The organism is Microvirga sp. VF16 (assembly GCF_016864375.1).
Taxonomy (GTDB): Bacteria; Pseudomonadota; Alphaproteobacteria; order Rhizobiales; family Beijerinckiaceae; genus Microvirga.
Genome location: NZ_CP069356.1, coordinates 57,672 through 115,342, shown reverse-complemented (window position 1 = coordinate 115,342; position 57,671 = coordinate 57,672). Strand labels below are relative to the sequence as shown.

The window sequence follows — 57,671 nt, the reverse complement described above, 5'->3', positions numbered from 1 at the left end:
TCCCGATAGTGCTCGCCCTTGGCCATGATCGCCCACACCATCCGGGCCATCTTGTTGGCCAGGGCCACCGCCGCTACCTTCGTGGCCCGCCGCGCCAGCAGTTGCACGATCCACGGCCGCTTCGTCCCGTGCCGCTGGGCAAAGCGGATCACTGCGAGTGCGCCCACCGTCAGCAGGGAGCGCAGGTAGCGGTTGCCCTGTTTGGTCACGCCGCCGAGCCGCTCCTTGCCGCCGCTGGAGTTCTGCTTCGGCACCAAGCCGATCCAGGCCGCCAGATTGCGCCCGGATGAGAAGGCCTTCGGGTTGGGAACATGGGCCACGAGAGCTGATGCGAGCAGCGGACCCACACCGGGGATCTCGGCCAACCGGCGGCTGACTTCGTTGGCGCGGTGGCAGGCGGTGATCCGTCGGTCCATCTCCAGGATCTGGCGCTTGAGCAGCACCAGTTGCTCGGCCAAGGCCAGGATGCAGGCCCGGGCCAGCTCCGGGATGCGCTCATCTTCGTTGCTGACCATGAGCAGCAACTCATCAACACCTTCCCGGCCGATCTTCGCCACCACGCCGAACTCCGCCAGGTGTGCTCGGATCGCATTGGTGAGCATGGTCCTCTGCCGCACCTGCATCAGCCGCACCCGGTGCAGCATCAGGGTGCTTTGCTGCTCGCACGTCTTCGTCTCGACAAAGCGCATGGTGGGCCGGGTGACTGCCTCGCAGATCGCCTCGGCATCGGCCATGTCGTTCTTCTGTCGTTTTACATACGGTTTGACATAAGCCGGCGGCATGAGCTTCACCTCATGACCGAGGCTCTGCAACTCCCGTGACCAGTGATGGGCGCTCGCACAGGCCTCGATGCCGATCAGACAGGGTGGCAGGGAAGCAAAGAACTTGAGCACCTGCCCTCGCCTGACCTGGCGTCGGATGATCACGACCCCTTCGGCATCGATGCCATGCACCTGGAAGACGGACTTGGCGATGTCCAGACCAATGGTAGTGACCGTGCTCATGGGCTGCTCCTGTTCGCTGGCTGCTGACAACAGCCATGCTACCTCACCGCTGGGTGGGAGCCGTCCACAGCATCAAAGGCAGACCTTTGATTGGCTTCGAACCTAGTCAGTACCGACCGGACAAAAAGATGATTGTGTGCGTCAAGTTCTGCAAAGCGGGGCGGCCGGTCAGGTTGGCTAAGCGGCTTCGCGAAGAGTGGTTTTCTTGTGCTCCTTCAGGTCGTCCATGTTGAGATAGCGGTGCGCCTCGAGCCAGTTCTCATGGGTCTCGACCGCCAGCGTCCGCACCAGCCGGCAGCATGAGGCCACATTGGGGAAGATCCGCACCACGTAGGTGCGTCTCCGGATCTCCTCGTTGAGGCGCTCAAGCATGTTGGTGCTCTTGAGGTGCTTATGGTGCTGACGCGGCAGGCGATAGAAGGTCAGCGTCTCCTCGATCGTTTCCTCGGCCCAGGCCACCAGGCGCGGATAGCGCGTCTCCCATTTGGCGATCCAGGCCACCAGATCGCGTCGGGCCTCCTCGACCGAGCGGCGGTCGTAGAGCCAGCGCAGCTCCTGCAGGCAGTCATCGTCGGCCTTGCGCGGCAGGTGATCGAGGGCATTGCGGAGAAAGTGCACGTAGCACCGCTGGTAGGCTGCTTCGGACAGCACCTCGCGGATGGCGGCGCGCAACCCGGCATGATCATCCGCCACCACCAGTTCCACGCCGGAGAGACCGCGCTCGCGCAGGCCGAGCAGAAAGGTCTTCCAGGCGGACTGGCTTTCGCGGTTGGCCATCTCCACACCCAGGATCTGGCGCCTGCCGTCCCAGTCGATGCCCACAGCAATCAGCACCGCCTGCGACGTGACGATGCCGCCCTCGCGCACCTTCTCGTAGCGGGCATCCAGGATCAGGTACGGGAACGGCTCACTCAACGGCCGCTCCGCAAAGGCCTTCAAGCTCGCGTCCAGGCGCTTGTTGGTGGCGGAGATGGCCGAGGCCGAGAAACTGTGGCCGCACAGTTCCTCGGTGATGGCCTTGACCTTGCGGGTGGAGACACCTTGGACGTACATCTCGGCCAGCGTGGCGACGAGCGCCTGCTCGGAGCGCTGATAGCGCTCGAACAGCTCGGTGGAGAAGCGTCCGTCCCGGTCCTGCGGCACGCGCAGCTCGAGTTTGCCGACGCGGGTGATGAGGGTACGGCTGTAATAGCCGGCGCGGTAACCGAGGCGAGCTGCAGTGCCGCGCGGCGATCAGGGTGGCAGTTGATCGGCAATCAGGATGAGGTGCGAGGCCGCTGTCACTTCTTAAGGGGAGCGAGAGCGGCGACGGTGTGATCCGTCAGGACCACACCGTCTGGCAGTCGGGGCCGACCGGCTAAGGATTGGATGTCTTCACGCCAATGAGGAATCCACCCTTTGCCCGGCCGCCATATCACCGACTGCCAGATGAGGCTGTACATGAAGTTTCGCCAAACCAACACCGCCGCGATCGCCGCTGCCAAAGCCGGCTTCAGCCCTCCACCGCCTCTCGCATTGATAAGAACCCGCGTCTGCCCTCGCAGAGGAAAGCCCCACGCGGGCGCCGGCGTCCCGACCCACTTGCGAGCGTCTGGGACAGCGAGATCGTCCCGCTCCTCCAGGCCGCCCCGAGCCTGCGGCCCGTTGCTCTCTTCGAGGAGATCATCCGCCGCCATCCCGATCTCGGCCCCGGCATCCGCCGCACCCTCGAGCGCCGGGTTCGTTCCTGGCGCGCCCTCCACGGCCCCGAGCAGGAGGTCATCTTCCGTCAGGTGCACGAGCCCGGGCGCATGGGCCTGTCCGACTTCACCGACATGGCCGATCTGGCCATCACCCTTGTCGGCCAGCCGCTCGATCACCGGCTCTATCACTTCCGGCTCGCCTATTCCGGCTTCGAGCATGCCCACGTGGTGCTCGGCGGCGAGAGCTATGTCGCGCTCGCCGAGGGGCTGCAGAACGCCCTCTGGGCCTTGGGTGGCGCTCCGCGCGAGCATCGCAGCGACAGCCTCTCGGCCGCCTTCCGCAATCTCGATCGCGACGCCCGCGAGGACCTGACCCGGCGCTATGATGCCTTGTGCACCCATTACGGCATGGAGCCGAGCCGCAACAATACGGGCATCGCCCACGAGAACGGCGCCATCGAGAGCGTGCACGGCCATCTCAAGAAGATGATCGAAGACGCCCTGCTGCTGCGTGGCGCACGCGACTTTGCCGATTTGTACGCCTACCGCCGCTTCGTCGACGAGGTGATCGGGCGCCGCAATGCCCGCAATATCGCGCGCATCGAGGTCGAGCGCGCTGCCCTGCAGGAATTGCCGGATCGACGCACCGCCGATTACGAGGACGCCATCGTCACGGTAACTTCGACCAGCGGCTTCGTCCTGCGCAAGGTGTTCTACAGCGTGCCATCGCGCCTGATTGGCCACCGGCTGCGGGTGCGCCTGTTTGATGATCGCCTCGAGGTCTATCTTGGCGGCACGCCCCAGATGACGCTGCCGCGCGGGCGGGCGCACCCCAACGGCCGGCACGGGCATGTGGTCGATTACCGGCACGTGATCCACTCGCTGCGGCGCAAGCCTATGGCGCTGATGGGACTGGTCTACCGCGACCAGCTCTTTCCGCGGTCCGCCTATGCCCGTGCCTTCGAAGCGATGATCAGGAAGCTGCCGGCCCGCGTCGCCTGCCGCACCATGGTCGATCTGCTCGCCTTAGCGCACGAGCGCGCCTGCGAGGCCGAACTTGCCGAGCACCTCGACGCGGATCTGAAGGCCGGCCGGCTGCCAGACCTCAAGCGCTTGCGCGCCCGCTTCAGTCCGGATGCCGGTGCGGTGCCCGACATCGTAGTCTCCTATGCACCGCTCAGTGCCTACGAGGAACTCGCCCGCGTGGATCAGGGAGAGGTCGCATGACGAGCCCCGATGCCATTGATGCCGGTCGCCTGACCCTGGCGCTCAACGATCTGCAGCTGCCGGCGATCAAGACGATCTGGCCGGACTTCGCCGCCCGTGCCGACAAGGAAGGCTGGCCGGCGGCCCGCTTCCTGGCGGCTCTGGCCGAGCACGAGATGGCCGAGCGGGCCAGCCGACGGATCCAGCGCCATCTCGAGGAGGCGCGACTGCCGCCTGGCAAGACCCTCGACAGCTTCGACTTCTCCGCGGTGCCGATGATCAGCAAGGCGCAGGTGATGGCGCTGGCGGCCGGGGACAGCTGGCTCGAGAAGGGCGCCAATCTGCTGATGTTCGGCCCGCCGGGCGGCGGCAAGTCGCACCTGGCGGCGGCGCTGGGTCTGGCGCTGGTGGAGAACGGCTGGCGGGTGCTGTTCACCCGCACCACCGATCTGGTGCCGAAGCTGCAGAGCGCGCGGCGGGATCTGCAGCTGGAGGCGGCGATTGCCAAACTCGACAAGTACCACCTGCTGATCCTCGATGAATGTCGAGAGCTACCGGCGCAGAGCCGCCATTGAACGTAAACGCGGACCAGGTCGTCCGCCGACGCGCGCGACCATTAAGACCTCATCCTGATTGACGCTCGCAGCGACAATCAAGAAAGCGCTTGCATCTGTGTCGCGGCGCGACAATCATCATGCCCGCCGCGACAGCCAATCACCATCCTGATCGCCGCGCACTCCCAATCCAGATTGTCGCGCAATACTGCAGTGCGCTCCCCCTTTGCGGCCTGGAGTGCATCAGTCATCTCGGCTTCGAGCATCTCCTGCATGACGGCGCGCACAATCTCGCGCAGCCCGTCCGGGTTGTGGCTCAGAAGCTCCTTGATGGCAGCGGTAGCGGGTTTATCCTTGGTACTGGTCATGGTGGGGCTCCTCTCGGAGTAAGTGACGTCAGACATCACCATCCTGCCATGACCGCCCCGCTCAGGCGATTTGCAGAACCTTCACCACACTACTCAAAAAGATTGCGTTAGGCCCGGATGCGATCTGCCGTCAGGCTGGGATCGGCAACAGCAAGGGCGCCCCCTCCGACCGCACCCGACGGCTCGAGCGGTCAGCCGGGCAACGTTCCCTGAAGATCCCTGGCCAGTATCGGGTCATTCCACTCCTCGCCCCAGACCTGGACGACATGGCCTGGCGACGCCTCCCGGTACAGGCGCTCCGGCGGGAGGTAGTCGACTGACCTGATGGGGCTCTTGATATCCCCGTCCGAAACCCGATGGCGGCTGCCGCGTCGCGCCGGGTCGGGCACCGGGACGGCGGCAAGGAGGCGCCGGGTGTAGGGGTGCTGAGGGTTCTCGAGAATCGCGCTGCGCGGCCCAATCTCGACGATCTCGCCGAGATACATCACGGCGATGCGGTGGCTCACGCGCTCGACGACCGCCATATCGTGGGAAATGAACAGAAAGGCGAGGTGCAGATCCGCCTGCAGGTCGAGCATCAGGTTGACGACCTGGGCCTTGACCGAGACGTCCAGCGCCGAGACTGCCTCGTCCGCCACGATGACTTTCGGCCCCACCGCAAGAGCTCGCGCGATCGCGATGCGCTGCCTCTGGCCGCCGGAGAACTCGTGCGGGAAGCGCCTGGTCATGTCGGGCGAGAGACCGACCCGGCTCAGGAGATCGGCGGCGATCTCACGCGCCTCGTGCCGCGTTGCGAGCTTATTGATCAGAAGAGGCTCGGCGATCGCGGTGCCGATCGTCATGCGAGGATCGAGGCTTGCGAACGGATCCTGGAAGATCATCTGGATGAGCCTGCGGCGCTGCTGCAGCTCGCGGGGGCTGAGCCCCATCAAGTCCTCACCGTCGAGCCGGACAGAGCCGGCGAGCGGCTCGATCAGCCGCATGACGGAACGTCCCGTCGTCGACTTGCCGCATCCGGATTCGCCAACCAGCGCCAGCGTCTCGCCGCGAGCGAGGCTGAACGAGACGTTCTCAACCGCGTGAACCCGTCCGCCCACCCGGCCGAACAGGCCGGACCGCAGATCGAAGCGCGTCGTCAGGTCCTTGACTTCGAGCACGGGCCGTGTCGACGGCACGATCGTATCCGGCGTCTCGACGGCGGGCTCCAGGATCCCGGTCGCACGATCGACGACAGGAAAGCGCATTGGATGTTGTCGCCCAGCCATCGAGCCGAGCACCGGCACGGAGGCGATGAGCGCGCGCGTGTAGCCCTGGCGCGGCCTGGCGAAGATCGTCTCCGTGGACCCGCTCTCGACCGCTTCGCCGTCGAGCATCACAACGGTTCGGTCAGCAATCTCGGCGACGACACCCATGTCGTGGGTGATGAAGAGGACGGACATGCCCTCCTCGTCCTGGAGGCTCTTGACGAGGTCGAGGATCTGCGCCTGGATGGTCACGTCCAGGGCGGTCGTCGGTTCGTCGGCGATGAGAAGCTTCGGCCGGCAGGCGAGCGCCATGGCGATCATGACGCGCTGGCGCATGCCGCCCGAGAACCGGTGAGGGTAGTCGTCGAGACGGGCTCTTGCATTCGGGATGCGCACCTTCTCCAGCAGGCGCACCGTCTCCGCGTCGGCCTCTGCCCGCGAGAGACGCCGGTGCAGCATCAGCGCTTCCGCTATCTGAAAGCCGATGGTCAGCACGGGATTGAGGCTGGTCATCGGCTCCTGGAAGATCATGGCGATGTCGTCGCCACGAACGCGGCGCATCTCGGCGTTCGGCAATCCCAGGAGATCACGGCCTTTGAGGAGCACCCGCCCCGTGACCCGGCTCGTATCGCGGGGCAGGAGGCGCATGATGGAAAGGGCCGTCACGCTCTTGCCGGAGCCCGACTCGCCCACGATGGCGACGGTCTCTTTCGGCCCAACCGAGAAGGATAGGTTGCGCACGACGGGGCGCCACGCACCCTCGACGCGGAAGGCGGCGGTGAGTTCCTGAACATCGAGGATCGATTCCATCACGCTCCGGCCTGCTCTCTAGATGATGCGTCGCGGGTCGAGCGCATCGCGCAGGCCGTCACCGACGAAGTTGATTGACAGGACAGTGAGGAAGATCGCGGCTCCTGGAAAAAGCGCCCAGTGGGGAGCAAACTCAAGATGATCCTTGGCGTCAAAAAGGATGCGTCCCCACGTGGGAATGTCCGGTGGGAAGCCAAGGCCGAGGAACGAGAGGGTCGATTCCGCGATAATTGCCGTCGAGACCTCAATCGTGCTCGCTACGATCACAGGTCCGAGCGCGTTTGGCAGAATGTGACGCATCACCTGATGCCACCGGCTCGCGCCTTGGGAGCGCGCCGCCTCGACGAATTCCTTCTCCCGCAGAGAGAGGAACTGCGCCCGCACCAAGCGAGCCACTGGCATCCAGCGCAAGCCTCCGATCACCAGCACGATCACGACGAAGACACCGCCCTCTAGGCCGAACACAGCCTTGAGCCGGTCGCGGAAGAGATAGATGACGAGAAGCAGGAGCGGCAGCTGCGGCAGCGACAGGAAGAGGTCGGTAAGCCACGTCAGAAAGGAGTTGGCGATGCCGCGGGACATGCCGGCGACCGCGCCGATCACGACCCCGACGAGGGTCGCGATGATCATCGCGGCGAATCCAACCGCAAGCGAGATGCGCCCGCCATAGATCATGCGCGCGAGCAGGTCCTGGCCCAGGTCGTCGGTGCCAAACGGATGAGCGAGGGACGGGCCCTGCAAGGTTGCCGCGAAGTCGATGTCATTGATTGCGACGGGCCAGAGCAGGGATCCGAACATCACGCCGAGGCACATCAAGCTCAAGATGAAAGCCCCCGCCACCGCCAGCCGGTGGCGACGGAACCGCCGCCAGGTCTCGCTGCCCCGTGAGGCGGAGCGAGCAACTGGGGAAGCCGCTTTATCGGAAAGAGATGCGGGGATCGAGCCAGCCATAGAGCACGTCTGCGAGGAGGTTGAAGAATACGACGAGGCAGGCGAAGACGAAGGTTACCGCCATGACGACCGGGGTGTCATTCGCGAGCATCGCGTTGATGAGAAGGGATCCGATGCCGGGCACCCGGAAGATCTGCTCGGTGACGATGGCGCCGCCGAAGACGGCGGGCATCTGCAACGCCACGAGGGTGACCACCGGGATGAGGGCGTTGCGCGCAACATGGCGCAGCGTCACGGTCCGCTCGGGCAAGCCCTTAGCGCGTGCCGTGGTGACATAGTCCAGCCGAACCACGTCCAGCACCGCCGCGCGCACGTAACGAGTGTAGGACGCTGCCTGAAACAGGCCCAGGACGAGGACTGGCATGAGTGCCTGCCGGGCGTGCTCCCAATACCAGCGCCAGCCAGTCTCCGGGATGTCGGCCCTGTAGACAAACGGCAGCCAGTCGAGCTTGATTGAGAAGATCAGGATGAGGAGCAGTCCCGTGAAGAAGGTTGGCAGCGAGAACCCGACAAAGGCGAGGGTGTTCGCGATCTGGTCGAACACGGAGTAAGGACGGGTCGCGGCATAGATCCCGACGGGCAGCGCGATGGCGAGCGCTAGAACTTGGGACGATCCGATGACGAAGAGCGTGGTGGGCACACGCTGGAGGATGAGCGTGTCGACGTCGACGCGGCTCGCGAACGAGAAGCCCCAGTCGCCCTGCGCCATCGCGGCAAGCCAGCGCAGGTAGCGCACCAGAATGGGGTCATCAAGCCCGAAACTCTCGCGCAGGTTCGCCCGCACCTCAGGCGGGATGTTCGGGTTTGTCGCAAGCTCGCTGAACGGGTCCCCGGGCGCGAGCGCCAGCACTGTGAACAGGATGAGGCTGATCCCGAGCAGGCTCGGGATCGCCACGAGGAGGCGCCTGATCACGTAATCCGTCATCGGGCGCCCTCGTATCTGCCAGTCCGTGTCACCTGAGGGATCATGCCTCGCGGTACCAGCTGTTGAGCGTCCACAGGTCGGCGTCCCAGCCGCTGTAGTTGGGCACCAGCGTGTTGCTGCAGGCAGCCGTTCGCGTGCGGGAGATGATCGGCAGGATCACGTTCGCGCTGCAGAAGATGTCGTTCATCTTGATGAAGAGCGCAGCACGCTTGACCGGATCGAGCTCCTTCTGCGCCGCCCGGTAGGCTTCGTCGGCCGCCGGATCGACATAGCGCGAGATGTTTCGCCCCTGCCACTTGTTCTCCTTCGTCGCGACCTCCCACGAGACGAACTGATTGAGGAACCGCTCCGGATCAGGTTGCGGCTGCGTCGTCGTGTACATCTCCATGTCGCAATAGAGCTTCGTGTAGGTGTCCGGATTCGCGACGTCCGACGAGAAGAACACCGTCGCCGTCACGGACTTGAGCTCGAGATCGATGCCGGCCTTCTGGCAGGCCTGCTTGATGATCGCCTGCGTCTTCTGGCGAGGCGCATTGATCGAAGTTTGGAAGACGTACTTGAGCTTTTTGCCGTCCTTTTCGCGGATCCCGTCTGCGCCTTGTTTCCAACCGGCTTCGTCGAGGATCTTGTTCGCCTTGTCGATATTGAACTCGTATTTCATGTTGGGCGAACGGAACTGCTCCGGAGCATTGACGAAGTTCGCCGTGGCCGTGCCGCCGCGGCCGTAGATGAACCGCTGGATCGAGTCCCGGTCGATGAGCAGGTTGATGGCTTGGCGCACCGCCGGATCGGTAAGCGTGGGGTGCTTCGACTTGGCGTGCGAGCGCTCGCCGTCGATCTCGGTCCAGGGATCGGTGGTGTTGAGGATGATGAATTCCAGATCGCCGCTCGGAACCGTGATGACCTTGCCGCGCCCACCCGTCTCCATGCGCTTGAGGATATCGTCCTCGACCTGCATGTTCCAGGCGTAGTCGAACTCACCGGTCTGAATCACCGCCCTGGCCGCCGAGACGGCATCGCCACCGCCCTTGATCTCGATCGTGTCGAAATGGGGTTGACTGGGGATGTGGTAATCGGGGTTGCGCTCGCCGCGCAGGATGTCGCCAGGCTTGAAGTCGACAAACCTGTAAGGCCCGGTTCCGACAGGCTTGAGGTTGGCTGGCGCCTCGCGGGATTTGGCGCCTTTATACTCTGCGAAGACATGCTTCGGGATGATCATGCCGACCACGCCGACGAAGGGGTCGGCCCAGAACGGCGTGGGCTGCTTGAAGACGAGCCGGACAGTATGGTCGTCTATCTTCTCGACGGTTTTCAAGCTGGTGTAGGAGCCGCTCGTCGTGGCGGCGGTCGCCGGATCGATCGCATACTCCCAGTTGAACACCACGTCGTCGGCGGTGAAGGGCTGGCCGTCGTGCCATTTCACGCCGCGCTTGAGCTTCCAGGTGACGGTAGTGCCGTCCGCAGAGAGCCCGCCGTTCTCGCGGCTCGGGATCTCGGCTGCGAGAAACGGGATGAGGTTGCCGTCCTTGTCCCAGCCGGCGAGCGGCTCATAAAAGACCCGGGAGCCGTTCTGGTCCTTGGTTCCCGTCGCGAAATGCGGGTTGATAAGGGTGACGGCTTGCCAGAACAGGAGCTTGAGCGGTCCGCCGCCGCCGGCCTTGGTCGGCTTGTAGGCTGGTTGGGTCTGCGCGAAGGCAACGCCTGCCTGAGCGAGCAGCATGCCTGCCATCGGAGCCGTAAACCCGACCGACGCCATCCGGATGACGAAGCCGCGGCGCGACATGCGCCCATCCTTGACGGCGCCAATTAATGACCGAAGCTTGTCTTCTTCCATGGAGTTCTCCCTGCGCGCGGACAGCTGGCCGACCAGCCCTCGCCTTTTCTAAGGCAACTCATGCGCCAGGTACCCCCGGGCGCCGTGCACCCCATCCTGAGCAGCATTCGCTCGACTTGCAATAGGGTTCGAGCCACCAACTCAGTGGCCTCCTCGCACCCATAAGGCTGTTGCCGTTGACCGTCTTGGCCTCGGACCGGCTGCCTCGTGATCCCGCGCCAGACCAACGACCCGCTCCAGCGCGAACAAGGAGCACGGCAGAAAAACCCCTAAGATCTCGCTCTGCGAGCGAGGCCCGCTTTGCCCAGAGGCAATTTGAACTCCACGATGTCTCGGCAGGAGAGCACCAAGACGACCGCGACATCATTCCGAACCTCGTAGGCGCTCGCGATCTCAGCTTGCGGCACCACGGCATTCTCGCCGCCCCGCTGTAGAACCCGCACTTGATCCCCACCCGACGCTACCACGTCCCAACAAGCCTAATCTGCCTTGCATCCGCCAGTGCACAATACGCTTCCTTCGGGCAAGCGGGCCCACGACAGGAAGCTTTGCGATCGAGACGAACGTCCACTTTGGGTCTTGGTTGTCGTCTAATCGCTCGTTGGAATGCAAGCCCTTTTGGTGCCGAGGCTGTGGTTTGCCGGGAGCAGTGTCGTCTTCGCGGTCGACAGCAGTCGCCGCATGATGGGGCTTCGCAGGAGGAACCTTCCAAGGTGTCAAACGCACGCTCCGGGCCTATGGGCGCGTCGGTGCAACAGCCTAGGCGGAATGGTTCATCCACGTCCCGGCAGGGACGCCTCGGCACGCCTCAGGACAGGCGCATAGCAGTTCTGGCCGGTCAGGCGGTGGCGCTGATTGCCCAGTTGAACGGCTGGCCGGATTTCAGCATCGCGTGCATGATGACCGCCAACTTGCGGGCTACGGCCACAGCCGCGCGCTTGAAGCCGATCCGCTCGCGCAGCTGCAATCCCCATCGGCGCAGGTCACTGTCGGCGTGAGTGCGCGTCAGGATCACGGTCGCAGCCTCATAGAGCAGCCCTCTCAGGTGAGCGTCACCGCGCCGGGAGATGTGGCCGTCATAGTCGACCTCCCCGGACTGGTAGCGGCGGGTTGTCAGGCCCAGCCAGGCGCCGACTGAACGCGACTTGCTGAAGTTCTCCGGATCCTCGATGGCGGCCGTGAACGAGGTCGCGGTGATCGCCCCCACGCCGGGGATCGACATCAGCCGCTGACAGCAGGCCGCACTCTGCCGGGCGCAGGCCAGAAGCTGTCGTCCCAGGGCAGATGCCCGGCTGCGCACGCTGCGCCAAGCCTCCAGCATTGGCAGGAGGATCCGGGCAAGCTCCTCCTGACCGGCCAGCAGGCGCTGGACCTCAGCCTCGAAGGTGCCGCCTTTGCCGCGCGACACGACCAATCCGAACGTCTTCATGAGCCCGCGGATCTGGTTGGACAGCTCGGTTGTGATCTGGACCAATCGGGCCCGCGCGGCCACCAGCGTGCGGATCAGCATGCTGTCATAGCCCTTCACCCGCACCTCGCGGTAGAAGCCGACCTCGGCCAGATGGGCCAGGCCATCGGCATCATTGGCGTCGGTTTTGTTGGGCGCCATGGCGAGGGCGGCTTTGGCATGGCGCGCATCGATACAGATCGCCGGCAGCCCCTCGGTCTGGAGCGCATGATAGAACCACACCGCCAAAGGCCCGGTCTCGAACACCACCCGCTGGGCCGCAGGCGCACGCTTGCGGACGATCTCCGCAATCAGGGTTGGATCAGACGGGCATTTGCCGCGCCAGATCCGCTTGCCGTCCCGCCGCACGGAAATCGCCGTCTCTTTCACCGACACGTCAAGACCGATATACTCGCCCATGGGTGTTCTCCGTTCGATGCTTGGGCCCGGCGTCCAGTCGAGAGCCCGTCATTCCATCTTATCGGGGAACAACCACCCGCTCTTCCATGCAGTGACCATCCGGTCTTAGGGCGACTCGCTCCGCGATTACCCAATGTGTCAAAACACTGACGTGTCAGTCGCTGGAGCAATTTTATGTCTTGCTGACCCTTGCAAGCCGAAAATTCCTCGGTGTACGACGATGAAATTGTACAAATAGTTCGTTGAGATCGGACCTGCTCGCGTTTTTACACAGCCAGGGTCAAACCGGGAAATCCCCTGCCCTTTGTGAAGGTCAGGTGCTCCCTTCTGGAGCTGACGTTGAGTTTCCTTCAGCTCAGTGCCAGTCCCGGCCTCCCATCCCCAACCGCATTGTCAGGTCGTCGGCACGAAGCGATAAGCGTTGTCCTTGCGTTCGGCATAGCCCATGCCAGGATCGGTCCAGTGAAAACCCAACAGCTTGATCTTGTCCGTCGCCGCCCGCTCAAGCAGCGCCTTGCGGTTCGCGATCGCCACGTCGTGCAGCATGTCGAAGCCGAACTTCCAGCCCGGATGCTCGAACGAGACGATCGGGTTGATGGCTGCATCGCCGGTGATGATCAGGCCATCGCCCCCGGCCAGCTCGAGCGAGATATGCCCTGGGGTGTGCCCTGCCGTATCAAGAACACGCAGTCCGGTGACGATGTCATCCCCCGGCTTCACCAGGGTCACGCGATCCTTGACCGCCGAGAGATCGCGCTGTGCGCCGCGCGCGAACTCATGCAGCACATCCGGCATGGTTGTGCGGTAGTTCGGATCCATCCAGAATTGCCATTCGGCGGCGCTGATGACATAGGTCGCGTTGGGAAACATCAGACCGGCACCCGGAGCCAGTGTCCCGCCGATGTGGTCAGGATGGGCGTGGGTGCAGACAACCTTGGTCACGGAGGCAGGGTCGATCCCTGCGGCCGCGAGATTGGCTGAAAGCCGGCCTGCTGTAGGCTGGAATTTGTCCCCCGAGCCGTTGTCGACCAGGATGAGATCCTGCCCCGATCGGATCAGCGGGATGTTGGCTCGCGGCTGAACCGTGTCATTGCTCCCGCCAAGGCGGCGAAGGATGTCCGCCTGTTCCTGGGGCGAGGCCTCCGGCGCGACGATGCTGATCGGTAGGGTGAGAAAGCCGTCACTGATGACGGTGATGTCGAAAGCGCCCTGCTTGAACGTGTGGGCCGGTGCCGCGAGAGCATAGCTCCCGATGAGCGGCATTGCCGCGAGGGACGAAGCTCCAAGTATGAGTTGGCGACGGCTCAGGCTGACCTGTGTTACTTCTGAGCTCCTCATGGTGCGCTCCTCCCGGCTGAAGCATAATTTTTGCCGAACGAATAAGGCGTAGCTCAGGCACGGCGAGGCAGGGCACAAGCCGTTCCTGATGATGTTGTTCGCCGGCGTGAACGTCGGCCTTGCGACCGCAAGCAGCCGTAAGTGAAGTGTCTCAAATGTGCCATTTTGAGACCTTCCGAGTGCGGAGGCCGTTGCGTGCTAAATCCATCAATGGCTTACAGCAAGAATTTCGCGGAAGGCCGTTTATGGAACTGGTCATTCGCGCTGTGTAACTGGACCGAATGTTGGCGCGGCAAGGATCGCTTCCATGTGGAGTACCGTCTCACCGGTGTTGCGGAAGCCGTGCCGGTGGCCCGCTGGTACGATCACGGATTGCCCAGCGGTCAGGGTAGTGCGTTCCTCATCAATCCAAATTTCGGCACGACCAGCCAAGACGGTCAGCACCTCCTCGACCATGTGAAGATGGGGAGGCGCGCCGCAACCAGGATCGCACCATTGCTCGAAGACACACAGTTGCTCCGCACCCGTTGCAGCCGAAATGCGCATGCGCGTGAGAACGCCGGGCCTCCACAGCTCCTGCTCCTGTCCCCCGTGGTCGATGACGCGCATTGCCTCAAGCCTGGACCATCACGCCGATAGCCACTTGATTATACTCCCGGTCGGGGTCGTTGCACGTGAGAACATTGTCCGCGAATTTCGCGGAAGAGCCATTATGGAACAACATCGGGTCGGCCAAAATGGGGTGGAATTCGGACCGCAGCTTTTGGGTTAGCCGATCAAAAAGCAGACCTTGGTCCATTGGCGAATTCCGGGCCGTGAGCGGACCAGCGGCTTTTGGCGAATGATTGCGGCTGACGGACGTTCGGCATCCGCCGTATCAAACGGTTGGGCGGGAAGCGAACGGTAGGCTATCCGCCCGCATGGTCGTTGCCACTGTGCGCGGCGATGAACATGGCGACGGCCGACCGGCAATAGGATTCGATTTCGTTGTCGTCCTCTGCTCTCGCCTCATCGAAGCGTGCGATGATCAAGAGATCGCATCCTTTGATCAGCGCGGCAAACAAGCGAGCGGACCGGAGAGGATCGGGCACGTTCAGAACCGCCTTCGCGTGCAACTGACGCAACAGCGCCTCGATTAGGGCGATGACGTGGGCGGGGCCAGCTTCGTAATGGAGCTCGCTTAGCGACCTTTGATTTGTCTTGTCGGCCATGATCATAGCTTCGACACTGCGGACATCCGGGCTCAACAGCGTGCGAAGCAGGGATGATCCCACCGCCATGAGCTGCTCTTCGGCCGAACCGTCGACGCCTTCAATAAGGGCCTCTGGCGCAAACTGATGGCAGCGGGCCGCGATGGCCGCACTGAACAGCGCCTCCTTGTTCTCGAAGTGCCGATAGATGCTGAGCTTGGATATCTTCGCCCGCTGGGCGACCTTGTCCAAGGTCGTCGCTTGAAAACCCAATTCCACAAAGAGTTCGCACGCGGCGTCGACTATCGTTTGGCCCAGCGCCTCGTTGGCGGGCCGGCCGCGCCGGACTCGACTTATCTCGCTCACAACAATTACAGTCCTTGACGGTATCCTAAATATCGAATTACGATACCATGCAGTGTCCTAAATGGGCAAGCTACTCCATCTGCAACACGGAGCCCATCACTATGGATGACGTCATCATCATCGGCGGCAGCTTTGCCGGCCTCGCCGCCGCCTTGCAACTCGGCCGTGCCCGCCGCAAGGTCACCGTTCTCGATACCGGCCTGCCGCGTAACCGTTTCGCCGGCCATTCGCATGGTCTGCTCGGTCACGATCACAAGCCACCATTGGACATCTTGGCTGAAGCGCGGCAGCAGCTGGCGCGCTATCCCACGATCAGGCTTGTCAATGTACGGGCCGAAAGCGTCTCCGGCACCATCGACGATTTCTCCGTTCTCACTGGCGATGGCGAAAGCCTTGGGGCGCGCCGCCTGATCCTGAGCTATGGCGTCGCCGACCAGATACCTGATGTTCCGGGCTTTGCCGAAGGCTGGGGCACATCTATCGTGCCCTGCCCCTATTGCGACGGCTTCGAAGTCGCCGACCAGCATTGGGGCCTCGTCTGGTCCGGCCCTCAGTCGCGCAATTATGTCAGGCTCTACCACGATTGGACCGACACGTTGACGGTCTTCGCCGATGGTCATGACATTGCACCCGATATCCGGGCCGATCTGATGCGCCAGAACATACCTGTCGTTGATGGCCGGATCACGAAAATCGCCCGTCACGGGGGCCATAGCGCCACCGTCAAGCTCGATACCGCCCCCGATGTCGCAGTCGACATCTTGTTCGCGCATCCTCGCAACAAGCCGTCCGCAAGCCTGCATGATGCAATGGGCCTCGTCACGGTCAATACGCCCTTTGGCATCGCTCTCAAGGTCGATGAGCGCCGCGAAACAAGCCTGCCTGGCATCTACGCCGCCGGCGACCTTGCCAACCCCCAGATGGCCTCGGTCACCACGGCAATATCACACGGCGCGACGGCGGGTATCTCCGCCCAGCAGTCGATGCTGGTTTGAAAGCACAGGTTGGAGGACGAGCATGGGCGTTGAACCGAACAGTGCGGGTGTGCGCTTCCCTCCGCCCTTCATCTATCTAGGAGCGCTGCTGTTGGGGCTGGCGGCGGAGCGGTTCGTCACCCTGCGCTCGTTCGGCATCGATTGGTGGTTGCTGGTTGCGACGGGCGCACTGCTGTTCGTTGCCGGCGCGGCGATGATGCTTGCGGCGGCGAGGCTGTTCCGGCGGCTGGGCACCAAGATTCCGCCGTCGCAGCCAACGACCCTCATCGCAACGACCGGTCCCTACCGGTGGACCCGCAATCCCATATCTAGGAATGGCACTTATCTATGCCGGCCTTGCGATCGGCTTCGACGGGCCGATCGCCTTCGCCTTGCTTCCGTTGGTGCTGATCACGATCCAGACACAGGTGATCGCCCGCGAGGAGCGCTATCTCGAAGCGAAGTTCGGCGACGACTACCGCCGCTACAAGGCCGAGGTTCGCCGCTGGCTCTGACTATTCCGCCGCTGCCGTCTGCATGGTCGCGAAACCAGCATGCCTGGCATGGCAGCGGTGCAGAAATCTTGATTTCTGCACCGCTGCCAAAGAGCCTCGAATTTCCGATAAGACGCTGTATGGAACCGGATAAAGGTGCGTTCAAGCGTATTCGAAAGAGCTCGTCGGCACATCAGGATGTGAGTCAGTAACGAACAAGTCTAAACTGGCATTTTGCCCGGTCTGGCAGGAATCCGAATACTGAAATGCATTTGGCGGATCGCTGACGAACCGCCCTAGAGATCATGTTACGTGCAAAGCATATGATCCCGGACCAGTTAGAGTCAGCTCTGGGTCAAAGTGTAGCGTAGAGCGGATTGAATGAAGGTCCGCTTTGCGCACGACTACGGAACTCAGGACCGGGTCCGTCCAGTGCCAAAAGCGGGCATTGCTTGCTGTAGAACAGTTGGAAGGTCAAAGCGGTCAGCACAACAGATGATAGGGAACTGAACGCTTTGAACATCAGAGCGACAAATCATCGGCACGCCCGCCGATTGCGCGGACGTGCCAAACGGATCGAACGACTGTAGCGTTTAGAGCCGGGCACCACCCGTTGCGTCCAACGCCTGACCAGTCGTCCAGCGTGCGTCATGCGAGGCGACGAACGCAATGATATCAGCCACATCAGAGACATGGCCGACCCGCGAGAATACCGACATTGCTTCCGCGCCGGCACGCGCTTCCGGTATCGTGATCCAGTCTGCGTTCATGTCGGTTTCCGTGACGCCGGGCATGACGGCGTTCACCGTGATGCCGCGACGCCCGAACTCCGGCGCCAGCGCCAGCGTCAGCGTTTCCAGCGCGCCCTTCGATGCGGCGTAGGCGGGATGGGTGGGTGCGGCGACGCGGGTGAAGCCCGTAGAAATGTTGATGATGCGCCCATTGTCGCGAATATGATCGGCGACAGCCTGAATGAGGAAGAACGGGGCCTTCAGGTTGATCGTCATGATCTCGTCGAAGACTGCCTCGCTGGTTTGCGCGAGTGGGATAGCGGGTGCCACGCCCGCATTGTTGACGAGAATATCCAGCCCGTGTTCACCCGTGGCAGCCGTCGCGGCTGCCCTGAACTGCTCCCAAAGACCTTCCGCCGCTTCCTTCCCCTTTCTCAGGTCGGCATTGATGGCAACGGCTTTGGCTCCAAGAGCCTCAATCTCGCGGACGGTGGCATGGGCCGCATCCGCGTTGCTGGCGTAATGAACGCCGATCAGCGCCGCGCCTTCTTTTGCGAAAGCCAGCGCGGTGGCGCGGCCGATACCCCGTGAACTTCCCGTAATGAGGGCTACTTTATTCGACAGTCTTCCAGGCATCGCTCACTCCGTTGCGATTTAATCTAGCGATCGCTATAATAAATGGGACACATGCCTCGTCAAGATATTTATAGGGATCACTATAAAAATGGATGAGCCGACCCGAAAGCGTGGCAGACCGAGGATGCTGGATCGTGAGGCCGGGCTTGAGATCGCGGCGCGGCTTTTCTGGCAACATGGATACGAGGGAACATCGATAGCTGACCTCACGCAGGCCATGGGGATCACGCCGCCATCCCTGTATGCGGCCTTCAGTTCGAAAGAGGAACTTTACCGGCAAGCGCTGGACCATACGATCGAGCGTGAAAGCAAACGCCGGTCTGAGGTGTTACAAGGAGAGATGTCAGCCTATGACGCCCTTGAGTTCTACCTTCGGGACGTCGTGCAAGGCATCACCAATCCAGACAAGCCGCGCGGCTGCATCGTCTCGACCGCTGTTCTTCAACATGCCAAAGAGAATGAGTCAGTCGCCACAGCCGTCGCCGCGCGGCGGGAGGTGTCGCTCCAGGCTCTCAAAACACGCTTCCACCGCGCGATCAATGAGGGCGAACTCCCCACTGATACCGACACCGATGCTCTCGCACGCTTCTACGCGGCAGTCGTGCAGGGCATGTCGGCACAAGCTTGTGACGGAGCATGCACAGAAAGACTGATGCAAATTGTAGATATTGCGTTGTCGGCATGGCCAGGAACCCGGCACGCTGTGAGGTGAAGCGATGGAATCAGCTTCAACCCGGATAAGCACACCGTCGGGTGGCCAGGGAGGATCTTCAACATCTTTGTAGTGCAATACGTGCGGTTCGTCCGCGGTATTGTATGCTGCTGCCTTCGTTGCTTGCTCTCGAGTGCTGTCATGAGACCGTCCATAGATGGATCATCTTGGCGCTGATCAAGAAATCCGGGGCCGAGGCTGACGTGGTATCGGAGCATCGACCTCGGCTGGGAAATTGTATCCGACGATTGTTCAGGCGGTCTGTGGAACCCGTGCGATCACCTTGATCTCGAAGTCGAAGCCGGCGAGCCAGTTCACTCCTACAGCTGTCCAGTTGGGATAAGGCTTCTGAGGAAATGCTTTGTCTTTGACAGACATGATGATCTCGAACTGTGTCCCAGGATCCGTATGGAACGTCGTTATGTCGACGATATCGTCGAACGTGCCGCCGGCCGCCCGCAGAACCTCACCGAGATTGTCGAAAGCAAGCTGAACCTGTTTTGCAAAGTCAGGCTCGGGTGAGCCGTCCTCGCGGCTGCCGACCTGCCCAGAGACGAAGAGCAGATCGCCCGACCGGATGGCAGCGGAGTAGCGGTTGATCTCGTAGAGTGCCTGCCGGCCGGCAGGGAAGATGGCGTCGCGCTTGGACATTCATTTCTCCTTGTTCAGATCGGGTGAAACCCCGGAACGAAGGCTCGTCCCGATGGGGTCACAGGATCTGCCTTGCTGGAGCAGGAGATAGTACCTCGTCATTTGCCTGATTAGACGTTGAAATCGACACAGGTTGATGCAAAATCGCCATCAATGATGCGCCCCTCCCTCAATGATCTCACTGCCTTTGTGGCCGTTGCCACCCATCGCAGCTTCCGCCGCGCAGCGGATGAACTTGGAACGGCGCCATCCACGCTAAGCCATGCGATGCGTGGCCTTGAGGATCGGCTGGGCGTGCGTCTCCTCAACCGCACGACCCGTAGCGTCTCGCCGACCGAAGCAGGGTTTGAGCTGCTCAGCCGGTTGCAGGTGGCACTCGCGTCCTTGGATGAGGCGTTGGACGCCGTCACTACCTTCCGAGGCCAGGTGGCGGGCACGGTCCGGATCAACGCACCGCGGGTGGCCGCGGCCGCTCTCGTCCGCGATGTCCTCCCACGCATGGTGGAACGGTTCCCCGATGTGACGGTGGATCTTGTTGTCGAAGGACGACTGATCGATATCGTGTCCGGCGGCTTCGACGCGGGGGTGCGCCTTATCGGGTCAATCCCGAAAGATATGATAGCCGTCCCCTTCGCCAGCCCGATCGGATTCGTCTGTGTCGCATCGCCAGCCTATCTCCATCGCGCCGGTGAACCGGCAACTCCGGACGATCTTCAGCGGCATCGCTGCATCGGCCACCGCATGCCCAGTGGCAGGCTGTACCGATGGGAATTCAAGCGGGCTGGGCAGGAGTTGACGATTGATGCCAATGGACCCGTGGTTCTCGACGATGAAGACTTGATGGTGGAGGCGGCCGTGCAGGGGTTGGGGATCGCGTATGTGGCGAGTTGGGCTGCCGAAGCCGCCATAGCGGAGGGGCGATTGCGCAGGGTCCTGGCCACATGGATGCACGAACCGGAGAGAGCAGCGGTTTATTATCCAGGACATCGAGTCGTCCCGCCGGCGCTGCGGGTATTTCTTGATGTCATCAGGGACATCCGGCCAACGAAGTAGCAGGTCCTCTGAAAGGATCACCTGAAGGTCTGCATCGGGTCAATCTGTAGCCTTGAGCAGGCCAGATGAAGGTCCGCTGAGTGCTCGTTAAGCTGACTAAGCTCTTACGTCTCAGGAGTGCCATGAAGAGACATTCCAGGATCACGGATAGAACTCGATCAAGCCGTCTCACTCGATTACCTCATCGGCTTGAACGAGCAAGGCAGGCGGAGCCTCCAGGCCCAGCCTCTGCGCCGCCTTGAGATTGAGGACCAGTTCGTATCTCGTCGGCTGCTGGACCGGCAGTTCCGCCGGGCTCTCGCCGCGCAGGATGCGGTTGACGTACTGCGCCGAGCGCCTGAACAGGTCCTTACGGTCCGCCGAGAAGGAGATCAGCCCGCCACCGGCCACCATGGCGCGATCGGCGTAGGCCGCAGGCACCCGGTGGCGCGCCGCCGCCGCCACGACGCGATCCCGGTGGGTCAGGATGGTGAGGTCCGACGGGAAGACCACACCGCCGTTCGGTCCTTGCGCGCTTGCCTCGATGGCGCGTTCGATCTCGGTCGGCTCATGGATGGGAGCAATCACCGGCTCAACCCCAAGCTTCGTCGCAGCCTCATTGAACCGTTGAATGTTGCGCGGGGAGTTTGGGTTGTCTGGGTTGAAGATGAGCGCGACGCGCCTGACACTCGGCGCAATCTGCGTCAGGATTTCCAGGAGCTTCTCCACGATGGGGAGACCGGAGAGCGTAAACCCGGTGATGTTCCCTCCAGGTCGCTGTAGGCTCGCCACAAGTCCCCGCTCGGCGGAGACTGCCACGAACACGACTGGAATGGAGCGCGTTTGTTGCTGCACGACAGACATGACCCGTGCCCCCGTGGCCAGGATGGTGTCCGGCATAGCAGCCACTAGGTCGGCCACAGCAGCTTGCACTCGCCCCATGTCGTCTGTCGTCCAGCGCTCATCAAACCGTAGGTTCTCGCCCGCCTGCCAACCAAATTTTCGAAGCTCTTCCCGGAAAGCTGCAACCCGGTCTTGCACCTCCGCATCAGTCTCAGGGTAAGGCATGACGATCGCGACCGTCCGAAGACGGTTGGGCTGCTGCGCCCACGCCGCCCAGGCAAGAGGTAATCCTCCTAACCAAGCGACAGTAAAATCCCGCCGCCTCATTCGATCCCATCGGAGTGATTAGCCAAACTCCAATCCTACTCCTGCCCACGCGAATGGGAAGGAAATAGTTTCATAGACGGCTCTCTGCGAAATACGGTGCCCTCTCACACTCGCGAACGGCGCTGCCATTGCCTCGTTATTCGCCCAGACCTAGAAGCCCTAGGGACATCTGAGATAAGTGACTGAGCCACCGGATATGCCAACATCACGGTAAAGAATCACCGTCACGAGCACGCGTGCGGAAAAGGGCGGCACCGGTTAGCCTGTGCGCGTGGGTGTGCGTAAAGTGGTAGCTCCGCCACGGCCCTGACGAACCCTGCCATGGTCAGGTCGCTTCCGGGCCGTAGTCGCTCATGAACACCACAATGGTATTGTCGCGAATGCCGAAGCCACCCACCGCGGTCACCTGAGGCGCTGAGGATTAGGTGGAGGAAAGCGCTGTGCCCTCGTAGGTCTATGAATCGGACATGGACCGTCAGCAAAGGGTCAAACTGGGTCTTTAGGCGCAGCCGTGCTGGGGGCCGCTCACCCCGCAGGTCCAGACATTCGACTTGCGATCGGGAGGTTCGAGGATCTGGCAATTGGGTTGGTTTGGTCTTGATCTCACTAGCCGCACCAAGGAACTTCTGTATGGCTCTATGGTGTGAAACAGAAGGTATCACCTAATGAAGACGCGCAAACTCGGTCCTCACCTTACCGTTTCGACAGTCGGGCTTGGCTGCATGGGAATGAGCCACGCCTATGGTGGCCAGGACGAGCCGGAATCCATCCGCACGCTTCATCGGGCCATCGAACTTGGCGTCACCTTCTTCGACACGGCTGAAGCCTATGGCCCGTTCGCAAACGAAATCCTGGTCGGCAAAGCGCTCAAGCCCTACCGGGATAAGGTGGTGATCGCCACCAAGTTCGGCTTTCGGATCGACACGAGCAAGAGGGGCGCGGCCGCCATGTCGGGCGTCGATAGCCGACCGGAGCATGTCCGCGAAGTGGCCGAGGCGTCCTTGAAACGGCTCGGGGTTGAGGTGATCGACCTGTTCTACCAGCACCGCGTCGACCCGCAGGTGCCGATCGAGGATACCGTCGGCGCCATGGCGGAGCTTGTGAAGGAAGGCAAGGTGCGTGCGCTCGGCCTGTCCGAAGCGGGAGCCGCCCACATCCGCCGGGCTCATGCTGTTCATCCGATTTCGGCTCTCCAGAGCGAATACTCGCTCTGGACCCGCGATCCGGAAGGCGAAATCCTCGACACCTGCCGCGAACTTGGTATCGGCTTTGTGCCATTCAGCCCACTCGGTCGCGGCTTCCTGACAGGTAAGATCCAGAACCCAGAGGATTTCGGTGCCGATGATTTCCGGCGGACGCTTCCACGCTTCAGCCCCGAGAACATGGCCGCCAACGCCTCGCTCGTGACCATGCTGGAGGAGACGGCAGCCGCAAAGGGCGTGACGGCTGCACAACTCGCACTTTCCTGGGTTCTCCACCAAGGAGATTTCATCGTCCCCATTCCGGGGGCACGGAAGATCGCTCATCTGGAGCAGAACGTTGCCGCTGCGGAGATTGTGCTTTCGCCGGACGAGGTTAGGACGCTCGGTGCCATGCTGGCACCTGAAAAATTTGCTGGAAAGCGCTATGGGGATGCAGCCATGTCTCTGACCACCAGATGAGCCAGGGCACTTTCCCCTACGTGACGCGGGTGTTCGCCCTTCACATCTCTTAGGGCCGCAAGGGATCAACTTCGGTCCGGCATTCGATAGCAAACGCCACCAGATCGTCCACTGCCATGTCTCCCGCCCCGTTGATGCAACAGCTCTCGCGGCCGCGGGAACAACCCATCCGGTGTCATCGCCAATGCGAAACGCCAATGGTATCATGGTCAGGACTGCCGAGACGCCCGCGAGCTGAGGGATTGGCCGCGGACGCGTCAGGGGCCTACCCGGCGTATCTCTCCGAGGAGAGACGGCTATGGCGACAGCATGGGTCGAGCGGCGGTTGGCCGCGATCCTGGCGGCGGATGTCGTCGGCTATTCCCACCTCGTCGAGCAGGACGAGGCTGGTACCCTGTCGGCGTTGAAGGACCTGCGGTGTGAGGTCATCGATCCGCTGCTGGCGGCGCACCACGGTCGAATAGTCAAGTTGATGGGCGACGGGGCCATTGCCGAGTTTGGCTCGGTGGTCGACGCTGTGGCCTGCGCGGTCGGCGTGCAGAAGGGCGTAGCGGAGCGGCAGGCCAATGTGCCGGCCGAGCACCGGATCGTGTTTCGCATCGGCATCAATCTCGGCGACGTCGTGGTCGAGGGGGAGGACCTCCTCGGCGATGGCGTCAACGTGGCGGCCCGGCTGGAGCAATTGTGCGAGCCGGGCGGGGTTCTGGTCTCCGGCACGGCTTATGACCAGCTTCAGGGCAAGCTCGACCTGATCCTGGACTTTGTCGGCGAGCAGCGGGTGAAGAACATCAGCCGGCCGGTGCGAACCTATCGTGTCCGGCTGGACGGCTCGCGGCCGAGCTTGCGGCTCCACGCGCGGCGCTTTCGCCGCTGGGTCACCGCAGGGGCGGCCGCACTGGTCTTGCTGGTCATTGGACCCATACTCTGGCTGCGCCCATGGGACCCGCGGCTGGAGCCCGCATCCGTCGAGCGGATGGCACTGCCGCTGCCCGATAAGCCGTCGATCGCGGTCCTGCCGTTCGCAAATCTGAGCGGCGATCCGGAGCAGGAGTACTTCGTCGACGGCATGACCGAGGATCTCATCACCGACCTGTCGAAGGTCGCGGGGCTGTTCGTCGTCGCCCGAAACTCGGTCTTCCCCTTCAAGGGTCGATCCGTGAATGTACGTGAGGTGGCGGAGAAGTTAGGCGTGCGCTACGTGCTGGAAGGCAGCGTGCGCCGGGCCGGTGACCAAGTGCGTGTCAATGCGCAGCTCATCGATGCGACCACGGGCGGGCACCTCTGGGCCGAGCGTCACGACGGCAGTGCCAAGGACATCTTCGCCGTTCAGGACAAGTTCGTCCAGATCATCGTTCAGGCGTTGGCGCTCAACCTCTCGAAGGACGAGCAGGAGGAAATCGGCCGCGGGCAGACGAAGAGCATCGCCGCGCGTGAAGCCTTCCAGCGCGGCTGGGAACGCTATCTCCGCTTCACGCCTGCGGAGAACGCGCGGGCGGCGAGCGAGTTGAAAACCGCGACCGCTCTCGATCCGAACTACGGGAGGGCCTATGCTGCCCTGGCGCTGGTCTATTTCAGGGGCTGTGCGTGGCAGTGGAGCGAGCCGTTGGGCATGACCGCCAGTCAAGCGTCCGAGACGGCAGACCTCTACCTGCGCGAGGCGAAGTCGCGACCGTCATCGCTTGCGAGCGTCGCGGCGGCGCATCTCAACCTGTACGCCGGGCGGCATGATGACGCCTTTGCCGACGCGGCGCGGGCTCTTGCACTCGATCCCAATGATCCCGAAGCCCATCTCGGCATGGCCTGGGCCATGATCACCACCGGCAAGCCGCAAGCCGGCCTGGAATTCATCGAGACCGCCATGCGGCTCAATCCGAATTACCCCAGCCACTACGCCCTGGCCCGGGGCATGGCCCTGTTTGCGAAAGGCGATCTCGACGAGGCCGCGCGTGTCTTCGCAAGGGCTCTCCAGGCTGACCCGCACGCCATCGAACTGGCGCCTCCCCTCGCTGCGACGTACGCACACCTCGGGCGGCGGCGGGAGGCACGCGAACTGCTCTTGATGTGGAAGCCGGGAGCGCGCCAACCGGAGTTGGAGTATTCTCCGGTTTCCTATCGACTTCCGTACAGGTGGTCTGCGGCCGGAGCCGAAACGGGGGAGCGGCTGTTCGACGGCCTCAGCGTTGCCGCGTTGCCGATGGAGGTGACGGTACCGAACCTTGTAACTGCTTTGGGACAGGGCACTGTGTTCGAGCGCGCGTGGGCGGCAAGAACTCTGGGGCAATTTGGGGCCCACGCTGCGGAGGCAGTTCCAGCCTTGATCCGCGTGCTCGCGGATGGGAAACCTGCCGTGCGCTGGCAAGCCATCATTGCTTTGAAGAAAATCGGCCCTGCGGCGCGGACGGCCCTCCCTGCCCTTGCGGCCGTCCAGGATGATGACCTGCTCGGATCCGACGCAAGGGATGCCGTGAAGGAGATCGAGAACAGGTGACCTGTGGCGGCAAGCGCGTCCAAGTCAGGACAGTGAGGACGGCTTCTGTCCTCTCTTCCTCTTCAACTCTCACGTTCCACACGCCACCAGAGAACCCGAAGGGTACCCGGCAAGCCAAATCAGATTTGGTGGCTCTTGCTACCGAATGCCGGAGCCTTGGAGGTCACATTCGTCAGCTTGAGGAATCACCGCACCGGGTCAGGCATCGATATTCCCGGCCCCTCCGGAACGTCTGGTTACGCGAGGAGTGCTGCCCTTGGGCTTACGTCTCAGATGTGCCAATTGCTGACCTTCGCGTAACGAACCAGAGTGAAAGCCACCGCGCAAAGGAAAACATCGTGCGTGAGTATGAGGCCGCGACGACAGAGCCGCAGTAATTGCAACCCGCCGCCTTGCCAGACAATGGTGCATGCTAGTTGTTGGCCAGCTTAAGATCCGTCAGGGCACCCGCGTAGAAGCTGACGTTGTGGAACGCGTTCTTGGCGATTTCCTCCGCCACTTCGCGCGCCTGCGATGGGTTCTCCCCAAAAACCACGATGCGGGTGTTGTGGTCCTCCATCGGAAGCCGCCCGTCATCCTTGGCCTTGGACACCTCGGCCTTGGGCAGATGGTGAGCGCCAGCCAAGGTGCCGGCCTTGAACTCCCCAGCCGGGCGTGCATCGAAGAACACCGCTGTCTTGTCGCCCTCGCGGATGTACCGGATGCCCTCAGGCTCGATTTGCGTCACGCCGTCCAGCGCCCGCCACACCGGAATCCCGAGCTGGTAGCGGCGCGCGTTCGTGTAGCCTGCCGCAACCAGCTCTTCCGCCAGCCGCTTGCTCTTCCCGCAGAATGGCCCATTGCAGTAGAGCACGATCGGGGCATCCTTCCTGTCGCCCAGCACCCGTCCGATCTCCGCAACATCCGACACATACGCCGACATCGCCATGCCGGGCTTGGGCGCGACATTCACCGCTCCCGGGATATGGCTGATCGCAAACTCCAGGTGCGGCCTGGCATCGAAAACGGTGGCACTCTTGTCGGCGAGGATCCGGCGCAGCTCCTCGGTCGAGACCTCCGGCGTCTTGTCGTTCGGCTGGGACAGGGTCGCCTGCATGATGTCGGGCGAGGCCTGGGCGAAGGCAGGCGCTGTCGAGAGCGCAACCATGCCGAGGGTAGAAGCCAAGGCGCCGATCAGGGCAGGCTTGAGGGCTTGGTGAGACCGCAAAGAAGACATCAGGGCACCTCCGTGGCGGACAATCTTACGCCATCCTGGCCGGAAGCCGCCTCGCCCAAAAGGAGGTGAGGCGTTAGCGCGCGGATTGCCAACGCATGTCGCGGGGTCGGTCGCTCTGAGCCTGTTGTTCGTGAGCATGATCGGAAGCAACCGCGCATTGGGGGTTTCGCCGACCGCGCTGCCTATGCGGAGCGTTGGATGAGGCGTACAATCGGGAAAGCATATGGAGGGTGTCATGAAGCGCCAACCCGCCCCGTCGTCCCATGTGCGAGATCCAGGATTCCAGAGTCGCCGCCAGGTGCTCAAGCACGTGGGTGCACTGGCGAGTTTACCGTTCCTTGCCGGATTGGGATCGGCATCCGCACAAGCCTCCGTACCCCGCATCGGCTTCCTGTCCGTTCCCCCGCAAGGGCATTCGCCCGTCTTCGGGGCGTTCCAGGACGGATTGCGCAGCCACGGCTACATTCCCGGACAGAACGTCGTCCTCGAGTGGCGCGGTGCGGAGGGAAAGGACGAGCGACTGCCGCAACTCGCGACCGAGCTGGTCAACTCAGGCGTGAACGTGATCGTGGCCGAGACCTACCCAGCGATCGTTGCCGCCAAGAACGTGACCAATACGGTGCCGATCGTGATGGCCGTCAGCAGCGACCCGATCGAGACCGGGCTGGTGGAGAGCCTGTCGAGGCCCGGCGGCAACATCACCGGGCTGACGACCCTGTCCACCCACTTGAACGGCAAGCGCCTCCAGTTGCTCAAGGAGGCCTACCCCGGCATGTCGCGGCTTGCCCTCGTCTGGGCCTCCCTGGCGGCCCCGGACAAGGCACCAGGGATCAAGGAGGCGCAACGGGTGGCGCGGGAGCTGGGCCTTGAGATCCAGTACTATGAGATCCGGAAGAGCGACGACTGGGAACAGGCGATCCGGGCCGTGGCCAATGCGCCGACGCCGCCCGACTCGGTGTTCCAGCTCTGCGATCCGGTCACCCTCAGCCGGCGCAAGGCACTGGTCGACTTCGCGGCCAAGACCCGTCTGCCGTCCATGTACGAGATGCGGGAGTATGTTGTCGAAGGTGGCTTGATGGCCTACGGCCCGAGCCTCGCGACGATGGGCCGCCGCTCGGCCGACTACGTCGACAGGATCCTCAAGGGAGCCAAGCCGAGGGACCTGCCGGTCGAGCAGCCGACGAAGCTCGAGCTTGCGGTCAACCAAACGACCGCCAAGACGATCGGCCTCGACCTGCCGCCAAGCCTGCTCGCCTGGGTCGACGAGCTGCTCGAGTAGGCGCTCGTGCAGGAGGCGTCGGGCTTGCTCCCCACCGGACCGGATGGCGTCTCATGTCCGCCTGCCGGGCGGATGGCCGGGCGGACGGCCCGCCGGGTCGGCTAAGGGACATGCGCCATGATCAGACGGCGTGTCCGGTTCCGTGGCCTCTTCCGAAAGTACTTCCTCGTGCTGTTCCTGGCCGTGGTCGTTCCCCTTGCCGCCAACGGCGTCAGCGAGGCCTGGTTCGGCTACCGCGACCAGCGCGCCATGCTCACCCAACTGCTCGGACTCGAGGCGCGGTCGGCCGCCGCGAGGATCGAGAACTTCCTCGACGGCATCACCAACCAGCTCGGCTCGCTGGTGCAGCTTCCCTGGGGCGAGGAGCCGGACCCGAAGCGGCAGATCGATGCCGTGCGCCTGCTGCGCCAGGTGCCGGCCATTGTCAGCATCACCCTCGTCGACGGTGCCGGACGGGAGCGGCTGCACGTGTCGCGGATCGGCCTCAGCCGGACCGAGAGCCGGACGGACCGCTCTGGCGATGCGGCGGTCGCCGGAGTCCGCTCGGCCCGCATCTGGTACGGCGAGGTCGGTTACTACCGTGGATCCGAGCCGTACCTGACGCTGGCGCTCTCCGGCAGCCGCCCCCTCGTCGGCGCGGTGGTCGCCGAGGTGAACCTCAAGCTGATCTGGGACGTGATCTCGGCGATCAAGGTCGGGGAGACGGGTTCCGCCTTCGTGCTCGACAGGCCGGGCCGGCTCGTGGCCCATCCCGACATCAGCCTCGTCCTGCGCGGCGCGGACGAGGCGACGCTGGCACCGTTCCAGGCAATCCGGGAGGCCGTCATTCAAGCCGGCGCGGGGATCGCAACGAGCCGGGACGCGCAAGGCACTGCCCTCGCGGCCGCCGCCGCGCCCGTTGCCGGTCCGGACTGGACGGTCGTGGTCGAGCAGCCCCTGTCCGAGGCCTTCGGACCCATCCGTGCGGCGCTGTGGCGGACGGGGGGCCTCCTCCTCGCCGGCATCGCCTTCGCGGGCCTGCTCGCCTTTGCCCTGGCCCGCCGGATGACCGAGCCGATCCGCCTGCTTGAGGAGGGCACCGAGCGTATCGGTGCCGGACAGTTCGATCACCGCATCGGGATCAGGACGGGCGACGAACTCCAGCGGCTGGCCGACAGCTTCAACACCATGGCCACGGAGCTTGCCGTGTCCCAGGAGCGGCAGGAGCGGATCGCCAAGCTCAGGCGGTTCCTGGCGCCGCAGGTGGCCGAACTCGTCGACCGGAAAGGCGATGACGGCGTCCTCGAGGGCCATCGTGCCGAGGTGGTGGCGGTGTTCTGCGACCTGCGGGGCTTCACTGCCTTCTCGGCGAGAGCGGCGCCCGAGGAGGTGATGAGCGTGCTCTCGGAATACTACGAGGCGTTGGGCGAGATCATCACCCACTACGCCGCGACGCTCACGAGCTTCTCGGGCGACGGCCTGATGGTGCTCGTCAACGCCCCCGTTCCCGTCGAGGAGCCTGCCCTCCAGGCAGTCGATCTTGCGGTTGAGATGCAGCGGAGTGTGCAGGAACTGATCGTCGGCTGGCAAGCACGCGGTCACCGGATCGGCTTCGGGGTGGGGCTTGCCATGGGGTCGGCCACGGTCGGGCGGATCGGCTACAGGAGCCGCTTCGACTACACGGCCATCGGCAGTGTCGTGAACCTCGCCGCGCGGCTCTGCGCCTCGGCGGCCGACCGGGAGATCCTCACCGATGAGAATGTTGCGGAGGCCGTGAGAGGCAAGCGCGCCGTGACGCCGCTCGGGCCGCGTGCCCTCAAGGGCTATGACAGGGAGATGCCCGTGTTCGGGATATCCTCCGACGGGCACCCTCCACCGCCGCCAGGTTGAATGAGACGACGGCGTGAAGAAGCCGCGCGCCTGGGGCATATGATTCAGGGGCCTTGAACAAGGAGAGCACCCCATGATCCTCCGTCAGTTCCTGCACCTTGATCCCATCGGGATCTCCTATCTCTTCGGCTGCGGCGGCCACGCGAGCGGGGCCGTGGTCGATCCCGTCGGCGACATCGCACCGTACCTGCGCGCCTCGGAGGAAACCGGGATGCGCATCAAGTTCGTGGTTGACACGCACATCCACGCCGATCACCTCTCCGCTGGACGCCAACTCGCGGAGGCCACGGGAGCGGACTACGTTCTCTCGTCCCGCGCGCAGGTGGCGTTTCCCTTCCGTGCCGTCGAGGACGACGACGTCCTGCCGCTCGGGAACGTGATTGCCACTATCATGCACACGCCGGGGCATACCCCCGAGCACCTGTGCCTGCTCGTCACCGACCGCACCCGCGCCGACGAGCCCTGGTTCGTGCTGACCGGGCACACGCTGATGGTGGGCGATCTCGGCCGGACGGAGCTCGCCTCGAGCGCCGAGCAGGGCGCGAGCGACCTGTTCCGGAGCATCCAGCGGCTCGGAGACCTGCCCGATTACATGGAGGTGCTGCCGGGCGCCTATGCGGGCTCGGTCTGCGGCCGCCGCCTGAGCGGCAAGCCCAGTTCGACCATCGGCTTCGAGAAGCGGCACAACGCGGCCTTCCGCATCGCCGACGAGGCCGAGTTCGTCCGCTTCATGACAGCGGAGATCCCGCCCGCACCACCGGAGGCCGCCCGGCTGCGGGCCCTCAACGCCGGCGCGACCGCCGCGGCGGCCTGAGCCATGGCCGATACGATGGCTGCCGGCGCAGTCCCCTCCGTCCGGCTCGGGCTCAGGGAGAACTGGCGGCAGTTCTCCCTGCTGCTCCTGGTGAACGCCTTTGTCGGCGGCATGGTAGGGCTGGAGCGCACGGTGGTGCCGCTCATCGGCTCTGAGGAGTTCAGGCTCGCCTCCACCACGGTGATCGCCTCGTTCATCGCCAGCTTCGGCATCTCCAAGGCGATCACCAACCTGATCTCCGGCCAACTCGCGGACGGCTGGGGCCGCAAGCGGAGCCTGGTGCTCGGCTGGGTCATTGGCCTGCCGGTGCCGTTCCTCATCATCTGGGCGCCGACATGGGGCTGGATCATCGCCGCCAACGTGCTGCTGGGCATCAGCCAGGGCCTCACCTGGTCGATGGCGGTGATCATGAAGATCGACCTCGTCGGACCAAAGTCCCGCGGGCTGGCGGTCGGCCTTAACGAGTGCGCCGGGTACCTGATGGTCGGCATCACTGCATTCCTCACGGGCTGGATCGCTTCGGTCTCTGGTGCGCTGCGCCCGGACCCGTTCTATCTCGGCATCGGCTATGCGGTCCTCGGCCTCGGTCTCTCCGCGCTCGTCGTGCGCGACACGGGCGAGCATGTCCGGCTTGAGGCTGCCGGGCACGCGAAGGTCGAGCCCATTGGGTTCCGGGAGGCCTTCGTGCTGACCTCATTCCGTGACCGCAACCTGTTCGCGGCCTGCCAGGCCGGGCTGGTCAACAACCTCAACGACGGCATGAGCTGGGCGATCTTTCCGCTGTTCTTCGTCGCCCGCGGCCTCGGCGTCGAACCCATCGGCGTGCTGAAGGCCGTCTATCCGGGAGTCTGGGGCGTCTTGCAGGTCGTCACGGGGCCGCTCAGCGACCGGATCGGCCGCAAGGGACTGATCGTGGCCGGCATGTGGCTCCAGGCCGTCGCACTCGTCATGGTTCCCCTGCTGGGCGGGTTCGGCTGGTGGCTTGTTGCCAGCATCCTGCTCGGGATCGGCACGGCTATGGTCTACCCGACCCTGCTGGCGGCGATCTCGGACGTGGCGCACCCGACCTGGCGGGCACGCTCGCTCAGCATCTATCGGTTCTGGCGCGACCTGGGCTACGCCGTGGGGGCCCTGCTCGCAGGCGTGATCGGCGACGCCTTCGGCCTGCCCTGGGCCATCGGCGGCATCGGCGTGCTCACCTTCCTCTCCGGAGCGGTGGTCGCCGTCGCGATGCGGGAGAGCGGCAAGCATCCGAACCCGGTTCCCTCATCCGAAGACCGGAAGGCCTGAGGTCTCCCATGACGAACATCTATCTCGACTACAACGCCAGCACGCCGATCGACCCGGCGGTCGCCGCGGCCATGCGCCCGTTCCTGGACGAGGCCTTCGGCAATCCGTCGAGCGGGCATTGGGCGAGCACGCCCGCGAAGGCCGCCCTGGAGGATGCCCGCGGCCAGGTCGCGGAGCTTCTCGGCTGTGCGCCCGACGAGATCGTCTTCACCAGCGGCGGCAGCGAGGCCAACAACCTCGCGCTCAAGGGCACGTTTTTCTCCCTCAGGGACAAGGGCGATCACATCATCACCAGCGTTGCCGAGCATCCCGCCGTCCTTGCCCCCTGCCGCTTCCTGGAGCGGCTGGGCGCGAGGGTCACCTACCTGCCGGTCGACGGGACGGGCCGGGTCGATCCCGAGGCCGTGCGCCGGGCCATCACGCCCCGCACCGTCCTGATCAGCATCATGCACGCCAACAACGAGGTCGGGACGATCCAGCCGACCGAGGAGATCGGCGCGATCGCGCGCGAGCACGGCATCCGCTTCCACACGGACGCGGCGCAGTCGGTCGGCAAGATCCCGACCGGGGTCGATTCCCTCGGGGTGGACCTGCTCTCGATCGCCGGACACAAGCTCTATGCCCCCAAGGGTATCGGCGCCCTGTACGTCCGCCGCGGGGTCGAGCTCGAGCCGCTGATCCACGGCGCCGCGCACGAACGGGGGCGCAGGGCCGGCACCGAGAGTGCCCTGCTCGCCGTCGGCCTCGGCACGGCCTGCTCCCTGGCCATGGACCTGGAACCCATGGCTCGCGTCCGTGCACTGCGGGACCGTTTCTGGCAGGCGCTGCGGGAGGACTTCGGCGACGACATCGTGCTGAACGGGCATCCCGAGCACCGTCTTCCCAATACCCTCAACGTCTCCTTCGTCGGCGTGATCGGGGCCGAGATCCTCGCGGGTCTCGAAGGCGTGGCGGGCTCGACGGGCTCGGCCTGCCACGCGGGACGCGTGGAGCTGTCGCCCGTGCTCGCGGCCATGGGCGTGCCGGAACGGGTCGGCATGGGTGCCGTTCGCTTCAGCCTCAGGCGGAGCACGACGGATGCCGACATCGATGCCGTCGTCGGTCGGCTTCGTTCCCGCCATGGTGCAGACGCCGGGTGGCGACATGGGTGAGAAGGACCGCAGCCCCCTGCCACCGATCCTGCGGGACAAGCACCACGACGCGCCATCGGCGTTCACGCCGGATAGCCTCCTGCGTGAGGCCCGCCGCCAGAAGAACATCCCGGACATCGCCGTGCCGGAGGTCTGCATCCTCGATCCGGACGGGGACATCGTCCGCCATCTCCGCGCCACTGGCCGCGCCCGGCGGGCCGAGGGCTGGGCCTGCTATCACAGCGAGATGGATTGCTTCGAGCAGTCGGGCCGGAAGTACGGCATCGTCGGCTGCGCCGTGGGCGCCTCCTACGCCGTGCTCGTGGCGGAGCAGATGTTCGCCTCCGGCTGCCGTCTCCTGGTCAGCATCACCTCGTCCGGCCAGATCACGGCCCTGCGTCCGCCGCCCTACTTCATCCTGATCGAGCGGGCGCTCCGGGATGAGGGCACCAGCTACCACTACCTGCCCGCGTCCGCTTACGCCGACGCCAACCCGACCTTGATCGCGACCGTCGACGAGGCGCTGTCCGGCGTCGGTGAGCCGGTGGAACGCGGGGCGACCTGGACGACCGATGCGCCTTATCGGGAGACGGAAGAGGCCATCGAGGCCGCGCGTGCGCAGGGCATCCTGGCCGTCGAGATGGAAGCAGCGGCGCTCTACGCCTTCTCCCGGGCGCGGGGCAAGCCGGTGCTGTGCTTCGCGCACGTCACGAACCAGATGGGCCAGGAGGGCGACTTCGAGAAGGGCGAGGCGAATGGGGCCACGGCTTCGCTGGCCCTCGTTCATGCCGTCGCCGATGCTTGGCTTCCTTCGCGGAGATGACGTAACCCAGCTCGATCTTCTTGCGAAGGTCCGGAGTGGGTCAAGGTCGGTAGTACCGGAGGCCTGAACGAAGGTCCGCTCACCCCAGCAGTGCGGAAGTACGGCTAAGGTCAGGCCCGTGCCATTAGCCGACATTGCCCATGATCGAGGATCGTGATCATGCCTCCACGAGCTTGTTGCGGATCACATATCGGATCAGCGCAGCGGTCGTGTTGACGTTGAGCTTGCGCATCACGGTGGCGCGATGGGTCTCGACGGAGGCGATGCGGCGCGCCTTCAGCCTGGCCAACAACGAGGTCCTTCACTGCCTCGTCGGCATCGGGATGCCGGGGAAGAGCAGGAGCGCCACCGGAGCCGGATCCCGATCCCGGTCTCCTTCAGGTGTGGCAGCCGAATGACTGACCTCCCGGAACTATCGCCGACCGGTTTGGCGAGCGGAACGGGACGCGCCATCAAGCCCGAGTGGTTGCGGGCACCCATCGCAGGACCAGGACGAGCGGGACGCTCGTCGCCGCGTCAGACCGTCAGCGTGGCGACCAGCGGGCCGGGCGGCCGAGGGCGTCGACATCCGTCCGCCAACGCGGGAGGGCGCTATGCGTTATCATCAACCGTCCACCCAACTGCCGCCGCTTTGTAACACTAGCCTCCTAACGTCCGCGCATTCGTTCCCGAGCCAAGGCCCTCATCCATGACGCGCACGACTCGTCCTCTCCTCAGCCGGCGCCATTTCCTGGCCGCCAGCGGTGCCGCCGGTCTCGCTACGCTCTCCAACAGCGCTTTTCCCAGTCTCAGCCGTGCCGCCAGCCGCCCGGTCATCACCCATGGCCTGCAATCGGGCGACGTGTCGACGAATTCGGGCGTCGTCTGGGTGCGGGTCGACCGACCGGCCCGGGTGTTTTTCGACATTGCGACCAGCGACTCGTTCAAGACCGTTCACAGATCGGTCTTCGTTGACGCGTTGCCGGAGAGTGACTTCACGGCGAAGGCCCTGGTTGAGGACCTGCCATCCGGCCAAGACATCTTCTACCGGGTGCGCCCGCAGGACCTGGTCGACGTCAACGGCACCGGCGAGCCGATGGTCGGGCGCTTTCGCACCACCCCCGCAGATCGCCGCGACATCAGCTTCGTCTGGTCGGGCGACACTGCGGGCCAGGGCTGGGGCATCGACGAGAGCCGCGGCGGCATGAAGATCTACGAGACCATGCTGCGGCACCGCCCGGATTTCTTCATCCATTCGGGGGATACGATCTATGCCGACGGCCCCATCGCGGCCGAGGTGAAGCTGCCCGACGGCGGCGTGTGGAAGAACGTCGTTCTCGAAGAGAAGGCGAAGGTCGCCGAAACGCTGGCCGAATTCCGCGCGAACTACAAATATAACCTCCTCGACCAGCACCTGCGCGCCTTCAACGCGGCCGTCCCAATGCTGGCGCAATGGGATGATCACGAGGTGATCAACAACTGGTCGCCCTCGAAATCACTCGCCGAGGACAACCGCTACACGGTGAAGCAGGTGCCGCTGCTGGCCGCGCGGGCGGCCCGCGCCTTCCACGAATATATGCCGATCGCGGCGACACCGCAGGAGGCGGCGCGCGTCTACCGTAAGGTCGCCTATGGGCCCTCGCTTGACATCTTCTTTCTCGACATGCGCAGCTACCGGGGACCGAACACCGACAACATGCAGGCCGAGGAGGGACCCGAGACGGTGTTCCTTGGTGCCGAGCAACTCGCCTGGCTCAAGCGCGCGCTGATGAACTCGCGCGCCACCTGGAAGGTGATCGCGGCCGACATGCCGCTGGGGCTCATCGTGTGGAACGATGCTGCGAACAAGCGGGGCTCGGAGGCGATCGCCCAGGGCAACGGCCCAGCGCTCGGCCGCGAGCTCGAAATTGCCGATCTCCTCTCCTTCATCAAGCGTGCCGGCGTCAAGAACGTCGTTTGGCTCACGGCAGACGTCCATTACACGGCCGCGCATTACTATGACCCGAGCCGTGCGCAGTTCCAGGATTTCGAGCCGTTCTGGGAGTTTGTGTCCGGTCCGCTGCATGCGGGCACCTTCGGCCCGGGCGATCTCGACGACACCTTCGGACCGCAACTGAAATACGTGAAGGCCCCCGCGCCAGGGCAGGGCCAGAATCTCCCGCCCTCCATGGGCTTGCAGTTCTTTGGCCACGTGCACATCGACGGGAAGACCGATCAGATGACGGTGACGCTGAAGGATGTGGCCGACGCAGACCTCTGGAAGGTCACGCTCGATCCCGTACGGACGTAAGCGCGTCGGAGGACAGGTACGTTCCGTTGCCGTTGAGGCTGACACACTTTGGTGCCACGAGTTGCCCAAGGCAGAGTCCTTGAGCGGTACGGCATTCGGTCGCAAAAAACACCAGATTTGATCCGGTCCGTCTGATAGTCGAGGCCAGTCCCTTCCTTATGGAAAGGGCTGAATTGCATCCAAAAGCGGACCTTCGATTTACTTCCCGAGTGAGCCAGAAGCGGCCATTCGAGATGAAGCCTGCCTTCTGGATTGATTCCGCTAAGGGGAACTGGGTCGCGCACTGGGTTGTCTGCATCCACCCGTCACATCCGATCAGAATGACCCGCCTGTCCTGAAGTCCCCACCACCAAAAGACCCGCCGGTCCCGAACCCGTCCGGGGGCGGAATCGGCAATCCGCCGCCAAAGCCAGAATCCCATGGGCTCGGCCCATGGTGGAAGCCGCCGCGCAGAACCTGGCCCAGGATCGCACCGCCAATCGCACCCGTGAGAACGCCACCCAGTACGTTGCCAAGGGCGGCCTCGTTGCCAAAGGTCCCATAAGGGGTGTCGTAGCCTTGGTGCCGAAGCTCCTCCCATTCGTGCTCAATCATGGCGCGGCGCTGGGCAATCTCCTTGCGCCGCTGATGAGCATCCACTGCTTTGCGCAGCGCCTGGTTGATCATGTCGTCCGTCGCCTGGATCCGCCGGACGATCTCCTCGTCGCGCGGGGTCGGCGTGCGCAGCGCCTCCTGGTAGAGCTGGTCGAGGTTTTCGCGCTGATCGGCGGCAGCCAGGACCTCGACGGCCTCACGGTACGGAGCGTCCCCCTCGAGGACCGAGGCGTCATAGGTGCGGTCCAACGTGGCCAGCGCCTCCCGGGCCGCGGCGAGTCTGCCGTCGGCGTCTGCTACACCATCTCGCGCCTTTGCCGCCTTGGCCTCGGCGGCTTCGATGGCAGCGTCCACGAGCGCCTTGCGTTCCAGGGCCGTTAGCCTGTCTCGCGCCTCCCGCAGTTCACCGATGAGCCGGCGGGCATGCTCGCGCAGCCGCTCGGGAATCTCGTTCAGCAGGGCGTAATTGGCCCGCGCCTTGTCATAGCCGACGACGCGCGCCACCAGGCGGTCCATGGTGCGGGTGAAGGGATTGGCCCTGTAGGCGGCGCTGCCGAACTTCCGCTTCCACAGGTACATGAACAAGGGGTCTTCCTCATAAGGACGGCGCTTCTCGTCCCGGTCGGCTTCAGCCTGCACAGCCTTCTTCTCCGCCTGCTGTGCTTGTCCGGTGAGCTCACCGACCCGAGCCCGGGCCGTGACCCAATCGGCATTGGTGCTGACCTGGGCCTCGACATTCTTGCGGATCGTCTCGACATCGGCCAAGGCTCGCTCCAGGGCGTCCACTGCGGTTTGCCGACCTGCCTCTGCCTGGCGCACACGCTCTTCTGCCTGCCGGCGCCGCTCGGTCAATTGCCGTAGCGCCTCCTGGCGGCTGTTGAGCACGCCGAGCGCTTGGCGCTCGGCGGCGTCCAGGTTCCCGACGACCTTTTCCTGCGTGATCGCGTTTAGCCTCAGCCGCGCCAGCTCGCGGAAGCGTTCCGTGCGTTCAATCCGCAGGCGACCGATCTCCTCGGTCGCGATGGCATAGGCTCGCTCGCACTGCGCCTCCTGCTGGCGAGCCTTCTCGACGAACTGCTCGATCTGCGCGAGTGCCTGCCGTCCCGATACCATCGCCTTACCATTGTGTGATCGCGCCGCCGAGGACCGGCATCAGGTAGTTCACGTCGAGCTGGCCTCGGCGTTTCTCGCCGAGGCGGTTGCGCTGCACGATGCCATCGTCATTCTTGTCCCGCTGCACCTGCATGGCCATAGCCTCATCAACGCGCACGCCCCACTTCGATGTCGTCACGGTCCGGCCATCCTCCTCGCTGGTCACCGACAAACTGAGAATGCGTCCGTCCGGAGTAACCGCCTCCACGATCAGGTAGTAGTTCCGGCCAGCGGGATTGCGCTGCGGCACCCGCCAGACACCCGTCGGCTCGCCCGGGCGCGAGACGATGCGCAGGATATACTCGCGCCGCAATTCCGCGCGCAGCACCTCCAGGTCATTGATCGCCTGCCGGGCGCCCTCGGCGTCCTTCCGTTCGATGGCGGCCTTGCCGTCCGCGAGGATCCGGCCGGCCCGTTCCCGTGCTGCCGGCACCTGCGCCTCGCGCAGCACGTCCTCGTGTCCCTGCTCCAGGGCGGCCGGCAGCCTCTCGGCGAGTTCGATCCGGTTGCGCTCGGCCAGGGCTTGCTCCTGCGCCGCCCGCTGCCGGGCCGGTTCGACCACACCGAAGTGATAGGCGCCCCAGCCGAGGCCGAGGAGCGCCGCGAGAGCCAAGAGGGTCCGGCCGAAGCGTCCGCGGTTGACCCAGGCCCGCGCCACCGTGCGCGCGAAGCTGGGACCGGGCGGGGTGTAGACGAAGCGCTGCTCCTTGAGGGCCTGCACGCCCTCTTGCAGGATCCGGTCGGGCACCTCGATGCCTTGCCCGCGGTAAATCTCGCGCAGCCGTTGCAGAAGCTGGGCATCGCGGACCTCCTCGCCGAGTTCGCGGCTGACGAGGTTCTCCTGGTGGCGGAGCGTGTCCACCACATCCATCGCGAGCATCACCTCATCGAGGCTCTGAGCTGGCCTGTCAGGCGGGCTCGCGGGCAGTGGTGAGGCCATCTCAGCCATTGGCCGGCAGGGCCTGTCCTTCCGCCACGAGGCGAGCGATACGTCGCTTGCCGTCCTCGACCGCGTCGCGGATCTCGGCCGAGTTCTGCGTCGCGAGCCGGCGCATCTCGCCGATGATCTCCTGAGAGCGCTCCTGGAACGTGATCACCGAGTCCACGAGCTTCCTGACCGCATCGGCCCGGATCGTCGGGCCGTAGCCGGCCTTCACGGCCGCCTCACCGACCTGGTTGCCGATCTCGGCCAGCACCTCCAGGCTGCGCGAGACGCCTTCCTTCATCTCGTTCAGGGTCTGGGTCGACTCATTCAGGCCGAACATGCCGGTGAACGACGCCTTCAGCGCCGTGAACACGGAATCGTTGGTGGAGAAGAAGGTCACAGCCTGAGCATAGACGCGCTCCTTGGCGTTGGTCATCTGCATCAGACGGGCCATGATCACCTCGGAGGTGTTGTAGCTGACGGTCAGGTTGTCGGAGAGATCCTTGGCGATCTGGTAGCGCTTCTCCTCATCCTGCGTGCGACGGAGCTGCTCGTCGCGGGCGAGCTCCAGCCGGGCCCGTTCGGCCACCTCCGTGCCCTTGAAGTTGGCGACCGCGTCGGACGCCCTTTGCAGATCCGCCTTGGCCGCCTCCAGCTTCTGCTCCGCGGTCCGGAGCACCTCCAAGGCCATGACCTCGGCATGCTTGAGGGCACCACGGAAGTCGCGGTAGGCATCGAGAATGATCTGCTCACGCTCAATCTGATCCTTCGTTGAGCGTGTCACATCGAGGTAGACCTCCTTGATCTCATCGAACCGGTCCGCAACATCGCCGCGGGAGAGCTTCATCCAGACATTGTTGATCCGTTCGAAGAGGTCGATCTTCTGGTCCTCGAGTTGGTCGACCATCTTCTTCGTGTCGTCGCGGATGGAGTTGAAGGCTTCGGTGATCTGGCGGTAGCGCTCACCGATCTCCATCGCCTGCGTCTGCTCGCGGACGACCTCATTGAACACGCTGGTCTGACCCAGGGTGCGGGCGATGATCACGATCCGGTCCTGATCCAGGTCTGAGATCTTCTCCAAGAGGCCGTTGATGGGAGCGTCCATGGCTTGAGGAGGGACGATACCGAGGTCCCGCAATGCTTGCGTGGCCCGGTCGAGATACTGCATGGGGCTTTTTACGACGATGTCAGACATGGCGCCTCTTCCGATCACGCGCAGCGTTTCGGACGTCCACGGGAACGGAAAGGCTGCGCTTGGCCTGTTGCGGTGGTGAAAGCACAGCGGGCTAATGTCCGATGTGAGTGAGGGTTCCCCACATGGTTCGTCCGGGAAGGCCTCTTCTGGGTCAGGCTCAGAAGATCCCTGCCCTTCAGGAGGTCCTATGTTCCCGCCTGAGCGGACATTCGACTTACTTGTCTGGATGCGAGACCTCCTTGGCGTGAGCGACGACCTGGAGGGCTTGAGGCAAAGCGTGTGGATCGGGTGGCTTCGCGCGCCGATTGGCCAGCTTCGGCTCAGCGACCAAGCGGCTTCGCACGACCTCGTCCGGTGATCGCCCCTTGAGCACGCGCTGGCGTCTTCTGTTGTAGGCTTGGTTGAAGCCCTTGAGCAGCGTCTCCAGATCCCCATGGCTGTAGATCGTGATGCCGAGCACTTCACGCTGCACCCGTCCATTGAAGCGCTCGGCGAGACCATTCGTCTGCGGCGTATACGGCTTGGTCCTGCGATGCTCCACCTTCAACTGGTGGCAGGCGTCCTCGAAGCCATCAGCGGTAAAGCACGAGCCACGGTCGGTGAGCACGTGGGTGACCTTGAAGGGAAACGCGCGGATCGCTTCTTTGAGGAAGGCAATCGCGCTTATGGCCAGCTCGTCGTCTTTGACGGCCAGGTGCACCCAGCGCGAGCAGCGGTCGATGGCGACATAGAGGAAGCGTTTGCGGCTCTCGCCATTGGCGGTTCTCAGCTTGGGCAGGTGTTTGATGTCCATGTGCACGAAGCCGAGATCGTAGTCCTTGAAGGTGCCGCTCCGGCGCTGGCGCTGCTGCGCCGGTGGCAGGCGGCCTAAGCCTTCAGCCTTGAGGATGCGGTAGACCGCATCACGGTTGAGATGCGGCAGGAAATGCGTGACCACGAAGGTCAGATCGTCGAGCGGAAAGCCGGTGGCCTGCCTCAGGGCGCAGACGATGGCGCGTTCCTCCTCGGTGGCCCTCCAGGGCAGCTTGTGCGGCCGGCTGCTGTGGTCCTGACAGTCTTTGGGGCCGCGCTTGCGCCATTTGCGGACCGTCTCGGTGCTCACACTGAAGCGCTGGGCCAGCACGCCCGTCGGCTCGGATGAGCGGGCAATCTCCTGGCGGACGGCTGGAGTGGTGCGGGCTTGCGGATGAAGGGAGTGCATCATGTCCTCCTGCGATGAGGAGCTCGGCGCCGCAGGCCGTCAAAGCGCCAAGCATACTCCTCAATCGCGCAACGCACTTGGTCCCAACAACGTTCCGCCACCAGACACTTACTTCCGGGATGTGCCATGTGTGGACGGCTCCCTGTTGGCAAGGGATTTATTAAACGCTTCTGCAAGGCTGGTCGATGCTGTTGGAGTGGACGGCCCCCTTACGGCATCGCTGTGCCAGAATGAGGTCGTTGCAGATCTCAGTCACAGGAGACCGTCCATGGACCAGATTATCCGCATCGGAATGGATACGTCAAAGCACGTCTTCCAACTGCACGGCGTGAATGCCGCCGAGGAGCCGGTGCTGCGCAAGAAGCTGCGGCGCCAGGATCTGATCACCTTCTTTGGCAAGCTTCCGCCCACCGTAGTTGCCCTTGAAGCCTGTGGGGGCTCGCACCATTGGGCGCGCCTTCTGCAGTCGTTAGGGCACCAGGTGAAGCTGATCGCGCCGCAATTGGCCAAGCCGTACGTCAAGCGTGGCAAGAACGATGCGGCTGATGCCGAGGCGATCTGCGAGGCGATGAGCCGGCCCACCATGCGCTTCGTGCCGGTCAAAACAGCCGACCAGCAGGCGGCCTTGATGCTGGTGGGCGTGCGCGATCGCTTGATCCGGCAGCGCACCCAGCTGGTCAACGTGATCCGCGGCTATGCGGCGGAGTTCGGGCTCATTGCCCCTAAGGGGCTGTGCCGGATCGAGCCTCTGCTGGAGCGGGTCAAAACCGAGGAGACCTTGCCGGCTCTCGCCCGGGAGCTGTTTGCGATGCAGGCCACGGAGTATGCGCAGCTGCAGGCCCGATTGGAGGAGATTGAAGATCGCCTCATGGCTTGGCACCGCGCCCATGAGATCAGCCGACGCTTGGCCAGGATTCCTGGGGTGGGTCCGATCGGCGCTGCGATGTTGGTGATGAAGACGCCTGCACCCGAGGCCTTTCGCTCGGCCCGCCACTTTGCCGCCTGGCTTGGCTTGACCCCGAAGGATCATTCCACCGCCGGCAAGGTGCGGCATGGGGTGATCACGCGGGCCGGTGACGAGGCCCTGCGCAGCGTGCTGGTGGTCGGGGCGACTGCTGTCATCCGGCAGTTGCGGCGCGGCCAGAGTGCGCCGCCTTCGCCGTGGCTGGTGGCGTTGCTCCAGCGCAAGCCGCCCAAGCTGGTTGCCGTGGCGCTGGCCAACAAGATCGCCCGCATTGCCTGGAAGCTGATGGTGACAGGGGAGAGCTACAAAGCCCCAGCGTCAGTATCGGCAGCGGCGTGCGCTGTGTAGAGATCAGCCCGACATGAGAACCCTTCAAGCGCTCTCGTGTTGAGCTGGTGTCGGACCTTGCAAGGAAGCGAGCAGATGGTGTGATCGATCGATCCAGACGGTGAGACACTCCGCACATGACTGTGGTCTGGCGAGGCCGCGGTGCTGTTGGGAACTCACAGAGCGGACGCCATCTTGGCCAGCGGTCATGTGTGACTGCAATGAAAGGCCGGACATATGACCGCAAGCGATCCGATCAAACCATGCCGAAATCTTCTTGCGAGGCGGGGGCCGTCCACATAGGCCATGTGTTCGACCTGTTGATGCGGTGCTTATGACCGCTGGCCATAATGCCCTCCGCGAAGGGGTCCCGACCAAAAGCTCGCATTCCAAGATGCTCTGGCACGAGTGGGGTGTCCCGCTTCCCGGTTCGACCGGATCCTGCATTAACGTCTGTTCGCCCTTTCCAACCTCGTGATCGCCGGAGCCTTCCGACGATGATTATGCCGCTTGTACAACAGGCTCCCGATAGTGCTCGCCCTTGGCCATGATCGCCCACACCATCCGGGCCATCTTGTTGGCCAGGGCCACCGCCGCTACCTTCGTGGCCCGCCGCGCCAGCAGTTGCACGATCCACGGCCGCTTCGTCCCGTGCCGCTGGGCAAAGCGGATCACTGCGAGTGCGCCCACCGTCAGCAGGGAGCGCAGGTAGCGGTTGCCCTGTTTGGTCACGCCGCCGAGCCGCTCCTTGCCGCCGCTGGAGTTCTGCTTCGGCACCAAGCCGATCCAGGCCGCCAGATTGCGCCCGGATGAGAAGGCCTTCGGGTTGGGAACATGGGCCACGAGAGCTGATGCGAGCAGCGGACCCACACCGGGGATCTCGGCCAACCGGCGGCTGACTTCGTTGGCGCGGTGGCAGGCGGTGATCCGTCGGTCCATCTCCAGGATCTGGCGCTTGAGCAGCACCAGTTGCTCGGCCAAGGCCAGGATGCAGGCCCGGGCCAGCTCCGGGATGCGCTCATCTTCGTTGCTGACCATGAGCAGCAACTCATCAACACCTTCCCGGCCGATCTTCGCCACCACGCCGAACTCCGCCAGGTGTGCTCGGATCGCATTGGTGAGCATGGTCCTCTGCCGCACCTGCATCAGCCGCACCCGGTGCAGCATCAGGGTGCTTTGCTGCTCGCACGTCTTCGTCTCGACAAAGCGCATGGTGGGCCGGGTGACTGCCTCGCAGATCGCCTCGGCATCGGCCATGTCGTTCTTCTGTCGTTTTACATACGGTTTGACATAAGCCGGCGGCATGAGCTTCACCTCATGACCGAGGCTCTGCAACTCCCGTGACCAGTGATGGGCGCTCGCACAGGCCTCGATGCCGATCAGACAGGGTGGCAGGGAAGCAAAGAACTTGAGCACCTGCCCTCGCCTGACCTGGCGTCGGATGATCACGACCCCTTCGGCATCGATGCCATGCACCTGGAAGACGGACTTGGCGATGTCCAGACCAATGGTAGTGACCGTGCTCATGGGCTGCTCCTGTTCGCTGGCTGCTGACAACAGCCATGCTACCTCACCGCTGGGTGGGAGCCGTCCACAGCATCAAAAGGAGACCTTCCGGATACAAGGAGAGTTTCGCGGACCGCCATTTTACAAGAAGTCTCTGCTCGGGCCTTGCACTAAGCTGTTTGCCGTGAGGTGAGGATATATTCGTTTATTCCTCGGCAAGGTCGCTCCGGCTTGTCCTTCCGGGTCGGCAATATCCGGAAGGTATTAGCTCCCGAAGCGGTCCGTCATCTCACGTTACCGACTCATTAACCGAGCGACATCGGTAGCGAAACGGGTCTCGGAGTCGTCCTGTGGCTGATAGCCGATCACGCGACGGGCATTGGCGATGCTCCAGAACGTGCGAGCGTTGTTGGAGACCCCGTAGAAGATATGAAACGGCACACCATACTCGTCATCGATCTGAAGTGTCTCAATGGATTTACAGAAGAGCTGCTGCAAATCACGTTCACTGATATAGCCAGCGAGTTCGCGCACATAGCGATGGCGGGGCAGATCGGCAAACTTGCTGGCGTCGATCTCGCGGGGAACAACAATCCGCAATTGGATTACCTCCAGCTTCCGTCCTAGGCTGCCACAGGCATACAGAAACCCGAGCGACTCGTAAGCGGCCTTGGCCCAGCCATAGAAGTTGTCCGGCCGCGGGTAATCCTCCGGGCTGACGCGATCGCGCAGACCGGCAAAGTACGGTTGCTCGTACCATTTCGCCGCCTGATTGGTGCTGGCGGCCACCACCCGTCGGACATCATGGTCCAATGCCGTCTGGTAGACCCGTTGCATCATGTCAATGTTGCGGCATTCAGCGTCGTACTGGCTTTGCGGATCAGATGCGTCCGGTCGATGGTAGGCGGAATGGACTACCACATCCACGCCGGTGAAGATCGCCTGAAGATCAGCTGAACTCGCCGAGAGCAGATCGAGCACCTCGACACCCTCAACCGCCTGTCCAGCTCTGGTCTCCTGGCGAGTGTCGATGAGCCTCAGGTCGTACCGCTCGCGGAAGGCTGGGAGCAGCTGACCCGCAATGTATCCGGTTGCACCGGTTAGCAGCACTCGTAGCTTTGCCATGGCCTACCTCCTTCACATCTCTTGCTGCGCTTCGATGATCACGTACCAGAAACGCCCTTCCCCTCGCTCACGACAAGCGCCCGAAGACGGCAAAGCGCCAGGAAGGGTGTAACCCTTCCTGGCAGCAAAATCCTGAGCTTGGATTGTCGGGCAGCCTTTCTGTGGCTGGCTTTGTTCATGCGCTCACTGCTTCTGAACTTCCAGTCGGATGACGTTCCACGAGGCTGGCGCGAGCTTGGCCCGCACCTGTTCCCCCCAAACTTCGACACCCTCCAAGGGAGCGGGCTTGATTGTATCTGGTGCCTCCTTCGTGTTTACGGCCATCAAGTCGTCGTTGCGCAATTGGTGCGCCTCTTTGACCGTAAGACCCTCGAAGCCACGCACGACGGCCTCCATCGACAGACTCGCATCCAGGCTTCGGTTGAGCGCAAAGATGGTGATGCAATCCTCACTGTTGTTGTGAACCACAGACAGCTTGAGATAGGGCACTTCAGAGAGCGGGAACCGCAGATCGGATGTGCCACGTGGATCGTAGTACGTCGTCTCGTAAGCAGGCGAGTCCACCTTCGTTTGCAGCACCGTCCCGCGGCCCAGCGTACTCATATCCTTAAACGGGTAAAAAATCGTCTGCCGCCAGGCGGGACCGCCGGTCTCGGTCATGATGGGCGCGATGGCGTTCACCAGTTGCGCCAAGCAGGCCGATTTCACCCGGTCCGCATGGTTGAGCAGCGATATGCAGGCTCCGCCAAAGGCAAGTGCATCCTGCATGTTGTAGATCTCCTCAAGGATCTTGGGCGCGACCGGCCAACCGAGCTTCACCCGGCCTTCATTCTTGCGCCGGGTCCGGTACCAGACGTTCCATTCGTCGAAACTCAGCATGATGCGCTTAGACGAGCGGCGACGGGCGGACACCGCGTCCGCAATGGCGACAACTTCTTCGATGAAGCTGTCCATCAAATCCGGGCTCGCGAGGAAGGCTGGCGTATCATCAGCATAGTTGTTCAGGTAGGTGTGTAGGGAGATGTACTCGACGTGGTCGAACGAATGCTCAAGCACCGTGTCCTCCCAGGTGCCGAAGCTCGGCATGTTACGTGAGGAGGAGCCGCAGGCCGCGAGTTCGATGGTCGGATCGATCCATTTCATGAGCTTTGCGGCCTCGGAGGCGATGCGCCCGTATTCCCAGGCTGTCTTGGTCTCCATCTGCCATGGGCCGTCCATCTCGTTGCCGAGGCACCAGAACTTCACGTTGTGCGGCTTATCCCATCCATGAGCGCGGCGCAGATCCGACAGCTCCGTCCCACCCGGGAAATTGCAGTATTCCAGCAGGCGCCGGGCATCGTCGGGGCCGCGTGTACCGAGGTTGACAGCCATCATGGGCTCTACGCCGGCTGCCTGACACCAATCCATGAACTCGTTGGTGCCGAACGTGTTCGGCTCGGTCGACATCCACGCGAGATCGAGCCGGCGCGGACGGTTCTCCACAGGACCGACGCCGTCCTCCCAGTTATATCCGGAGACGAAGTTTCCGCCTGGGTAACGGATGATCGTGGGTCCGAGTTCACGGACGAGTTCAAGCACGTCCCGCCGGAATCCCCGTTCGTCGGCACTTGGATGCCCCGGCTCGTAAAGGCCGCCGTAGACGCATCGTCCCAGGTGCTCGACGAAGGCGCCGAAGAGGCGCGGATCCGTTTCCGCGATGGAGAAATCGCGGTCAATGGTGACTTTGGCTTCTTTCATGGGGGAGGCTCCGATCATTGAAGTGCGGTCTCGGTTTGCTTGAACCATTGGTAGGAATGAGGACTGGATCAGGTGGCGGTCGCTGGCATGCCGCCCGTGAAGCTGTTGTCCCGCCAAGCGTCATCGACCGACAGCACCGCTTGGCGAAGCTTGATGGAATAAGGATGCTGCGGCGCGGCCAGCACAGTCCGGGCGTCGCCGCCCTCGACCACCCTGCCCTTCTGCATGATGATCAGGCGGTCGCTGATGTAATAGGCAGTCGCCAGATCGTGCGTGATGTAGATGATCGAGACGCCGAATTCATCGCGGAGCTTTTTGAACAGGTTAATGACCGTCATGCGCAGCGACGCGTCGATCATCGAAACCGGCTCATCGGCGACGATAAGCGATGGGTTGGACACGAGCGCGCGGGCGATCGCCACGCGCTGGAGTTGGCCGCCCGACATTTCATGCGGATAGCGTCCTCGCACCTCGGCGAGCGATAGGCCGACCTTGTGCAAAGCCTCGTCCGCCCGCTCTGCCGCCTTCTCGGACGTCCGGCATTCGGTGAAGCGCTGGGCCGCGCTGAACAGGTAGCGGTCGACGCGCTTTAAGGGGTTGAACGCATCGAACGGGTTCTGGAAGATGGCCTGCACATGGCTCATGAATTCGAGCTGGGCGCGGCGACTGCGGATCTCACGCAGATCCTTTCCCCGGAAGCGGATTTGACCGCTCGTGGGGGCCAGGCTGTTCAGGATCATGCCCGCGAGAGTGGTCTTCCCGCTGCCCGACTCGCCGATGATGGTGAACACCTCGGGCTTGTCCGCCGCGAGGGAGAAGCTGACATCGTTCACGGCATGATTGACTCGCCGCGATACGAAACCGCCTCTCGTGAAGGCCTTGTTGACGTGTTCGACCTCAAGAAGGTTCGGCCTCATGCGCTCACCTCCTTATGCGACCGGCCGGACCCTGTCGGGATCGGCTTGAGCAACGTGGCAGGCTGTCCGGTGTCCGGGCAGGATTTCCACCATGGGGGGAGCCTCGTGGCGGCAGATGTCGATTGCGAGGGGGCATCTGGGATGGAACCGGCAGCCCGGTGGAGGATCGGCAAGACTTGGAGGCGAGCCTTCAAGCCCCTTTTTCGGCGCCTCGTCCCCGATGCGGGGCAGGCTGGAGATCAGATGCGCGGTGTAGGGATGGAGCGGCCTCTTGAACACATCCCTGGTCCGACCCTCCTCCACAAGCCGGCCAGCATACATGATGCCGAGCCGGTCAGTCAGGTTGGCGTGAACCGCCATGTCGTGGGTCACGAACAGGACCGACGATCCCAACTCCTGCTGGATCTCTCGGATCATGGAGAGAACGCCCTTCTGGACGATCACGTCCAGCGCCGTCGTCGGCTCGTCGGCGATGATGAATTCCGGACTGCAGATGGTCGCGAGGGCAATGGTCACCCTCTGCCGCATGCCGCCGGACAATTCGTGCGGATAGGCCTGGAGGACTGCGGGATCCAAGTGAAGGCGCTTCAGGTGCCGCTCCACGAGGCTCGTGAAGTCGGCGCCTTTGGCGCTCACATGCGGCAACGCGAAATCCGCGAAGGCGTGCTTGATCCGCCGAACCGGATTCAGCACGCTCATGGAGCCCTGCATGATGTAGGACAGGTGGCTCCAGCGGATCGCCGACAATTCGAGCGGCGAAAGCTTGTAGATGTCCCGCTCCCCGTCCTTGAAGGCGAAACGCACCGATCCTTCGACCACCCTGAGCGGCGGACGGATGGCGCCCGCGATGGTTTTAATGAGGGAACTCTTGCCGGAACTCGACTCGCCCGCGAGGCCGTAGATCTCGTTGCGATTGATCTTGAGGCTGACATCGTCGACCGCCCGCACTTCGCGGTCGATCCCGAACAGCTTTACTTTGTAATAGGCTTTCAGACGATCGACCGAGAGCAGCGGAACGGTCTGCGGCGCCTTCACGGCGTCGGAGGAAGGGATGGAGCGAAGTTCTGCGATCATGCCTGCCCCCCAAGACGGCTGAGGCGGCTGCGCGGATCGATGTACTCGTTCATCGAGATGGCGAGCAGGAACAGCCCGATGAATAGCATGATCACTAGCAGGACCGGGAACGTGATCCACCACCAAATGCCCGAGACCAGGGCGGTATGCTGGTTTGCCCAGTAGATCATCCCGCCGATGGTGGGAGTATTGATATCGGTGAAGCCCAGGACCGAAAGCGTCACTTCGATGCCGATCGACCAATTGATGTTATTCATGGTCGTCGAGAACACGATTGGCAGGACGAACGGCAGGTGCTCCTGAAGGACGATCTTGCCGGTGCTCATGCCGGAGAACACCGCTTGGCGGGTGAATTCGCGGGTCCGCAGACTCATGGCGATGGACCGGATCAGCCGCGCGTCGTAGGCCCATCCTAGCAGCGCCGTGATGATCGCGAGCATCCCCCAGGTCATCTGGTCCCGCATGATGAAGTAGAACAGCACCAGGATGGGAAAGAGCGGGACGACGACGAAGGTGTCGTTGATCGACATCAGGATCCGGTCGACCCAGCCGCCCTTGTAGCCTGAGATCAGCCCGACCAGGAGCGATATGACACGGCTAAGAGCCGCGACCACGATGCCGAAGAGGAGGGTGTTCCGAATTGCGAAGGTGAGTTGCCAGAACACGTCCTGCCCGCGCGACGTGGTGCCCAGCGGATATTCCCAGGAAGGCGGCACATCGGGCGGCACGACGTACACGTCCATCGGCGGATAGGGTGAGAAGAAGGAGCAGGCGGCAACAGCCAGCACGATCAAGACGAGCATCAGGCCGACGGCGAACTCGCCGTTGTACCGAAAAAGGTCACGAAAAATTCTGAGAGTGCTCATCAGCCTGCCTCCACGCGCGGGTCGATCAACGGATAGAGCAGATCAATCAGCAGGACAGTGGCGGAGACGGCCACGATCGAAACGGTGGTGATGCCGAGAACCAGGCTGTAGTCGCCGGCATGGACCGCACTGATCAGCAGCGATCCGACGCCCGGGTAACCGAAGACCTGCTCGGTGATGATCGCACCGTTGAAGATGGCACCCAACTGCAAGGCGAGGCCCGTGACCTGGGGGCCGAGGGCATTGCGCATTACGTAGGAGCGCAGGATCTTGCCGCGCCTGACGCCCGCCAGCTCCGCATAGACCACGTAGTCCTCCGTTACGATATTGGACACGAGGGCACGCATCCCCATGAACCACCCGCCGATGCCGACCGCCATGAGCGAAAGCACGGGAAGGATCGAGTGGACCACGACATCGAGTGCAAACGCGAAGGTGTTGGAGCGGTCTGACGCCATCGTGGCGCCGCCGCTGATCGGCAGAACCGGCCAGAGGAACCCGAAGATGATGAGAAGAACGAAGGCGACCACGTAGTATGGGATAGGGTGGATTCCCATGCTCAGGACACCGAACGCCTTGAGGATGCGGTTGTTGCGGTAGTAGCCCGCAAGACCGCCGAGCAGATTTCCGAGGATCCAGGTCAGGAGCGTCGAGACCAGCAGCAATCCGACGGTCCAGGGAAGGGCTCGCAGGATGAGCTGCGAGACCGGAGTTGGAAAGGCAGACAAGGAGGGGCCGAAGTCACCGACCAGGACCCGCTTCCAAAACGCGACGTACTGTTCCCAAGGCGTGCCCTCGAGACCATAGAGCTGGCGCAGCGACTGCCTCATCATCTCGATGGCTTCCGGACTGGTCGCCCCGTAGGTCGTTGCGGCCGAGATCGATTGCTCGACCGGATTGATCGGGGTCATATGCGTCACCAGGTAGGTGATGTTGATCCCGACGAAGACGACTACCGCGAACTGCACGAGCCGCTTGGACAGATAGGCCAAGTAAGCCCTCATGGACCCCTCCTTGTCTGAGGAAAGTAAGGAGTTGTCTGTGCGCTATGGCTGCTTGGGCTTCAGCTTCACCATCATCGAGCGGGAATTGCCCCAGTTCGGAACGGGATTGGCATAGGGATTCTCCGCAGTCGGGTACCCCACCCAATAAGTCTCATCCATGGCCGTGAAGACGTTGTATGCCATCAGTGGGATGATCGGCATCTCGCGAACGATGAGCTTGGCGTAATCGCGGCCGAGCTCAACCGTGCGCTTGTCGTCGAAGGAGATCCGGCGCACCTCCTCGATGATCTTGTCGAGTTCAGGATTGCTCCAACGCTGCCAGTTGCGGGGCGATTGCGTCTTGCCTGGGGCTGCGACGAACTGGGAGTGCCAGCTGTCGAGGAAGAACGACAGGTCGGGATGACCGCCGTAAGTCTCGACACTCCAGGAAATCAACGTCTCGAAGTCGCCGGCGATGCGCCGGTCGAGCATCGTGGTCCCCTGGGCAACCTCTGTCTTCGCATCAATGCCGAACTGGCGCCATTGCTGCACGATCATGGTGCCGGCCCGAGTCAGGATTGGGCGGCTATCGCCCTCGACCATGAGCTTGATGGAGAACGGCTTTCCGTCGGGCATGTACCAGGCATTGCCGCGTTTCGTGTAGCCGGCCTTTTCGAGGAGTTCCGTCGCCGCTTGCGGGTTGGGCTTCCACCAACCGTAACCGAACGCCTTCCTGATCTCCGCCGGATCCGTCGGGATCTGCTCCTTCATCGTGGGACGCAGCATGTCGGCGATCTGGTTGCCGATGGTGGGGTCGTACGGCTTGACCTTGCTCTTGCCGGTGTCGATCTCGTAGGACGCAAGCCACTCCTGAAGCGGGATGTGATAATCGTCCGGATGCGTCCCCGTGGGCGGGATCCCGATCGGCGAGAGCGTCGCGGCCCCGCGATAGGATGCCATCGACACGGCCTTGACATCGATCAGTAGAGCCAGCGCCCACCGCACGTCGCGGTTCTGGAAGGCTGGATTTTGCATGTTGAAGATCACCGACGGCAGAGTCGGGTCGGGATGCGCGAACGGGAAGTTCGGGAACCAGGTCTTGAGGCTAGGTGACTGCTTGGTCAGGGTGAACATGCCCTCGGGGGCAATGTCGTGCACGACGTCCAAGTTGTGGTTGAGCTGCGCGATCACGCGCTTGTCCGGCGGGCCGGGATCGATATACGCCGCGTATTTCGGACCGGGCTCGCCGTAACGCCCAAGGGTCGTGCGCTGCCAGTCGTCGCGCTTCTGCCAGATGTACCACTTCCCGTCAGGATCGAAGCTGTGAATCTTGTAGGCGCCGAGCGAAACCGGAGGGTTGAAGTCGAACCTCTGCGGATCGCCCGCCTTCTCGAAGACATGCTTCGGCATCATCCAGATTGCGTTAAACCGGACCGTGAAGAGCGAATGGAACCGCGAGTTCGGCTTCTTCAGCTTGAACCGGACCGCCCATGGCTCAGGCGATGACACGCTCTCGACGTTCAGTGCCAGCAGAGCACTCCAGCGCATGCCCGGGTTCTTGATCTGAGTCTCGACCGTGTAGATGAGATCATCGGCCGTGAATTCGACGCCATCACTCCAGTAGATTCCAGGGCGCAACTTCACCGTCATCTCAGTGAAGTCTTCATTGTAGAGCGGCTTTTCCGCGGCAAGAGAATTTTGCCAGACGCCGTCGAGACCCCGTTCGGGATCGATGTACCAGAGCGTATCAAGCGCGAGTTGGTGCAGGCCGGTGTACTGACCGCCGGCATTGATGGTCCAGATGTTGAACCAGCCGGGGTTCTTGATAGTGCCCTCTGGGTTTTCGAGAATGATTGTCTCATTCCGCGGCACACCTGGGACATTGGTTTGAGAAAAGGCGGTGGTCGCTGCCAGAGCCAGACCGGTGGCAACGGTAAGCAGGCGTAGAATTCGCATTGGCGCTCCTCCAGGGTTGATTTTATCTTTTTTCTTAGTAGGCCCTCAGTTCTCAGTAATGGTCAACAGTATTATTGATACATATCGAAACTTTCGATACATATGGGTAGCGTGCAGACTGACTCCTTCCGCCCGAAACCTTCTGACTGAGCCTCTAAATGACTGCATTTAAAAGAAAATTTCTGACCCTTGTCGCAGAGGAGAGCTCTGAGGCGTTGCGCGGGATCGCCTCACCCGGTCGAATTCGGATCCTCAAGCTCCTGCGAGCGGGAGGGCCGCTGAATGTGAATGAAATCAGCGACGCGCTGGATTTGCCTCAATCCACGATCGCAACCCATATCCAGGTACTGGAGCGCGCGGGGCTTATCGAGACCGAGATCGTCAAGGCCTCGAAGGGCCAGCAGAAAGTCTGCAGGATCCGCTATGACGAGATCATCATTCGGTTCGACGATGATGACCCGCTCAAGAGCAAGGACCATATTGAAGTGTCCATGCCCATCGGCCTCTACACGAGTTGCGATGTAAGCGCCCCCTGTGGGCTCTGCTCGACAGAGAACGTTCTGGGTGTTCTCGACGTACCGGATTTCTTCCTTGATCCTAACCGCATGAGCGCATCGCTCATCTGGTTCAGGCACGGCTTCGTTGAATATAAGTTTCCTAATAACGGCAAGGTTCTCGGAGCCAAGATCGACAGGCTCGAATTCGTGATGGAACTCTCATCCGAGGTGCCGGGCACGAGCCTCGACTGGCCGTCCGAGATCAGCCTCTGGGTCAATAATGTGAAAATCGGAAGCTGGATCTCGCCAAGTGACTTCGGTGACAAGCGCGGTCTTTACACACCGCAATGGTGGAAGCTTGAAGGCTCGCAATATGGTAAGCTCGTCACTTGGCAGATCTCACGGAGTGGAACATCAGTCAATGATGTCCAGATATCGGATGTAACACTCGACAAGCTTGAGCTCGATAAGCATCACGGGATTCGGGTGAGGATCGGCATTGACGAGACGGCCCGCCATCCTGGTGGAATAAATATCTTTGGTCGAGGTTTTGGAAACTACGATCAAGACATCGTCATGCGTATCCATCTCAAAGAACAGCCAAACGCTTAGTTGTAAGTAGCGGGGCCGATAGACTCGGAATGTCCGCATGGGGTCAATCCTTCACCTTCCGGTCGCCCAACGAACGTCGGCTCATGACCGCCAAATCGGACCAAGCGGTAACGTCTCAGGAGTGCCGATTTCGTTGAAAAAGTCCTCGTGAACGGCGGCGGATCGTGATTCCCTGTTAGGGCATTCTCAGCAGGGGATCGGGCCATGATGGGCGAGCGTCTCGTGATGCAGGAGAGCTTGTTCTACGAGTTCCGGCTTGAGGATCATGTCCCGTCCGATCACCTGCTGCGGCGCATCGACCGCTTCGTCGACTGCTCCGGGCTGCGCCAGCGTCTGGCGAGCTTCTACAGCACCACCGGCCGGCCCTCGGTTGATCCCGAGCTGATGATCCGCATGCGGCTGATCGGCTACTGCCTGGGCATCCGCTCCGAGCGACGCCTGTGCGAGGAGGTGCACCTCAACCTCGCCTATCGCTGGTTCTGCCGTCTTGGGCTCGAAGGCAAGGTGCCGGATCACTCCACCTTCTCCAAGAACCGGCACGGGCGCTTTCGCGAATGTGACCTGTTCCGTCACCTGTTCGAGACGGTGGTGCAGCGCTGCCTCGACGAGGGGCTGGTCGGCGGTGAAGGCTTTGCGGTCGATGCCAGCCTGATCCAGGCTGATGCCAACAAGCAGCGCTCCCTGGCCGGCTCCGACTGGAGAGCCCAGGATCACCCGCAGGATGCTCCGCGGGCGGTGCGCGAGTATCTCGCCACCCTGGACGAGGCCGCCTGGGGTGCGGCCACTGATGTCGAGCCGAAGTTCGTCTCGCCCTCGGATCCGGCAGCCCAGTGGACCGGAGCAATGCGCGGGCCAGCGTTCTTTGCCTATGCCGACAACTACCTCATCGATCTCAAGGCAGCCGTGATCGTCGACGTGGAAGCGTCCCGGGCGGTGCGCCAGGCCGAGGTGGGGGCTGCCTGCACTATGCTGGAGCGCACCGCTGATCGCTTCAGTCTCAAGCCTGAGCGACTGGCGGCGGCACCGTCAACTTAACCAAAGAGTGACTGGATCGAGGCATAGGTGAAGGATGAAACCGTCTCGCCATCCTCGCTATGCCCGCCACCGCTTCCCGGCTGAGGTCATCAGCTACGCCGTCTGGCTGTACTTTCGTTTTCCACTCAGCCTTCGGATGGTCGAGGAGATGCTCGCCGCGCGTGGCATCCTGGTCAGTCATGAGACGGTGCGGCAGTGGGCGACGAAGTTCGGCCAGAGTTTCGCCAACCAGATCCGCCGCCGTCTCCCGGCACCCGGAGACAAATGGCATTTAGACGAGGTCGTGATCAGCATTGCAGGTAAGAAGCATTGGCTCTGGCGGGCTGTGGACCAGCATGGGGTCGTGCTCGATATTCTGGTTCAGAGCCGTCGCAATGCCAAAGCGGCCAAGCGCCTGCTACGCAAGCTGCTCAAGAAGCAAGGCATGGCGCCTCGCGTGATGGTCACCGACAAACTCGCCAGTTACAGCGCGGCCAAGCGAGAGATCATGCCCAGCGTGGAACATCGGCAGCACCGCGGATTGAATAACCGCGCGGAGAACAGTCATCAACCGACCCGACGACGCGAGCGCATCATGAAGCGCTTCAAGTCAGCCGGTCAGGCGCAACGCTTCCTCTCTGTTCACGACCAAGTTGCAAACCTCTTCCGCCGTCCTGCTAACACCACTGCCGCTGATCACCGCATGTCCCGAGCTCAGGCCTTCCGAGTCTGGAGCGAGGTGACCAGCGCCGCGAGTGCCTGATCTGATGCTCCTGAAGGGGTGGACCTGTCGCAAGTCGTTAAGTTGACGATGCCGCCTCCGGGGCGGGCCGCACGGGCGGGCAGCAGATGAGTCAGGCTGACATGCAGCACATGCAGCAGACGATGCAACTGGGCATGGTCGCTCTTGAAACCAGCCGGATCGCGCAGCAGAAGGCGCAGGATGCCGATCTGAAGAGATTTGCTACCTTCGAGGTGCAGGAGCAGACCACTCTTGCCGAGGTTCTTCACTCCATGATGGAGCCTGCCGCGACCTCGGCAACGGGATCGGCTGCTCAACCAAGTGCTGGATCAGGAACCACCGCTCCAGCCATGCAGATGGATGCTCAAAGCAGGGAGATGATCCAGAAGCTTCAGAACACGCAATCCGGTGAGGCCTTCGATCGCCAGTATCTGCAGGGACAGGTAGAAGGGCACAAAGGTCTGTTGCAGGTGCAGACGCAATATCTGCAAAGCAATCCTCAGAACCGCGAACATGTGAACGTCGCGAAGTTGGCACGTGGCATGATCACCGAACACATTGCCTTGTTGGAGGATATTCAACGCAAGATGAAGTGAGCCTTTTGATGCGTGCAGCAAGGTAGCTTGGCTTGCCGCGTGCAGTTGGACGCTACCCAAGTTGTTCGGTTCTGTTGCAGCTTTGAAGATCTCCTTGCCAGGGCTATGACGGGCGGGCAGTGCGAGGGGGCTGGTGGTGGAGCAGAATAACAAGAACCTGTTCAAGGGACGGCAGTTCACGGCAGAGATCATCTTGTGGGCCGTCCGCTGGTACCTGCGGTTCCCGATCAGCTACCGTGATCTTGCATGCATGTTCTCCGACCGGGGTGTGCAAGTGGACCATACAACTCTCTTTCGCTGGATTCAGGCTTACGCTCCCGAACTGGACAAGCGCGTGCGTTCGCATCTGCGCATGACGAACGGTTCCTGGAGGGTGGATGAAACATATATCCGGGTGAAGGGAAAATGGGTGTATCTCTACCGCGCCGTTGATGCTGGCGGCCAAACCATCGACTTTCTGCTCTCGCCCAAGCGGGATGCTGCGGCGGCAAGACGCTTCTTCCGGAAAGCGCTGAGGCAGCCGCATACGGTCAATCCGCGAACCATCACGGTCGACAAGAATGCAGCCTATCCAATTGCGACGAAAGCTATGAAGCGGGAGGGGACGCTCTGGCGGTTCGCCAAACTCCGGCAGGTGAAATTTCTGAATAACATCGTCGAGCAGGATCACCGTCGGATCAAGCGACTGGTTAGGCCCGGCCTTGGCTTCCAGAGCTTCATGACGGCCTCACGAACGATTGCGGGCTATGAGGTCATGGCGATGATCCGCAAGGGACAGGTTGTGAATGCACCAGCAAACGACATGAGGGCTCAGAGTGACTTCATTGCTACACTGTTCAGCGTTGCTGCCTGACCTGAGGCCCAGTCCGGCTCGCGTATGACCTATGCCAGGGTTTGCAACGGAACCAGGATGCTGGCCTAAAGCTGACAGCGCACGCGGGAGAGTTTCGAGGCGCGGAGAGCATAGAGGAGAGCGTCAGAAGATTGCACCTAAATCGGGTTGGCCATGGTGTCCGCTCCGTTGAGAACCCACGCGTCATTGAAATGATACAAAGTTCAGGTATCGGTCTTGAAGTCTGCATATCAAGCAATGTCGCACTGGGTCTCTAT

The 57,671-nt window shown here is 62.9% G+C and carries 44 protein-coding genes and 6 pseudogenes (2 of these 50 cut by a window edge); 22 read left to right on the top strand and 28 right to left on the bottom strand.

What is annotated here, in order from left to right:
• Positions 1–1,004: the 5' portion of an IS110 family transposase gene (locus JO965_RS32720; protein WP_203443608.1), read on the bottom strand. The gene continues 22 nt to the left of window position 1, outside the view; the window shows 1,004 of its 1,026 coding nt (coding positions 1–1,004); it begins with the start codon at positions 1,002–1,004; its stop codon lies beyond the left edge, outside the window.
• A 177-nt stretch (positions 1,005–1,181) separates the two neighbouring features.
• Positions 1,182–2,225: pseudogene (locus tag JO965_RS32715) on the bottom strand (IS256 family transposase); the annotation flags it as partial.
• Between the two features lie 207 nt (positions 2,226–2,432).
• Here JO965_RS32715 and istA point away from each other — a divergent pair.
• A pseudogene (gene istA / locus JO965_RS32710) lies at positions 2,433–3,913 on the top strand (IS21 family transposase).
• A pseudogene (locus JO965_RS32705) lies at positions 3,910–4,525 on the top strand (ATP-binding protein). Before istA ends, JO965_RS32705 begins: the two co-directional pseudogenes overlap by 4 nt.
• A gap of 133 nt (positions 4,526–4,658) precedes the next feature.
• Here JO965_RS32705 and JO965_RS32700 read toward each other — a convergent pair.
• The 9 genes and pseudogenes from JO965_RS32700 to JO965_RS32660 all read right to left on the bottom strand — a co-directional run.
• A pseudogene (locus JO965_RS32700) lies at positions 4,659–4,814 on the bottom strand (transposase); the annotation flags it as partial.
• A gap of 191 nt (positions 4,815–5,005) precedes the next feature.
• Complete coding sequence (locus JO965_RS32695; protein WP_203446655.1) at positions 5,006–6,868, bottom strand: ABC transporter ATP-binding protein; 1,863 nt, start codon at positions 6,866–6,868, stop codon at positions 5,006–5,008.
• 18 nt (positions 6,869–6,886) lie between these two features.
• A complete protein-coding gene (locus tag JO965_RS32690; RefSeq protein WP_116532434.1) occupies positions 6,887–7,819 on the bottom strand; it encodes an ABC transporter permease in 933 nt (310 codons plus the stop codon).
• Positions 7,785–8,744 (bottom strand): ABC transporter permease, encoded by a 960-nt coding sequence (locus JO965_RS32685; RefSeq protein ID WP_203446206.1) that lies wholly within the window; start codon positions 8,742–8,744, stop codon positions 7,785–7,787. Before JO965_RS32685 ends, JO965_RS32690 begins: the two co-directional genes overlap by 35 nt.
• A gap of 40 nt (positions 8,745–8,784) precedes the next feature.
• Positions 8,785–10,578, bottom strand: coding sequence for a peptide ABC transporter substrate-binding protein (locus tag JO965_RS32680; protein WP_203446205.1), 1,794 nt, complete (start codon positions 10,576–10,578; stop codon positions 8,785–8,787).
• A gap of 838 nt (positions 10,579–11,416) precedes the next feature.
• On the bottom strand, positions 11,417–12,445 hold the full coding sequence (locus JO965_RS32675; RefSeq protein WP_203446204.1) for an IS110 family transposase: 1,029 nt from the start codon (positions 12,443–12,445) through the stop codon (positions 11,417–11,419).
• 393 nt (positions 12,446–12,838) lie between these two features.
• Entirely contained in the window at positions 12,839–13,783 is a 945-nt protein-coding gene (locus JO965_RS32670) for an MBL fold metallo-hydrolase (protein ID WP_203446203.1), read from the bottom strand.
• 255 nt (positions 13,784–14,038) lie between these two features.
• Positions 14,039–14,392 carry a cupin domain-containing protein gene (locus JO965_RS32665; protein WP_203446202.1) on the bottom strand — a complete coding sequence of 118 codons (354 nt, stop codon included), beginning with the start codon at positions 14,390–14,392 and terminating at the stop codon, positions 14,039–14,041.
• A gap of 299 nt (positions 14,393–14,691) precedes the next feature.
• Positions 14,692–15,339: a TetR/AcrR family transcriptional regulator gene (locus JO965_RS32660; protein ID WP_203446201.1), complete on the bottom strand. Its 648-nt coding sequence runs from the start codon at positions 15,337–15,339 to the stop codon at positions 14,692–14,694.
• 101 nt (positions 15,340–15,440) lie between these two features.
• Between JO965_RS32660 and JO965_RS32655 the strand changes: the two genes are divergently transcribed.
• Entirely contained in the window at positions 15,441–16,334 is an 894-nt protein-coding gene (locus JO965_RS32655) for an NAD(P)/FAD-dependent oxidoreductase (protein ID WP_203446200.1), read from the top strand.
• A gap of 22 nt (positions 16,335–16,356) precedes the next feature.
• Positions 16,357–16,828, top strand: a pseudogene (locus tag JO965_RS32650) (isoprenylcysteine carboxylmethyltransferase family protein).
• A 572-nt stretch (positions 16,829–17,400) separates the two neighbouring features.
• Here JO965_RS32650 and JO965_RS32645 read toward each other — a convergent pair.
• Positions 17,401–18,174 carry an SDR family oxidoreductase gene (locus JO965_RS32645; RefSeq protein WP_203446199.1) on the bottom strand — a complete coding sequence of 258 codons (774 nt, stop codon included), beginning with the start codon at positions 18,172–18,174 and terminating at the stop codon, positions 17,401–17,403.
• Between the two features lie 88 nt (positions 18,175–18,262).
• On the opposite strand from JO965_RS32645, the gene JO965_RS32640 reads away from it, so the two are divergent.
• Entirely contained in the window at positions 18,263–18,886 is a 624-nt protein-coding gene (locus JO965_RS32640) for a TetR/AcrR family transcriptional regulator (RefSeq protein WP_203446198.1), read from the top strand.
• A gap of 252 nt (positions 18,887–19,138) precedes the next feature.
• On the opposite strand, the gene JO965_RS32635 is transcribed toward JO965_RS32640, so the two are convergent.
• Positions 19,139–19,537, bottom strand: a complete 399-nt coding sequence (locus tag JO965_RS32635) for a RidA family protein (protein WP_203446197.1) — start codon at positions 19,535–19,537, stop codon at positions 19,139–19,141.
• Positions 19,538–19,690: 153 nt separating this feature from the next.
• On the opposite strand from JO965_RS32635, the gene JO965_RS32630 reads away from it, so the two are divergent.
• The gene (locus JO965_RS32630; RefSeq protein WP_203446196.1) at positions 19,691–20,590 is read left to right on the top strand and encodes a LysR family transcriptional regulator; all 900 of its coding nucleotides are present in this window, start codon (positions 19,691–19,693) and stop codon (positions 20,588–20,590) included.
• A 168-nt stretch (positions 20,591–20,758) separates the two neighbouring features.
• Here the strand turns inward: JO965_RS32630 and JO965_RS32625 are convergent, their stop codons facing one another.
• A complete protein-coding gene (locus tag JO965_RS32625; protein WP_203446195.1) occupies positions 20,759–21,637 on the bottom strand; it encodes an ABC transporter substrate-binding protein in 879 nt (292 codons plus the stop codon).
• 767 nt (positions 21,638–22,404) lie between these two features.
• On the opposite strand from JO965_RS32625, the gene JO965_RS32620 reads away from it, so the two are divergent.
• Together JO965_RS32620 and JO965_RS32615 are read left to right on the top strand one after the other, a co-directional pair.
• Positions 22,405–23,400: an aldo/keto reductase gene (locus JO965_RS32620; protein WP_203446194.1), complete on the top strand. Its 996-nt coding sequence runs from the start codon at positions 22,405–22,407 to the stop codon at positions 23,398–23,400.
• 298 nt (positions 23,401–23,698) lie between these two features.
• The gene (locus JO965_RS32615; protein ID WP_203446193.1) at positions 23,699–25,888 is read left to right on the top strand and encodes a tetratricopeptide repeat protein; all 2,190 of its coding nucleotides are present in this window, start codon (positions 23,699–23,701) and stop codon (positions 25,886–25,888) included.
• A 412-nt stretch (positions 25,889–26,300) separates the two neighbouring features.
• Here JO965_RS32615 and JO965_RS32610 read toward each other — a convergent pair whose 3' ends face one another.
• A complete protein-coding gene (locus tag JO965_RS32610; protein ID WP_246777156.1) occupies positions 26,301–27,104 on the bottom strand; it encodes a rhodanese-like domain-containing protein in 804 nt (267 codons plus the stop codon).
• 235 nt (positions 27,105–27,339) lie between these two features.
• On the opposite strand from JO965_RS32610, the gene JO965_RS32605 reads away from it, so the two are divergent.
• The 6 genes from JO965_RS32605 to JO965_RS32580 all read left to right on the top strand — a co-directional run bounded on the left by JO965_RS32605 (position 27,340) and on the right by JO965_RS32580 (position 34,309).
• Positions 27,340–28,383 carry an ABC transporter substrate-binding protein gene (locus tag JO965_RS32605; protein ID WP_203446192.1) on the top strand — a complete coding sequence of 348 codons (1,044 nt, stop codon included), beginning with the start codon at positions 27,340–27,342 and terminating at the stop codon, positions 28,381–28,383.
• Positions 28,384–28,500: 117 nt separating this feature from the next.
• Complete coding sequence (locus JO965_RS32600; protein WP_203446191.1) at positions 28,501–30,252, top strand: adenylate/guanylate cyclase domain-containing protein; 1,752 nt, start codon at positions 28,501–28,503, stop codon at positions 30,250–30,252.
• Positions 30,253–30,325: 73 nt separating this feature from the next.
• The gene (locus JO965_RS32595) at positions 30,326–31,066 is read left to right on the top strand and encodes an MBL fold metallo-hydrolase (RefSeq protein ID WP_203446190.1); all 741 of its coding nucleotides are present in this window, start codon (positions 30,326–30,328) and stop codon (positions 31,064–31,066) included.
• 3 nt (positions 31,067–31,069) lie between these two features.
• Positions 31,070–32,356: an MFS transporter gene (locus tag JO965_RS32590; RefSeq protein WP_203446189.1), complete on the top strand. Its 1,287-nt coding sequence runs from the start codon at positions 31,070–31,072 to the stop codon at positions 32,354–32,356.
• 8 nt (positions 32,357–32,364) lie between these two features.
• Positions 32,365–33,507 carry a cysteine desulfurase family protein gene (locus JO965_RS32585; RefSeq protein WP_203446188.1) on the top strand — a complete coding sequence of 381 codons (1,143 nt, stop codon included), beginning with the start codon at positions 32,365–32,367 and terminating at the stop codon, positions 33,505–33,507.
• Positions 33,500–34,309, top strand: a complete 810-nt coding sequence (locus JO965_RS32580; protein WP_203446653.1) for a nucleoside phosphorylase — start codon at positions 33,500–33,502, stop codon at positions 34,307–34,309. Before JO965_RS32585 ends, JO965_RS32580 begins: the two co-directional genes overlap by 8 nt.
• Before the next feature lie 157 nt (positions 34,310–34,466).
• Here JO965_RS32580 and JO965_RS49005 read toward each other — a convergent pair whose 3' ends face one another.
• Positions 34,467–34,598: a hypothetical protein gene (locus tag JO965_RS49005; protein ID WP_256451936.1), complete on the bottom strand. Its 132-nt coding sequence runs from the start codon at positions 34,596–34,598 to the stop codon at positions 34,467–34,469.
• Positions 34,599–34,997: 399 nt separating this feature from the next.
• Between JO965_RS49005 and JO965_RS32575 the strand changes: the two genes are divergently transcribed.
• The gene (locus JO965_RS32575) at positions 34,998–36,578 is read left to right on the top strand and encodes an alkaline phosphatase (protein ID WP_203446187.1); all 1,581 of its coding nucleotides are present in this window, start codon (positions 34,998–35,000) and stop codon (positions 36,576–36,578) included.
• Between the two features lie 315 nt (positions 36,579–36,893).
• On the opposite strand, the gene JO965_RS32570 is transcribed toward JO965_RS32575, so the two are convergent.
• The 4 genes from JO965_RS32570 to JO965_RS32555 form a co-directional block, all read right to left on the bottom strand.
• Positions 36,894–38,285, bottom strand: coding sequence for a hypothetical protein (locus JO965_RS32570; protein WP_203446186.1), 1,392 nt, complete (start codon positions 38,283–38,285; stop codon positions 36,894–36,896).
• Between the two features lie 4 nt (positions 38,286–38,289).
• Positions 38,290–39,273 carry a DUF6384 family protein gene (locus JO965_RS32565; protein ID WP_246777155.1) on the bottom strand — a complete coding sequence of 328 codons (984 nt, stop codon included), beginning with the start codon at positions 39,271–39,273 and terminating at the stop codon, positions 38,290–38,292.
• Positions 39,266–40,444, bottom strand: coding sequence for a cell surface protein (locus JO965_RS32560; RefSeq protein WP_203446185.1), 1,179 nt, complete (start codon positions 40,442–40,444; stop codon positions 39,266–39,268). The genes JO965_RS32565 and JO965_RS32560 overlap by 8 nt, the downstream gene beginning before the upstream one ends.
• 214 nt (positions 40,445–40,658) lie before the next feature.
• On the bottom strand, positions 40,659–41,645 hold the full coding sequence (locus tag JO965_RS32555) for an IS481 family transposase (RefSeq protein ID WP_203446651.1): 987 nt from the start codon (positions 41,643–41,645) through the stop codon (positions 40,659–40,661).
• A 268-nt stretch (positions 41,646–41,913) separates the two neighbouring features.
• Between JO965_RS32555 and JO965_RS32550 the strand changes: the two genes are divergently transcribed.
• Positions 41,914–42,957 (top strand): IS110 family transposase, encoded by a 1,044-nt coding sequence (locus JO965_RS32550; RefSeq protein WP_203439317.1) that lies wholly within the window; start codon positions 41,914–41,916, stop codon positions 42,955–42,957.
• Positions 42,958–43,437: 480 nt separating this feature from the next.
• Here the strand turns inward: JO965_RS32550 and JO965_RS32545 are convergent, their stop codons facing one another.
• The 8 genes from JO965_RS32545 to JO965_RS32510 form a co-directional block, all read right to left on the bottom strand.
• Complete coding sequence (locus tag JO965_RS32545; protein ID WP_203443608.1) at positions 43,438–44,463, bottom strand: IS110 family transposase; 1,026 nt, start codon at positions 44,461–44,463, stop codon at positions 43,438–43,440.
• A gap of 273 nt (positions 44,464–44,736) precedes the next feature.
• Positions 44,737–45,567 carry an NAD(P)-dependent oxidoreductase gene (locus JO965_RS32540; protein WP_203446184.1) on the bottom strand — a complete coding sequence of 277 codons (831 nt, stop codon included), beginning with the start codon at positions 45,565–45,567 and terminating at the stop codon, positions 44,737–44,739.
• A 183-nt stretch (positions 45,568–45,750) separates the two neighbouring features.
• A complete protein-coding gene (locus JO965_RS32535; RefSeq protein ID WP_203446183.1) occupies positions 45,751–47,304 on the bottom strand; it encodes an alpha-N-arabinofuranosidase in 1,554 nt (517 codons plus the stop codon).
• Between the two features lie 68 nt (positions 47,305–47,372).
• Positions 47,373–48,221 carry an ABC transporter ATP-binding protein gene (locus JO965_RS32530; RefSeq protein ID WP_203446182.1) on the bottom strand — a complete coding sequence of 283 codons (849 nt, stop codon included), beginning with the start codon at positions 48,219–48,221 and terminating at the stop codon, positions 47,373–47,375.
• A gap of 12 nt (positions 48,222–48,233) precedes the next feature.
• Positions 48,234–49,295: an ABC transporter ATP-binding protein gene (locus tag JO965_RS32525; protein ID WP_203446181.1), complete on the bottom strand. Its 1,062-nt coding sequence runs from the start codon at positions 49,293–49,295 to the stop codon at positions 48,234–48,236.
• On the bottom strand, positions 49,292–50,161 hold the full coding sequence (locus tag JO965_RS32520) for an ABC transporter permease (protein ID WP_203446180.1): 870 nt from the start codon (positions 50,159–50,161) through the stop codon (positions 49,292–49,294). The genes JO965_RS32525 and JO965_RS32520 overlap by 4 nt, the downstream gene beginning before the upstream one ends.
• On the bottom strand, positions 50,161–51,165 hold the full coding sequence (locus JO965_RS32515) for an ABC transporter permease (protein ID WP_203446179.1): 1,005 nt from the start codon (positions 51,163–51,165) through the stop codon (positions 50,161–50,163). Before JO965_RS32515 ends, JO965_RS32520 begins: the two co-directional genes overlap by 1 nt.
• Positions 51,166–51,207: 42 nt before the next feature.
• Entirely contained in the window at positions 51,208–53,100 is a 1,893-nt protein-coding gene (locus tag JO965_RS32510) for an ABC transporter substrate-binding protein (protein WP_203446178.1), read from the bottom strand.
• 158 nt (positions 53,101–53,258) lie between these two features.
• Here JO965_RS32510 and JO965_RS32505 point away from each other — a divergent pair, with 158 nt between their 5' ends.
• From JO965_RS32505 to JO965_RS32480, 6 genes and pseudogenes are all read left to right on the top strand, one after another.
• Positions 53,259–54,209 (top strand): transcriptional regulator, encoded by a 951-nt coding sequence (locus tag JO965_RS32505; protein ID WP_203446177.1) that lies wholly within the window; start codon positions 53,259–53,261, stop codon positions 54,207–54,209.
• A gap of 204 nt (positions 54,210–54,413) precedes the next feature.
• Positions 54,414–55,229: pseudogene (locus JO965_RS32500) on the top strand (transposase); the annotation flags it as partial.
• A 49-nt stretch (positions 55,230–55,278) separates the two neighbouring features.
• Complete coding sequence (locus tag JO965_RS32495) at positions 55,279–55,986, top strand: IS6 family transposase (protein ID WP_203446176.1); 708 nt, start codon at positions 55,279–55,281, stop codon at positions 55,984–55,986.
• An 86-nt stretch (positions 55,987–56,072) separates the two neighbouring features.
• The gene (locus JO965_RS32490; protein WP_203446175.1) at positions 56,073–56,561 is read left to right on the top strand and encodes a DUF4142 domain-containing protein; all 489 of its coding nucleotides are present in this window, start codon (positions 56,073–56,075) and stop codon (positions 56,559–56,561) included.
• 133 nt (positions 56,562–56,694) lie between these two features.
• Positions 56,695–57,414, top strand: a complete 720-nt coding sequence (locus tag JO965_RS32485; RefSeq protein WP_371826978.1) for an IS6 family transposase — start codon at positions 56,695–56,697, stop codon at positions 57,412–57,414.
• 41 nt (positions 57,415–57,455) lie between these two features.
• Positions 57,456–57,671: the beginning of a hypothetical protein gene (locus tag JO965_RS32480; RefSeq protein WP_203446173.1), read on the top strand. Its footprint extends 285 nt past the window's final position; 216 of the gene's 501 nt are visible here — the first part of the coding sequence; its start codon is at positions 57,456–57,458; the stop codon falls past the right edge of the window.

Bases quoted from the DNA above. Each gene is read 5' to 3' on its own strand.
- JO965_RS32595 (WP_203446190.1), top strand. From the start codon at position 30,326: ATGATCCTCCGTCAGTTCCTGCACCTTGATCCCATCGGGATCTCCTAT.
- JO965_RS32640 (WP_203446198.1), top strand. From the start codon at position 18,263: ATGGATGAGCCGACCCGAAAGCGTGGCAGACCGAGGATGCTGGATCGT.
- JO965_RS32535 (WP_203446183.1), bottom strand. From the start codon at position 47,304: ATGAAAGAAGCCAAAGTCACCATTGACCGCGATTTCTCCATCGCGGAA.
- JO965_RS32495 (WP_203446176.1), top strand. From the start codon at position 55,279: ATGAAACCGTCTCGCCATCCTCGCTATGCCCGCCACCGCTTCCCGGCT.
- JO965_RS32620 (WP_203446194.1), top strand. From the start codon at position 22,405: ATGAAGACGCGCAAACTCGGTCCTCACCTTACCGTTTCGACAGTCGGG.
- JO965_RS32600 (WP_203446191.1), top strand. From the start codon at position 28,501: ATGATCAGACGGCGTGTCCGGTTCCGTGGCCTCTTCCGAAAGTACTTC.
- JO965_RS32560 (WP_203446185.1), bottom strand. From the start codon at position 40,444: ATGTCTGACATCGTCGTAAAAAGCCCCATGCAGTATCTCGACCGGGCC.
- JO965_RS32625 (WP_203446195.1), bottom strand. From the start codon at position 21,637: ATGCCTTACCCTGAGACTGATGCGGAGGTGCAAGACCGGGTTGCAGCT.
- JO965_RS32530 (WP_203446182.1), bottom strand. From the start codon at position 48,221: ATGAGGCCGAACCTTCTTGAGGTCGAACACGTCAACAAGGCCTTCACG.
- JO965_RS32630 (WP_203446196.1), top strand. From the start codon at position 19,691: ATGATGCGCCCCTCCCTCAATGATCTCACTGCCTTTGTGGCCGTTGCC.
- JO965_RS32575 (WP_203446187.1), top strand. From the start codon at position 34,998: ATGACGCGCACGACTCGTCCTCTCCTCAGCCGGCGCCATTTCCTGGCC.
- JO965_RS32520 (WP_203446180.1), bottom strand. From the start codon at position 50,161: ATGAGCACTCTCAGAATTTTTCGTGACCTTTTTCGGTACAACGGCGAG.
- JO965_RS32505 (WP_203446177.1), top strand. From the start codon at position 53,259: ATGACTGCATTTAAAAGAAAATTTCTGACCCTTGTCGCAGAGGAGAGC.
- JO965_RS32690 (WP_116532434.1), bottom strand. From the start codon at position 7,819: ATGGCTGGCTCGATCCCCGCATCTCTTTCCGATAAAGCGGCTTCCCCA.
- JO965_RS32515 (WP_203446179.1), bottom strand. From the start codon at position 51,165: ATGAGGGCTTACTTGGCCTATCTGTCCAAGCGGCTCGTGCAGTTCGCG.
- JO965_RS32635 (WP_203446197.1), bottom strand. From the start codon at position 19,537: ATGTCCAAGCGCGACGCCATCTTCCCTGCCGGCCGGCAGGCACTCTAC.
- JO965_RS32580 (WP_203446653.1), top strand. From the start codon at position 33,500: ATGGGTGAGAAGGACCGCAGCCCCCTGCCACCGATCCTGCGGGACAAG.
- JO965_RS32490 (WP_203446175.1), top strand. From the start codon at position 56,073: ATGAGTCAGGCTGACATGCAGCACATGCAGCAGACGATGCAACTGGGC.
- JO965_RS32685 (WP_203446206.1), bottom strand. From the start codon at position 8,744: ATGACGGATTACGTGATCAGGCGCCTCCTCGTGGCGATCCCGAGCCTG.
- JO965_RS32610 (WP_246777156.1), bottom strand. From the start codon at position 27,104: ATGTCTTCTTTGCGGTCTCACCAAGCCCTCAAGCCTGCCCTGATCGGC.
- JO965_RS32585 (WP_203446188.1), top strand. From the start codon at position 32,365: ATGACGAACATCTATCTCGACTACAACGCCAGCACGCCGATCGACCCG.
- JO965_RS32555 (WP_203446651.1), bottom strand. From the start codon at position 41,645: ATGCACTCCCTTCATCCGCAAGCCCGCACCACTCCAGCCGTCCGCCAG.
- JO965_RS32655 (WP_203446200.1), top strand. From the start codon at position 15,441: ATGGATGACGTCATCATCATCGGCGGCAGCTTTGCCGGCCTCGCCGCC.
- JO965_RS32675 (WP_203446204.1), bottom strand. From the start codon at position 12,445: ATGGGCGAGTATATCGGTCTTGACGTGTCGGTGAAAGAGACGGCGATT.
- JO965_RS32565 (WP_246777155.1), bottom strand. From the start codon at position 39,273: ATGGCTGAGATGGCCTCACCACTGCCCGCGAGCCCGCCTGACAGGCCA.
- JO965_RS32645 (WP_203446199.1), bottom strand. From the start codon at position 18,174: ATGCCTGGAAGACTGTCGAATAAAGTAGCCCTCATTACGGGAAGTTCA.
- JO965_RS32670 (WP_203446203.1), bottom strand. From the start codon at position 13,783: ATGAGGAGCTCAGAAGTAACACAGGTCAGCCTGAGCCGTCGCCAACTC.
- JO965_RS32590 (WP_203446189.1), top strand. From the start codon at position 31,070: ATGGCCGATACGATGGCTGCCGGCGCAGTCCCCTCCGTCCGGCTCGGG.
- JO965_RS32550 (WP_203439317.1), top strand. From the start codon at position 41,914: ATGGACCAGATTATCCGCATCGGAATGGATACGTCAAAGCACGTCTTC.
- JO965_RS32605 (WP_203446192.1), top strand. From the start codon at position 27,340: ATGAAGCGCCAACCCGCCCCGTCGTCCCATGTGCGAGATCCAGGATTC.
- JO965_RS32695 (WP_203446655.1), bottom strand. From the start codon at position 6,868: ATGGAATCGATCCTCGATGTTCAGGAACTCACCGCCGCCTTCCGCGTC.
- JO965_RS32540 (WP_203446184.1), bottom strand. From the start codon at position 45,567: ATGGCAAAGCTACGAGTGCTGCTAACCGGTGCAACCGGATACATTGCG.
- JO965_RS32665 (WP_203446202.1), bottom strand. From the start codon at position 14,392: ATGCGCGTCATCGACCACGGGGGACAGGAGCAGGAGCTGTGGAGGCCC.
- JO965_RS32510 (WP_203446178.1), bottom strand. From the start codon at position 53,100: ATGCGAATTCTACGCCTGCTTACCGTTGCCACCGGTCTGGCTCTGGCA.
- JO965_RS32680 (WP_203446205.1), bottom strand. From the start codon at position 10,578: ATGGAAGAAGACAAGCTTCGGTCATTAATTGGCGCCGTCAAGGATGGG.
- JO965_RS32525 (WP_203446181.1), bottom strand. From the start codon at position 49,295: ATGATCGCAGAACTTCGCTCCATCCCTTCCTCCGACGCCGTGAAGGCG.
- JO965_RS32615 (WP_203446193.1), top strand. From the start codon at position 23,699: ATGGCGACAGCATGGGTCGAGCGGCGGTTGGCCGCGATCCTGGCGGCG.
- JO965_RS32545 (WP_203443608.1), bottom strand. From the start codon at position 44,463: ATGAGCACGGTCACTACCATTGGTCTGGACATCGCCAAGTCCGTCTTC.
- JO965_RS32570 (WP_203446186.1), bottom strand. From the start codon at position 38,285: ATGGTATCGGGACGGCAGGCACTCGCGCAGATCGAGCAGTTCGTCGAG.